The sequence below is a fragment of the Pseudomonas sp. CH235 genome (assembly GCF_004368175.1).
GTDB lineage: Bacteria > Pseudomonadota > Gammaproteobacteria > Pseudomonadales > Pseudomonadaceae > Aquipseudomonas > Aquipseudomonas paraglycinae.
In genome coordinates, this window is record NZ_RRZJ01000014.1 from 56,905 (window position 1) to 112,744 (window position 55,840).

Consider the following 55,840-nt stretch of genomic DNA (forward strand, 5'->3'; position numbering starts at 1 on the left):
GTAGGTCTGTTCGAGCAGGGAAATCTGCCCGCTGATGGTCTGCGGCGTCAGGTTCAGTTGCTCGCAGGCGCGCACGATGCTGCCGGTCTTGGCCACCACCCAGAAGTAATGCAGTTGTCGGTAATTGAGCATGGGGTTCGGTCCGTCAAATACAGTTCGTATAAATCGAAGTATAGCCGCTAAAAATACGAATTTTCCTGAAGTGTTTGTCTCCCTAGAATGCCCAGCCATCGACGGCCGGTCTGTACGGCGCTGTCTGTTCTATCGAGGGAAGCATCATGAAACTAAAAACTACGGCGTTGTTGATCGCGTCTTTACTGGTACTGGCCGGTTGCGACCAGGCCGAAAAAAGCGCCCAGCAACTGATGGGGCAGGCGGCCGAAGCGGCCAAGCAAGCCATCGACGACACGCATAAAGTTGCCGAAGAGGCGCTTAGCGATGCCACCGGCAATCTGATCAGCAAGAAAGAACCGAAAGACGACGAAGAAAAATCCGAATCGTCCTCCCAGGAAATCTAAACCGTCTTACACAGAGTCAGGACTGACCCATGGAATATCTGTTAGAACTCGCCGCCAGCCCGACCGCCTGGATTGCCTTGGCCACACTGGTGGTGATGGAGATCGTGCTTGGCATCGATAACCTGATCTTTATCTCGATCCTGACCAACAAATTGCCCGAGCAGTACCGGCAGAAGGCCCGTCGTCTGGGGATCGGCATGGCGCTGATCATGCGTCTGGCACTGTTGAGCACCATCGCGTTCATCGTTCAGCTGACCGCGCCGGTCATCGAGATTCTCGGCCACGCGTTCTCCTGGAAGGACATGATCCTGATCGCCGGCGGCCTGTTCCTGTTGTGGAAAGCCACCACGGAAATCCATCACAGCATGGACCCGGCACCGGAAGATCCGAAGACCGCGACGTCGAAGGTGACTCTGGGCTTTGCCGCCGCCATCGGGCAGATCCTGATGCTGGACATGGTGTTCTCGATCGACAGCATCATTACCGCTGTCGGCATGACCGAACACTTGCCGATCATGGTGATTGCAGTTGTTGTCTCGGTATTGGTGATGCTGTTTGCTGCTGATCCGCTGGCCAAGTTCATCAACGACAACCCGACGGTGGTGATGCTGGCTCTGGGCTTCCTGATCATGATCGGCATGACGCTGATCGCCGAAGGCTTCGGCGCCCACGTACCAAAAGGTTATGTGTATGCCGCCATGGCGTTCTCGGCTGCGATTGAAGTGCTGAACATGATGTCGCGCCGCGCCAAACAGAAGAAACTGACAGCAGAGGCGTAACCGCTGGAAAACCAAAGGCCGCCTGAACTCGCGAGAGTCCAGGCGGCCTTTTTGTTTGTGTCGGTTACAGAAAAGTCAGTGCGCGGTGGCGTGACGGGCGTCGTGTTTCTCGAACTTCCTGGTCGGTGCAGGTTGTACCGGGTGGTGATGGCGGCGGGAAATCCGCAACACGCCCCACAGCATGGCGGCGGCAACGGCCAGCCAGCCGGCAATCAGCATTACGATGGTCATGGTCAGGCTCATCTGTGCCTCCTCTTTGCCCTGCGTCGGGCGCTCTTTCTTTGGCTCTTGTCTGAGTGACAGTCTAGTCGGTGGCGTGTTTCAGGCTATTGACCAAAGGTCGGTGGACCAATCAGTTCGCTCTATGCAACCGATGCATCTGCCGCTTTGGGCTATACCGCAGCGTGGCGCCGTCCTATGATCCTCGACCAAGCCGGAACACGATGACCGGTAACTGATCAAGAGAGTGACGATGGTGCAGCTATTTTCCCGGATTCGCGCGGCGCTGCTGGTGGCCGGTTGCGTAACAGCATTGGTGGGGTGTGCGGGCAGTGTGGCGCCAGAGGTCAAGCGCCTGCCGGAGCGGGTCGAGCTCAGTGGCACCTTCTATCGCGGTGAGGCCTATCAAAGCGGGCCGCAAGTGCTGGCCAGTCTGCTGTCGCAGCAGGGCATCGTGATCACGCCGGGTCTGCTGGAAAAGCCGCTGCATTTGCCGGGCGCCGAGGACAAGCTGCAACAGAATCTGCAGAACCTTGCCCGTGAATACGGCATGGTCGTGTATCCGCTGGACAGCAATCTGCCGGCGCTGCTGACTCAGGTGGCGGCCGGGTATCCGGTGATGGTGCGTTTCAGCGAGGGTTCGGCGTTTTGGGCGGAGCCGCGCTACGCGATCCTCTCCGGCTACGATCGCTTGAAGCAGAAGGTGCTGCTGCGCGCCGGGATGAATCGCCGTGAATTGATGAGCTTCAGCTCGTTTGAGTCAGCCCTCGAAAAATCCGGCGGCTGGGCAGTGTTGATCCAGAAACCGACGCAGATTCCGGCAGCGGTCGATCAACAGCGCTGGCTTAAGGCCGCCGATGCACTGGCGCAAGCCGGCCAGGAGCGAGAAGCGGCGCAGGCGAGGAAGGCGCTGGCGGCGGATTGAGGTTCCGTTCGTCGCTTGTCGGGCACCCTGGCGGGGGATGCGCTTCTGAACTGTAGCGTCCCGTGTTTTACGGGCCTGGTATCAGGAGATGAACATGGCAATCCCCAATTCACCCAGTGGGCCGCATTCTTCCGAACATGGCAGTGGCGACGATCTGGGCTTCGATCCGGACTCGCCTGATCTGGACGATCCGCAAGTCGATCCGATTGGCCCGGCGAAGGCGCCGAAGGATGTGCAGCCGGGCGATGATCCCAAGCGTCCGGCCAAGCCTTACGATCCCTTGGCTGATCTCAAGCCTTAAGCGAGGTGCATATGAGTACCGATTCGAGTTTCGACGACCACAAACCTGACAGTGTGCCCACCACCCCTGAGCCGGAAGTTGATCCGGTGCTGGATCCGGACAGCCCCATGCGCGATCCGCTGGCGCGTCCGGCGGTGGTCACGCCAGAGCATTCGCGCGACCCGAGTGCCGGTGACGGCATTCCCGATGACGACAAGATGCCGTTGCCCAACGACTGAGTGCATAAATGAAAAAGCCCCGACGATTCGGGGCTTTTTCATGGGTGACGGATTATTTGGAGGCTTCGATCACGCCGCTCTGGCGACTCTTGAGGTTCTTGTCGGCCTTGTATTGCTGAGCCACGGCCGGGACGTTGGCACTCTTGCCGGTTTCCACCCAGCTGCGGATGCGGCTGGCATCGGCGAAATGGGTGTATTTGCCGAACGCGTCGAGAATCACCAAGGCGACGGGGCGGTTGGCCATGCGGGTCACCAGTACCAGGCAGTGGCCGGCCGGGTTGGTGAAGCCGGTTTTGGTGATGCGAATATCCCAGTCGGCCTTGTTGACCAGGTGATCGGTGTTGCGGAAACCCAGGGTGTAATTGGGTTTACGGAACGAAACGGTCTTTTCCTTGGTGGTGGTCAGCTCGATGAGCAGCGGCTGTTTATGCGCAGCCACTAGCAGCTTGCTCAGGTCGCGAGCGGTGGAAACGTTGCGCTCCGACAGACCGGTAGGTTCCACAAAATGCGTGCTGGTCATGCCCAGCGCCTTGGCCTTGGCGTTCATTGCGGCGATGAATGCAGCGTAACCGCCCGGGTAGTGGTGAGCCAGGCTGGCGGCGGCGCGGTTTTCCGAGGACATCAGGGCAATCAGCAGCATCTCGCGGCGGGGCAGTTCGCTTCGCAGTTTGACGCGGGAAAACACGCCTTTCATTTCCGGTGTGCGGCTGATGTCGACGTCAATCCATTCGTCCATGTTCTGGTGCGCTTCAACCACTACCAAACCGGTCATCAACTTGCTCACGGAAGCGATGGGCACCACCACGTCCGGGTTGCTGGAATAAATGACTTTGTTGGTCTGCAGATCCATCAGCAGGGCGCTGCCGGAGGCGATCTTCAATTGCGAAGCGTCTCGAGGGGCAGCGGTGGTTTCGGCGGCGTTGACCGTTGGCGTGAGGAGCGTGCCTGAAAATGCAAAAACCAGGCTCAGGATGGACAGACGAATATTCACGCGGGCGAACTCATGAAGGTTGGAAATGCCGTATTTTGTAACGGCCTGTGTCGTAAAAACGACGCATTTTAGGAGTATGGCTGAAGAACTGTCGATGGTTGTTTGAAGGGCATGAAAAAGTCGTGAAAAGCCCTGTAAAAATAGGGGTTTCCGGCGAACGGTAAAGGTTTTTTCGAGGGCATGAAAAACCCCGCACAAGGCGGGGTTCTCGGAGTGTGGAAAACGCGACTCAGGCGTGCAGGGTTTCTGCCGCGTAGAGGGTGTTTTCCAGCAGGCAGGCGCGGGTCATCGGACCGACGCCGCCCGGGACCGGAGTGATCCAGCCAGCGCGGGGCAGGGCGGTTTCATAAACGACGTCACCGACCAGTTTGCCGTCGTCCTGACGGTTGATGCCGACGTCGATCACGATCGCGCCTTCCTTGATCCACTCGCCCTTGACCAGGCCCGGCTTGCCGGCGGCCACGACCACCAGATCGGCGCGGCCGACGTGGCCGGCCAGATCCTTGGTGAAGCGGTGGGTGACGGTCACGGTGCAACCGGCCAGCAGCAGTTCCATCGCCATCGGGCGACCGACGATGTTGGAAGCGCCGACAACGACTGCGTCCATCCCGTACAGATCGGCACCGGTGCTTTCCAGCAGGGTCATGATGCCCTTCGGGGTGCACGGGCGCAGCAGCGGAATGCGCTGGGCCAGACGGCCGACGTTATAAGGATGGAAACCGTCGACGTCCTTGTCCGGGCGGATGCGCTCCAGCAGTTTGGAGGCATCCAGGTGCTCCGGCAGGGGAAGTTGAAGCAGAACGCCGTCGATTGCCGGGTCGTCGTTCAGTCGATCGATCAGATCGGTCAGCGCTTCTTGAGTGGTTTCGGAAGGCAGGTCGTAGGCTTGAGAGAGGAAGCCGACCTCTTCACAGTCTTTACGCTTGTGCGAGACATAAACCTGAGAGGCAGGATCGCTGCCGACCAGGATCACCGCGAGGCCGGGAGTGCGCAAGCCTTGCTCGCGACGTTCGGCTACCCGTTGGGCGATCTGCTGGCGCAGGCTGGCGGCGATTGATTTGCCGTCGATTAGTTGTGCAGTCATTGCGCGTGATTAACCATCGAGAGGGGAAAAAAAGAGAACGCATTCTCGCATGTCAAACGGTGAGGGCAAAGGCGCTTGGTCAGCAAATTCCCCTAAGCCCTTTAATTAAATGAATTTTTTTCAAAAAGGATTTGACGACCTTCAGGTCGCTCTATACTATTCGTCGCACTTGTCGGGCACAGCCTAGCACTGGTTAAGAAGGTCGAGCGAAATCAACGTTTTGCGAGACTGGAAAGCACTTAGTTTGTAGTCCTCCAAGGGTACAGCTAACAAGGCGCCCGTAGCTCAGCTGGATAGAGCATCCGCCTTCTAAGCGGATGGTCGCAGGTTCGAGTCCTGCCGGGTGCGCCATTAGGCAGCATTGGCACAAGTAACGCGATATGGTGGGCGTAGCTCAGTTGGTAGAGCACGGGATTGTGACTCCCGTTGTCGTGGGTTCGATCCCCATCGTCCACCCCATATTTCGAAAGGCGCCAGATGTAACAGTCTGGCGCCTTTGCTTTAAAAAGCTTCATCCGCGGATGTGGTGGAATTGGTAGACACACTGGATTTAGGTTCCAGCGCCGCGAGGCGTAAGAGTTCGAGTCTCTTCATCCGCACCAATCAAAGCTTCATTCATGCCGTTGGCCGGGTGAAGTTCTACAAAGAAGTTGTTTGGCTTCTTTGGCACGCAATATGGTGGGCGTAGCTCAGTTGGTAGAGCACGGGATTGTGACTCCCGTTGTCGTGGGTTCGATCCCCATCGTCCACCCCATATTCCGAAAGGCGCCAGATTTAACAGTCTGGCGCCTTTTTTGTTTTACGGTTTCGGATTTTGGCGGCTGCAGGTTTCGGGTCGCAGGGCAGGGTGCTTCGTCGTATCAATGTTGCTCGATGATGCTGCGCTGCCTGCCGGTCTTGCTTGCGAGGTCGGCTGTCAGGGAGATGATTCAACCGCCTCTATATATAGAAGAGGTTGGCGCAGAGCCCTGGCTTGAATTGGCTGTATTTGCTAACAGGGCGAGGCGCAACCGTTTGTCCCCGCCTTCAAATGGCCTGCTGTTTTTTTACCCGTTTTCAGTAGGGTGACTTCTTGAGTTTGACCTACTAGAATGCTTGCCCTTGATTCTTGGGTCGGAAACGGCCGGCTAACGTCTGTGCAACGAGGAATATCCATGCAAGTTTCTGTTGAAAATACTACTGCTCTTGAGCGCCGCATGAGCATCACCGTGCCGGCTGAGCGCATCGAGACTCAGGTCAACAAGCGTCTGCAGCAGACTGCCCAAAAGGCCAAGATTGCTGGCTTCCGTCCAGGCAAAGTGCCAATGAGCGAAATCAAGCGCCGTTTCGGTGCTGATGCGCGCCAGGAAGCGATCGGCGACGTGATCCAGTCCTCCTTCTACGAAGCTGTGGTTGAGCAGAAGCTGAACCCGGCCGGTTCGCCGTCGATCGAGCCTAAGTCGCTCGAAGCTGGCAAGGACCTGGAATACGTAGCCGTATTCGAAGTGTTCCCCGAGTTCACCGTTGCCGGCTTCGAAGGCATCACCGTCGAGCGCCTGAGCGCTGACGTGGCTGACGCCGATCTGGACAAGATGCTGGACATCCTGCGCAAGCAGAACACCCGTTTTGAAGTAGCCGATCGCGCTGCCCAGAACGAAGACCAGCTGAACATCGATTTCGTTGGCAAGGTTGACGGCGAAGTGTTCGCTGGCGGTTCCGCCAAGGGCACTCAGCTGGTACTGGGTTCCGGCCGCATGATCCCTGGCTTCGAAGAAGGCCTGGTTGGTGCTAAAGCCGGCGAAGAGCGCGTTCTGAACCTGACCTTCCCAGAGGACTATCAGAACCTGGACCTGGCTGGCAAAACCGCCGAGTTCACCGTGACTGTAAATACCGTTTCCGAGCCAAAACTGCCTGAGCTGAACGAAGAGTTCTTCGCTCAATTCGGCATCAAGGAAAGCGGCATCGACGGTTTCCGCACCGAAGTTCGCAAGAACATGGAGCGTGAACTGCGTCAGGCGATCAAATCCAAGGTCAAGAATCAGGTAATGGACGGTCTGCTGGCCACCAACCCGATCGAAGTGCCTAAGGCTCTGCTGTCCAACGAAGTTGATCGTCTGCGCGTGCAGGCTGTTCAGCAGTTCGGTGGCAACATCAAGCCAGACCAACTGCCGGCCGAGCTGTTCGAAGAACAAGCCAAGCGTCGCGTTGTACTGGGTCTGATCGTTGCTGAAGTGGTCAAGCAGTTCGACCTGAAGCCAGACGAAGCCCGCGTTCGCGAAATGATTCAGGAAATGGCTTCGGCTTACCAAGAGCCTGAGCAGGTCGTGTCCTGGTACTACAAGAACGAGCAGCAACTGAACGAAGTCCGTTCGGTTGTGCTGGAAGAACAAGTTGTGGATACTGTTCTGCAGAAAGCTAGCGTGACCGACAAATCGGTCTCTTACGAAGAAGCGGTCAAGCCGGTAGAAGCTCCAAAAGCCGACTGATTGTTTTTGCGTTAGAAGCACACACCATAAGCCAGCCTTCGAGCTGGCTTATGCGTATTCAAGACATGACTATTTGGGAGTGACTGCAGAGCATGTTCCGTAATTCCTATATTCAGCAGAACTCTGATATCCAGGCCGCCGGCGGCCTGGTCCCGATGGTTGTCGAGCAATCTGCTCGTGGCGAGCGCGCCTATGACATCTACTCGCGTCTTCTCAAGGAACGAGTGATCTTTCTGGTGGGTCCTGTAGAGGACTACATGGCCAACCTGATTTGCGCGCAATTGCTGTTCCTTGAAGCGGAAAACCCGGACAAGGACATCCATCTTTACATCAACTCCCCGGGCGGTTCGGTGACAGCGGGCATGTCGATCTACGACACCATGCAGTTCATCAAGCCAAACGTATCGACTACCTGTATCGGTCAGGCGTGCAGCATGGGCGCATTCCTGCTGACGGCCGGTGCACCTGGCAAGCGTTTCTGCCTGCCGAACTCGCGCGTGATGATTCACCAGCCACTGGGCGGTTTCCAGGGCCAGGCATCGGACATCGAAATCCATGCCAAGGAAATCCTCTTCATCCGCGAGCGTCTGAACACGCTGATGGCCAAGCACAGCGGCCGTACGCTTGAAGAAATCGAGCGCGACACCAACCGCGACAACTTCATGAGTGCAGAAGCTGCGAAGGAATATGGTCTGATCGACGAAGTGATCAACCAGCGCCCAGCTTAAAATAAGCAGCTCAAAATAGGCTTGGTCGGCGCGTCTGATCAGCGGCGGGCTTGAAAAAGCCCGCAATAGCCTTCATCTTGTGTTGCAAGCCTATCGGATTTGGATCGAACGAATGACTGACACCCGCAACGGCGAGGACAACGGCAAGCTGCTCTATTGCTCCTTCTGTGGCAAAAGCCAGCATGAAGTGCGCAAATTGATTGCCGGCCCCTCGGTCTTTATCTGCGACGAGTGCGTCGACCTGTGCAATGACATCATCCGCGAGGAGGTGCAGGAAGCACAGGCCGAAAGCAGCGCGCATAAATTGCCTTCGCCTAAAGAAATCAGCGGCATCCTTGATCAGTATGTAATTGGTCAGGAACGTGCCAAAAAGGTTCTGGCAGTAGCGGTGTACAACCACTACAAGCGTCTGAACCAGCGTGACAAAAAGGCTGACGACGTCGAACTCGGCAAGAGCAACATCCTGCTGATCGGCCCGACAGGCTCCGGTAAAACCCTGCTGGCCGAAACCCTGGCCCGCTTGCTGAACGTTCCGTTCACCATCGCCGACGCAACCACCCTCACCGAGGCGGGTTATGTGGGTGAAGACGTCGAGAACATCATTCAGAAGCTGCTGCAGAAGTGTGATTACGACGTAGAGAAAGCCCAGATGGGCATTGTCTACATCGACGAAATCGACAAGATTTCCCGCAAGTCCGACAACCCGTCGATTACCCGGGACGTTTCCGGGGAAGGCGTGCAGCAGGCCTTGCTCAAACTGATCGAAGGCACGGTCGCTTCGGTTCCGCCGCAAGGTGGCCGCAAGCATCCGCAGCAGGAATTCCTTCAGGTTGATACCCGTAACATCCTGTTCATCTGCGGTGGCGCATTCTCCGGTCTGGAGAAGGTCATTCAGAACCGTTCCACCAAGGGTGGCATCGGTTTCAACGCAGAAGTGCGCAGCAAGGAAGAAGGCAAGAAAGTCGGTGAGTCCCTGCGTGAAGTCGAGCCTGACGACCTGGTCAAGTTCGGTCTGATCCCGGAATTTGTCGGTCGTCTGCCGGTCCTCGCGACGCTGGACGAGCTGGATGAGGCTGCGCTGATGCAGATTCTCACCGAGCCGAAAAATGCCCTGACCAAACAGTATGCCAAGCTGTTCGAGATGGAAGGCGTGGATCTGGAATTCCGTTCCGACGCGCTGAAATCGGTCGCCAAGCGTGCCCTGGAGCGTAAAACCGGTGCCCGTGGCCTGCGTTCGATTCTCGAAGGTGTGCTGCTCGACACGATGTATGAAATCCCCTCGCAGTCCGAGGTGAGCAAAGTCGTGATCGATGAAAGCGTGATCGAAGGCAAGTCCAAGCCACTGTATATCTACGAAAACAGTGAGCCGGCTGCCAAGGCTGCACCGGACGCGTAAGCGCCCGGTCTGCCGGAACAAAGAAGGGGCCTTCGGGCCTCTTTTTTTTTATGTCGTTTTTTACATCCGCTTTGCGCTTGTTTTTTTTCAAGGCAGCCCCCATCTTGGTTTCAAGCTTAATTCCATCTGATTACGGCCATATGGCCGCCGTAGAGGCGAAATCATGAAGACCACCATCGAATTGCCTCTCCTGCCATTGCGTGATGTCGTTGTGTATCCGCACATGGTTATCCCGCTGTTCGTGGGGCGCGAGAAATCCATCGAAGCCCTCGAGGCCGCGATGACGGGCGACAAGCAGATCCTGCTGCTGGCCCAGAGAAACCCGGCTGACGACGATCCCGGTGAAGAAGCTCTCTATCGCGTAGGTACCATCGCTACTGTTCTGCAGCTGCTCAAGCTGCCTGACGGCACCGTCAAGGTTCTGGTCGAGGGCGAGCAGCGTGGCGCTGTCGAGCGCTTCAGCGAAGTCGATGGCCACTGCCGTGCCGAAGTCTCGCTGATCGACGAAGTCGACGCCGCCGAGCGCGAATCCGAAGTGTTCGTGCGCAGCCTGCTGTCGCAGTTCGAACAATATGTGCAGCTGGGCAAGAAAGTCCCGGCTGAAGTCCTGTCGTCGCTCAACAGCATCGACGAGCCTGGCCGCCTGGTAGACACCATGGCCGCGCACATGGCGCTGAAGATCGAGCAGAAGCAGGAAATCCTCGAAATCATCGATTTGTCGGCCCGGGTCGAGCACGTTCTGGCCTTGCTGGACGCCGAGATCGACCTGCTGCAAGTCGAAAAACGCATTCGTGGCCGCGTCAAAAAGCAAATGGAGCGCAGTCAGCGCGAGTACTACCTGAACGAGCAGATGAAGGCCATTCAGAAGGAGCTCGGCGACAGCGACGAAGGCCACAACGAAATCGAAGACCTGAAAAAGCGTATCGACGCTGCCGGTCTGCCGAAAGATGCCCTGGCCAAGGCCACTGCCGAGTTGAACAAGCTCAAGCAGATGTCGCCGATGTCTGCCGAAGCCACCGTGGTGCGCTCGTACATCGACTGGCTGGTTCAGGTGCCGTGGAAGGCTCAGAGCAAGGTGCGTCTGGACCTGGCCCGTGCCGAAGACATTCTCGACGCCGATCACTACGGCCTCGAAGAGGTCAAGGAACGCATCCTTGAATACCTCGCCGTGCAGAAGCGCGTGAAGAAAATCCGTGGCCCGGTGTTGTGCCTGGTCGGTCCTCCGGGCGTGGGTAAAACCTCGCTGGCCGAGTCGATCGCCCATGCCACCAACCGCAAATTCGTGCGCATGGCCCTCGGTGGCGTGCGTGATGAAGCGGAAATCCGTGGTCACCGTCGGACTTACATCGGTTCGATGCCAGGAAGATTGATTCAAAAGATGACAAAAGTGGGTGTGCGCAACCCGCTGTTCCTGCTCGATGAAATCGACAAAATGGGCAGCGACATGCGTGGCGACCCGGCGTCGGCGTTGCTGGAAGTGCTCGATCCTGAGCAGAACCACAACTTCAACGACCACTATCTGGAAGTCGATTACGACCTTTCGGATGTGATGTTCCTGTGCACCTCGAACTCGATGAACATTCCGCCGGCGCTGCTGGACCGGATGGAAGTGATCCGTCTGCCGGGTTACACCGAAGACGAGAAGATCAACATTGCGGTCAAGTACCTGTCGCCGAAGCAGATTGCAGCCAACGGCCTGAAGAAGGGCGAGCTGGAATTCGACGAAGAAGCGATCCGCGACATCATCCGTTACTACACCCGCGAAGCCGGTGTGCGTGGCCTCGAGCGGCAGATTGCCAAGGTCTGCCGCAAGGCGGTCAAAGAGCACGCGCTGGAAAAACGCTTCTCGGTAAAAGTGACAGCTGATCTGCTGGAGCATTTCCTCGGCGTTCGCAAGTTCCGATACGGTCTGGCCGAGCAACAGGATCAGATCGGTCAAGTGACCGGCCTGGCCTGGACTCAGGTGGGCGGCGAACTGCTGACCATCGAAGCCGCCGTAGTGCCGGGTAAAGGTCAACTGATCAAGACCGGTTCGCTGGGTGACGTAATGGTCGAATCGATCACTGCGGCCCTGACCGTGGTACGCAGCCGTGCCAAGAGCCTGGGCATTCCGCTGGACTTCCACGAGAAGCGTGACACGCACATCCACATGCCGGAAGGCGCTACGCCGAAAGACGGCCCGAGCGCCGGTGTAGGCATGTGTACTGCGCTGGTGTCGGCTTTGACGGGTATTCCTGTGCGCGCCGATGTTGCCATGACCGGCGAGATCACCCTGCGTGGTCAAGTCCTTGCCATTGGCGGTCTGAAGGAAAAACTGCTGGCCGCTCACCGTGGCGGAATCAAGACAGTGATTATTCCGGAAGAGAACGTGCGCGATCTGAAGGAGATTCCTGACAATATCAAGCAGGATCTGCAGATCAAACCGGTTAAATGGATTGACGAGGTCCTGCAAATTGCGCTGCAATACGCGCCGGAGCCCTTGCCGGATGTGGCTCCGGAGATAGTTGCCAAGGACGAAAAACGTGAGTCTGACTCTAAGGAAAGAATTAGCACGCATTAATACGCTTTTGCCTGGGGGGCTTCCTTGACAGCTTTTTAGAGCCCTTGTTATAAAGCGGCTCTTAAGTGTCTGTAGGCCATTCAGCACTCGTTTTTGCTTTCACCAAAAAACTTAGAATCATACTCAAATAGATATAAGGGGACTTAGAGTGAACAAGTCGGAACTGATTGATGCTATCGCTGCATCCGCTGATATCCCGAAAGCTGCTGCTGGCCGTGCGCTGGACGCTGTAATCGAATCCGTCACTGGCGCTCTCAAGGCTGGCGACTCCGTTGTTCTGGTTGGTTTCGGTACTTTCTCCGTGACTGATCGTCCAGCTCGCATTGGTCGTAACCCACAGACCGGCAAGACTCTGGAAATCGCGGCAGCCAAAAAGCCAGGTTTCAAAGCCGGTAAAGCCCTGAAAGAAGCCGTCAACTAAGTTTGATTCAGGTTTTTACCCATCCGGGTCGGGGTCATGCCTGACTTGGCAGCGGAGCGGTAGAGCAGGCGGTTGGAATAGCTGCCTGTCACACCGGGATCGAGGGTTCGAGCCCTGTCCGCTCCGCCAGTTACGAGAAGGCGCATCCTCGGATGCGCCTTTCTTCTATCCGGATTCTACCCACGCTCCACGGTTGCCTAATTTTGAAGTTCAACCGTTTCTGGGGGACGCATGCTGCAGAATATCAGGGACAATTCACAAGGCTGGATTGCCAAGACCATTATCGGAGTCATCGTTGCACTGATGGCTCTGACCGGTTTCGACGCCATTTTCCAGGCCACGACTCACAAGAATGAGGCGGCCAAGGTCAACGGTGAAGAAATCAGCCAGAACGAGCTGAGCCAGGCGGTGGATATGCAACGCCGTCAGCTGATGCAACAACTGGGCAAGGACTTCGACGCTTCCTTGCTGGACGAAAAAATGCTGCGCGAATCGGCCCTCAAGGGTCTGATCGATCGCAAGCTGCTGCTGCAAGGCGCAGAACAATCGAAATTCGCTTTCTCCGAAGCGGCCCTGGATCAAGTGATCCTGCAGACGCCTGAATTTCAGGTCGACGGCAAGTTCAGCTCCGACCGTTTCGATCAGGTGATCCGTCAACTGGGCTACAGCCGCATGCAGTTCCGCCAGATGCTGGCTCAGGAAATGCTGATCGGCCAACTGCGCGCCGGTGTGGCAGGCAGCGGTTTCGTGACCGATGCTCAGGTGCTGGCCTTCGCCCGTCTGGAAAAACAGACCCGCGATTTCGCCACGCTGAACATCAAGGCTGACCCTTCGGCCGTGAAGCTGACCGATGACGAGGTCAAGGCTTACTACGACGAGCACGCCAAGGAATTCATGACCCCGGATCAAGTGGTCATCGATTACCTGGAGCTGAAGAAGGCTTCGTTCTTCGATCAGGTCGCCGTCAAGGACGAAGACCTGCAGGCGGCGTATCAGAAAGAGATCGCCAACCTGTCGGAACAGCGTCGTGCTGCGCACATTCTGATCGAAGTCAACGACAAGACCACCGAAGCTCAGGCCAAGGCGAAGATCGAAGAAGTCCAGGCGCGTCTGGCCAAGGGCGAGAAATTCGAAGCGCTGGCCAAGGAGTTCTCGCAGGATCCGGGTTCGGCCAACAACGGCGGTGACCTGGGTTATGCCGGTCCTGGCGTTTACGATCCGGCCTTCGAGAAAGCCCTGTACTCGCTGAACAAGGATCAGGTGTCCGAGCCGGTTCGCACCGACTTCGGTTTCCACCTGATCAAGCTGCTGGGTGTCGAGGCGCCTGAAGTGCCGACGCTGGCCAGCCTGAAAGACAAGCTGACCCGCGAGCTGAAAACCCAGCAAGTCGAGCAGCGTTTCGTCGAGGCGACCAAGCAACTGGAAGACTCTTCGTTCGAAGCATCCGACCTGGCCCAGCCAGCGCAGGACCTGAAACTGACCGTGCACACCTCCAAGCCGTTTGGCCGTGAAGGTGGCGAAGGCGTTGCAGCCAACCGTGCCGTTGTGACTGCTGCGTTCAGCACCGAAGTGCTGGAAGAGGGTGCCAACAGCACCGCCATCGAGCTGGATCCGGAAACCGTGATCGTGCTGCGCGCCAAGGAGCACCTGAAGCCTGCTCAATTGCCGCTGGAAAGCGTGGCCACCGCCATTCGCGCCCAGTTGACCAAAGAGCACGCCAGCGCGGCTGCCAAGACCAAGGCGGAGCAACTGATCGCCAGTCTGCGTGATGGCAAGAACCCGCTGGACAAGGCGGTGGACGGTCAGAGCTGGAAAGTTACCGAAGCAGCAAACCGCGCTCAGGAAGGCGTTGATCCGGCGGTGCTGCAAGCGTTGTTCCGCATGCCGAAACCGGCCGCGAAGGACAAGCCGACCTTCACCAGCGTTACGCTGGCGGACGGCAGCCTGACCATCGTGCGCCTGAACGGTGTGAACGAAGCGGCGGCTCCGACCGATGAAGAGAAAGCGCAATACCGTCGCTTCCTCGCATCGCGCGTGGGCCAGCAAGACTTCGCGGCGTACCGCAAACAGCTGGAAGCCGAAGCCGACATCAAGCGTTTCTGATGCTTGGCTGAGCCGCAAGACCCGAGCCCCGGATGCAAATCCGGGGCTTTTTTATGCACGCTATCCGGCGTTCGGGAAACCATGGCTCCGGGCATTGGTGGTCGCATACAGAGTCAGCAGCAACAGACCCGCGACAATCCACGGGTAACTCCCGACGCCCAGGTTGTTCAGCAGCAGACCGCCCGCAAGCCCGCCGCCGGCAATGCCGACATTCCATAGAGTCACCAGCATCGATTGCGCGGTATCGGCAGCCTCCTTGGCAGTTTTCGCCAGGGCTGTCTGCAACAGCGAGGGCATCGCGCCGAACGCCAGACCCCAGACGGCGGTGGCGGTGTAGACCACGCCCGGCGATTCGCGCCACAGGCCCAGTGCGATCGCTGACAGCAGGAACAGCATTGCACTGACCAGCGCCAACTGACGCAGCCAGCGATCAATCAGACTGCCGACGATCCACAGGCTCAGTACTGACGCCAGGCCGAATACCAGCAACACTCGGTCGATTTCTCCGCCAAGTCCCGATGGCTCCAGAAATGGCGCGATGTAGGTGTACAGCAGGTTGTGCGCGACGACGTAGGACAAGGTTACAAACAACACGGATCGCACGCCCGGCAGGGTAAACACCTGGCGCAGTGGCAGGCGTTTGCCGGCGCGTTCACCGGCGAAGTCCGGTACTTGCCAACGCACCCAGATCACCAGCAGCACGGTCAGCCCGGTCATGATCGCGAAGCTCAGGCGCCAGCCGACCGCCGTGCCCAGCAGCGTCCCGGCCGGAATGCCCAGCGACAGCGCAAGGGGTGCCCCGAGCATGGCCACCGTAATGGCCCGGCCTTGCAAGTGGGGTGCGACCATCCGGCTTGCGTAGCCGGCCAGCAACGCCCACAGCAGCCCCGCGAATACGCCCGCGATCAAGCGTGCAATCAGGGTCAGCCAGTACAGCTCCGACAGCGCAGTGATGCTGTTGGCAATGGCGAACCCACCAATGGCCGACAGCAGCAGCGGGCGTCGACGCCAACCCCGGGTGGCAATGGTGAGTGGAATGGCCGCCAGCATCGAACCAATGGCGTACAGCGTGACCAGTTGCCCGATCAGGGCCTGAGAGACATCAAGCCCCGCGCTCATCTGTGGCAACAGGCCGGCGGGCATCGCCTCGGTCAGCACGGTGATAAATCCGGCGGTGGCCAGTGCGAGCAATGCACCCAGCGGTAATCGTTCTGCGGGCTCGACGGTGCCGGCGAGCGTGGGGGAAGTGAGTGGCGCATCGTTCATGGGCGGGTTTCCATTTTGCCAAAGGAGACGAAGGCCATAGGGTAGGGCGCTGCACATTCGGGAAAAACAGGTTAGGGTTCCGAACATCTCGGACAAGAATGTCGTGAATCAGGGAGGGATAAATGGACAGCCTGGGCCGTATTTCGGTGTTCGTGCAGGTGGCGGAAACCCGCAGTTTTACCGAGGCCGGTCGCTTGCAGGGCGTGTCTTCGTCGGCGGTCGGCAAAAGCATCGCCCGCCTGGAGGCACGGCTCAATGTGCGGTTGTTTCACCGCACCACTCGCAGCATCACGCTGACCAGCGAAGGCGCGCTGTTTCTTGAACGTTGCCGCAAGATCCTCGCGGAGGTCGAAGCGGCTGAATTTGAAATGTGCGATGCCGCAGCGGCGCCTCACGGCAAGTTGCGGGTCAGCCTGCCGCAGGTGCATGACCTGGTGATGCCGGTCATGAACGAGTTCATGGCGCTGTATCCGCAGATCGAGCTGGATCTGGACCTGACCGATCGCATGGTGGATGTGGTGGACGAAGGTTTCGATGCGGTGATCCGAACGGGTAAACCGCGAGACTCGCGACTGATGGCACGACCGTTGGGCGAGTTTCATATGGTGTTGGTGGCCAGTCCCGCGTATCTGCGCGAGTGCGGCGAACCTCAGACCCCGGCCGAACTGACGCAGCACGCCTGCCTGCGCCATACGTTTCACGCCACGGGCAAACTGGAGTCCTGGCCGCTCAAACGCGAGGAGGGCGCGCCCGAGCCGACCCTGCCGACACGTCTGGTCAGTACCTCGATCGAAGCCGTGCGGCATGCGGCGCTGGCGGGCATGGGCATCGCCTGTCTGCCGGACTTCATGATCCATGAATCTCAGCAACAGGGTCGCCTGCAGCGCGTACTGGAGGAGCATCTGCAGCACGTCGGGCAGTTCTGGGTTTTGTGGCCGTCGAGCCGGCACGCAACTGCCAAATTGCGGGTGTTCATCGATCATTTATCGGCGCGACTTTTTCCTGTCGCTCATGACCGGTAGAGTTGTAACTGTTTTAAGACACTAATCCATACGCCGCGGGGCAGCGATCTGTTGCACAATACGCCCCGGACCGTTTTCCCTCAGGATGTTTAATGTTGAATTCTATTCCCGTGCGTTTCATCGGGTTGGCGTTGTTGCTGACCGCCGCTGCCGGCTGCTCCAAGGACAAGCCCATCTACGAGCATGAGAATTTCGACGACTCCGGCACCTTTTCGCGCAATTACCCGGTGACCGACACCGCCAGTTGCGAAGCGGCCCGCCGAGCGTTGCTCAGCCAGGGCTACATCATTACCAGCAATGACCCGAAACTGGTCAGCGGGCACAAGAGCTTCCAGCAGACCGGCGAAACCCACCTGGAGATCAGCTTCAACGTGGTGTGCGCCGATGATGGCAGCGCCGGCCATCACGCCACCGTGTTCGCCAACGCCCTGCAGGACCGCTACGCACTGAAGAAGACCAACAACTCGGCCAGCCTCGGTGTCGGAGTGTTGGGTTCGGTGTCGATGCCGATCGGCTCGTCTGACGATTCGATGGTCAAGGTCGCCAGCGAAACCGTGTCGTCGCAGAAGTTCTACGAGCGTTTCTTCACGCTGGTCGAGCTGTTCCTGCCGGCCGATGCGAAGAAAGCCGCGCACATCACCGAGAAACCGAAGACCGACCTGGGTGTGCCGGAAGCCAAGGCGACGCCGGCTCCGCTGGCTCCAGCCCCTGCGGCTGAACCGACCCCGGCCCCAGCGCCGGCCGCTGAGCCCGCTGCGGCACCAGCGCCTGCAGAAGCGGCCCCTGCCAGCTCCGAACCTGTAGCACCGCCGGCCGAAGCTGCACCGATCACCCCGGCGCCAGTTGCCGAGCCTGCGCCTGCGACGGAAACCATCACGCCGCCGGCCAACCCGACGGACATGCCGCCGCCCTCCGAGCCGATTCCGGCCATGCCTGCCTCCGGTCAGTAAGCTTTACGCCACGCCTCCGACCTCTGTCGGACGCGTGGCGTTTTGTTATCTCCCTTGAGCTTCTTCCTGCCAGCCCTGTCGAAAAATTTCCCGCGATAAATTCCTGACCGCCTGCTACGTTTATTTGATGAAGGACGCGTTTCATTTTTCCTTCACACGGGCACTTTATGCTCGAGGCACTGGTCATTTGTTCCAGGCCATTTCAAGCAAGCAGTAGGGGGATTACGCAATGGATGACTATCAAGAAGAACTGCTCGAATTCCAGGCCTTTGAGCTGGATTCACCAGAGCCTGCGGAAGACGCCACCGAGCTGTGAGGCGTCAGCCTGTCTTGCGGTGACTGCGGCGAAATTCGCCCGGTGTCTGGCCGTTCCAGCGCTTGAAGGCGCGCTGGAAAGCTTCGGCCGAGGCAAAGCCCAGCAGGTAGGCAATTTCACCGAATGCCAGTTCGGTGTCGCGGATGTAGGTCATCGCCAGATCACGGCGGGTGTCATTGAGGATCGCGCGAAACTGCGTGCCTTCCTCGGCCAGCTTTCGCCGTAACGTCCAGGTCGGCAGCTTCAGGCGTGCCGCCACTTCTTCCAGGTCCGGTTCCCGGCCGCCATTGAGCAATGGCCCGAGCAATTGCGTGATGCGTTCACGCAGGCTGCGGGTGCGGGTCAATTGCTCCAGTTCCCGTTCGCACAGACCGAGCAAATGTTTCCAGGTGCTGGGGCAATGCTCCGGGTTGCGTTGGGCCAGGCTGGTGAGGCTCAGACGCAATTGATTGTGTTCGGCGCCGAACTGTATCGGGCAATCGCCCAGCACCGCATAAGCGTCGCGATAATCCGGGCTATCGAATTCGATCTCGATCCGCTCGGTGCGCAAGGGCTCGGGGCTGACGCTGGACAACTGCTGCAGCCAGCCGGCGATGATCGAATCCACCACAAAGCGGTTGTAGGCGTTGTACGGGCTGATCGAGTAGAAGCGCAGCCACGCACCGCTGGCGTCTTCGTGGAAACTCGACTGGCCGCGATAGTTGGAGCCGTACAAGGGTTCGAAGCGAGTCAGGCAGCGAGCGGCTTCGCGCACGGTTGGCGCCTGCGCGGCGGTCACACCGGCCAGCCCGGCCTGACTCAGGCGACTGAGCCGGCCCATGCGCAAACCCAGTGCCGGATCGCCGGTAAGCTGAATCGCGCCATGCCCCAGGCGCATGTAGCGCGGGATCGACAGGCGCGCCCCGGCTTCGGCCAGTCGTGCGGCATCCAGGCCGTACTGCTCGAGCAATGGCAGCGGATCGACGTCATGGCTGCGCACGGCATCGGCCAGGCTGTGGACGAAGCCCACCGACAGATCCCCGAGACGCATGGGCTGCGGTTTCATGGGTTACAACCAGAGGTTCAGCAGGCGCGCGCCACGGGCTTCGCTGTCAGCGAATTGCTGGCCGTTGCTGCTGAGGAAACTTTGCCCGGAACTCGGTTTGTCCCAGAACTGCCCGCGCAGAAACACACTCATGCCGGCCAGCGCCTTGCTGGCCGACGGTTGCGCGGTCAGGGTCAATTGGTGCCAGGCCTGGCCCTCGCTGACGGCTCCCGGTTTCAGGCTGACCGAGTCCGGCACGCTCAAGCCTTTGTAACCCTTCCACGGTTGATCCCACACGCCATGACCTGTGATCAGCGCCGGGACCGCAATCAGTTGCGCGCCTTGCTCATCCAGTTTGCGGTAGTTGTCCGGATACCAGCTGTCTCTGCCGATGAGCACGCCGAGGCGCCCGGCCGGGGTATCGACCACATTGATCCGGGAAGCCTCGCCGGAGCTGTCGTCCTGATCGAAGATCGGGCGCATCTGCCGTTGTGGCTGGCCGAGCGGGGCACCGTCGCGGCCAAACACTACGGTGCTGTTGTACAGCTCACCACTGCCGGTCTTGAGCCGGCCATCGATGATGTTCGGTTCAGGCAATACGATCGAGCCGGCCACCAGGGTGATGTGGAATTCCTTGGCCAGGCCACCGAACAGCGCCTGATAGTTCTTGGCCATGTCCCGGGATTTCATCCGCAGGTGCGCGTCATCCAGACGGCTGCTGCCCTTGGCGGCGAGCCAGGCGCGAGCAAATTGCACCGGATTGCTCGCGGCCAGCCAGTTCATCGCTTCGGCGAGGGTGGCGGCCTGGTACAGCTCGTCTTTCTCGCCGCTGATCATCAGCCAGGTGCCGACATGCTCGGGCAGGATGACCACGGTTTTATCATTCAACAGCCCCTGATCCTGCGCCTGCTGCAAATAGGCGGCGAGCTTGCGGTGCAGGCGTTCGGGGCTTTGGTAGTCGGTGGGGAACAGCTCGGGCTGGATGCCCAGCAGGTTGCCGCGATCGGCGGGCGTGCCCTGATCGACCGCCAGTTTGATCCGCAGGTCCGACAGGTAATGACCGGCCGGGCGGTCAGCCGCCCACATGGCGTAGAAGGTGAGCGCGGCGATGAGCGCCATGGAAAAAGTCAGGTACAGAAGTTTGCGCATGAAATCCAACAACAACCGGGTACAGGGTGTGCGGACAGGGTAGGGCGCCAGCCCCGGCTTGCCAAGGGGCGCTGCGCATTTGGATCAATAACTTGTCAGTTTCGGTCATTGAGTGACAGCGATGCGACTCCTAATCTGTCGAGCATGACTGACGGGGGACGCAGAGCTCCCGCATTTTCCGTGATCGCTGCTGTGGAGTTAACGATGACCGCCACTCAATACCCGCACCTGTTGGCCCCGCTGGACCTGGGATTCACCACGCTGCGCAACCGCACCCTGATGGGCTCGATGCACACCGGCCTTGAAGAGAAGCCGGGTGGTTTCGAACGCATGGCGGCGTATTTTGCCGAGCGTGCCCGTGGCGGTGTCGGCCTGATGGTCACCGGCGGTATCGGCCCGAACGACGAGGGCGGTGTGTACTCCGGCGCAGCCAAGCTGACCACCGAGGAAGAAGCGCTCAAGCACCGCATAGTCACTCGCGCTGTGCATGATGCGGGCGGCAAGATCTGCATGCAGATCCTCCACGCCGGCCGTTATGCCTACAGCCCGAAACAGGTCGCGCCGAGCGCCATCCAGGCGCCGATCAACCCGTTCAAGCCCAAAGAGCTGGACGAGGAAGGCATCGAGAAGCAGATCAGCGATTTCGTCACCTGCTCGGTACTGGCCCAGACCGCCGAGTACGACGGCGTGGAAATCATGGGCTCGGAAGGTTATTTCATTAACCAGTTCCTCGCCGCCCACACCAACCACCGCACCGACCGTTGGGGCGGCAGCTACGAAAACCGCATGCGCCTGCCGGTGGAAATCGTACGCCGCGTACGTGAAGCGGTCGGCCCGAACTTCATCATCATCTTCCGTCTGTCGATGCTCGATCTGGTGGAAGGCGGCAGCACCTGGGAAGAAATCGTCACCCTGGCCAAAGCCATCGAGCAGGCCGGCGCGACCCTCATCAACACCGGTATCGGCTGGCACGAAGCGCGGATCCCGACCATCGCCACCAAAGTGCCGCGTGCGGCGTTCAGCAAGGTCACCGCCAAGCTGCGTGGCTCGGTGAGTATTCCGCTGATCACCACCAACCGTATCAACACCCCGGAAGTCGCCGAGCAGATCCTCGCCGAAGGCGATGCCGACATGGTCTCGATGGCGCGGCCGTTCCTCGCCGATCCGGACTTCGTCAACAAGGCAGCTGAAGGCCGCGCCGACGAAATTAACACCTGCATTGGTTGCAACCAGGCCTGCCTCGATCACACCTTCGGCGGCAAGCTCACCAGTTGCCTGGTCAACCCGCGTGCCTGCCACGAGACCGAACTCAACTACCTGCCGGTCAAGCAGATCAAGAAGATCGCCGTGGTCGGTGCCGGTCCTGCCGGTCTGTCCGCTGCCACCGTGGCCGCCGAGCGCGGGCATCAGGTGACCTTGTTTGATTCGGCCAGCGAAATCGGTGGCCAGTTCAACGTCGCGAAACGTGTGCCGGGCAAGGAAGAGTTCTACGAAACCCTGCGCTACTTCAAACGCAAACTGCAGACCACCAACGTCGAGGTGTGCCTGAACACCCGCGTCGACGTGGCGAAACTGGTCGAGGGCGGTTACGACGAAGTCATCCTGGCGACCGGCATTGCGCCGCGTCTGCCGGCGATTCCGGGTGTCGAGAACGCCAAGGTGCTGAGCTACCTGGATGTGTTGCTTGAGCGCAAACCGGTCGGCAAGCGTGTGGCGGTGATCGGTGCCGGCGGTATCGGTTTTGACGTCTCGGAATTCCTCGTCCATGAAGGCGTGGCCACCAGTCAGGATCGCGCCGCGTTCTGGAAAGAGTGGGGCATCGACACGAATCTGGAAGCCCGTGGTGGCGTGGCCGGGATCAAGGCTGCACCGCACGCACCGGCGCGCGACGTGTTCCTGCTGCAACGCAAGAAATCCAAGGTCGGCGACGGTCTGGGCAAGACCACCGGCTGGATTCACCGCACCGGTCTCAAGAACAAGCAGGTGCAGATGCTCAACAGCGTCGAATACCTGAAGATCGACGACGAAGGCCTGCACATCCGCATCGGCGAAACCGGCGAGCCGCAAGTGCTGCCGGTGGACAACATCGTCATCTGCGCCGGCCAGGATCCGCTGCGCGAGCTGCACGACGGTCTGGTCGAAGCCGGGCAGAACGTGCACCTGATCGGCGGCGCCGATGTGGCGGCCGAACTGGATGCCAAACGTGCGATCAATCAGGGTTCGCGTCTGGCCGCCGAGCTCTGATCCACCCTAGAATGCCGGCTCTTTGCACAGAGCCGGCCTTTATGTTTCTGCCTCCCACCGACTGGCTACCTCAAGCCCCCCTCGAAGCGCTTCATCTGGACTGGCTCACCGCCGCCGGCGTTGAAGTCGCGATCCTGCGTCTCGACCGGATCGATCCGCTGATCAGCGGCAACAAATGGTTCAAACTCGTCGAACATCTCAAAGCTGCCGACCGTGCGGGCGCCGAAGGCATCATCAGCCTGGGCGGTGCGCACTCCAATCATCTGCATGCGCTGGCGGCTGCGGGCAAACGCCTGGGATTCGCAACGGTCGGGCTGTTGCGCGGGCATCAGCAGGACACGCCGACGGTGAGGGATCTGCGGGATTTCGGCATGCAGCTGCACTGGCTCGGTTACGGCGGCTATAGGGCGCGGCACGAGCCGGGGTTCTGGCAGCCGTGGCTGGCGCAGTATCCGACGCTGCATCCGGTGCCTGAAGGGGGCGGCGGGTTGCCGGGCGCGCAGGGCTGCGCGGCACTGAAGGATCAGGTCAGTCAACAACTCGGTAAGCTCGGCTGGGACGACTACCACGGTTGGTGGCTGGCCTGCGGCACGGGCACCACGCTCGCGGGATTGGTGTTGGCCGAGTCCGGACAACATGCGGTGTACGGCGCAATGGCCGTGCCCGACGATCACGGCGTCGCGGCCAATCTCGAGGCAATTGTGGGCAAGGCTGGAGGCTACGAACTGATCGACGCCAGTCGTGGCGGTTTCGCCAAGGTCGATCCGGCGTTGCTTGAATTCATCGCGCAAACCGAACAGGCCAGCGGCATTCCCCTCGAACCGCTGTACACCGGCAAAGCCTTGCTGGCGCTCAAACAACAGATCGAGGCGGGTCGCTTTGCCCGCGGTTCACGCTTGATCTTCGTCCACACCGGCGGCTTGCAGGGTCGGCGTGGATTCGACGGTTAACCCTGGCTGCGCTTGGGCATCATCCGCAGCAGCGTGTTATCGCGCACCACGTAATGGTGATAGATCCCCGCCAGCGCATGCAGGCCGATCAGCCAGTAGCCGATGGTGCTGATCAGCACATGCCAGTGCTCGACGTCTTTGGCGAACACCTTGTCTTCATTCACCAGCAACGGCAGGTCGAAACCGTAGAACATCACCTGATGACCTTCGGCGCTGGTGATCAGCCAGCCGAGAATCGGCATGCTGATCATGAACAGGTACAAGGCCCAATGCATCAAGCGTGCGAGGGTGGTTTGCCACTGTGGCGAGGCCGGGAAGATTTTCGGCGCCGGGCCCAGGCTGCGGGCGAACAGGCGAAACCAGACCAGCACGAACACGGTCAGCCCGAGCATATAATGCACTTCGCGGATCAGCGTGCGACCGCCGCTGCCCTTGGGAAACAGCCCGCGCAATTCCATGCTGGCGTACACCAGCACCAACAGCACCAGCATCAGCCAGTGCAACAGGATCGACACGGTGCTGTAACGGGATTCGGAATTTGTCCACGGCATACGGCGTTCCTCACGGTTCAGGGCTCAAGCGTGCCGTTCTGCGACGGCATGCCTTAACTGTAATCCCCTTTGGCGCGTTTGCCCGAGGCTAAAAAAGCTTTCACTGAGCTGAGTCAGCGATTTGACTGAAAACGCCCATGAAAAAACGCCAGTGTCGGGCAGACACTGGCGTTTTTGTTTGCGGCAGACGGCGCTATCAGCTGCTTTGCGGCATCTCGCCGTTGGCCAGGCGCTTGTTGATGTCGGCAATCACTTCCGGCAGATCGGTGATGGTGTCGATCATGTAGTGCGGGCGCGAACCTTCGAACAGCGCGTGAATGCGCTTGCGCTCACTGGCCAAGGCGTCGCTGCCCAGTGCGCGATAGCCTTCGTAATCCAGGCCCAGCGCGTTGCCGGAGCAGATCAGCGCCACGGTCCACATGCCGGCGCGACGGCCTTCGAGAATCCCCGGCACGGTGTCGTCGATCTTCACGCAGGCGGCGACATCGTCGATGCCCAGCGCAATCACGTTGGCCAGCGCCTGGGCTGGCCATGGGCGGCCGTTCGGCACTTCGTCGGTGGCGACGACGTGGTCGGCGACGTAGCCGTTGGTGGCGGCGAGTGCCACAACCTTGTCCATCACCTGCTTCGGATAACCCGAGCAGGAACCGATCTTGATCCCTTGCTGACGCAGGTTGGCGATGGTCTCCAGCGCGCCGGGAATCAGCGCCGAATGCTCGGCGATTTTCTCGATCTGCAGCGGCATGAAGCGGTTGTAGATCGCGGTCACGTCATCGTCGGTCGGGGTGCGGCCGAACGCCTTGCGATAGCGCTCGGCAACCTGCGGCTGATCGCACAGGGTGCGGATGTGATCCCACTTGCCCATGCCCATCGGGCCACGGGCTTCTTCGATGGAAACCTGGACGTCGAACTCGGCGAAGGCTTCGACGAAGATCTGGGTCGGTGCGAAAGAACCGAAATCGACCACGGTGCCGGCCCAGTCGAGGATGGCGGCTTGCAGCTGGGTTGGGTTGTTGTAGTTCATGTTGGTCAGAATCCTGTGTGGGCAATGCAATTCAAATGAGGGAGCGGGCCGGGTGAATCAGATGTCGAGCACTTCCATCTCGCGCAGCACTTCACCCACCGCCGCGACGGCTTCGCGCATCTGCGCGGGGGTGACGTGGCCGATGCAGCCGACGCGGAAGGTTTCGACCTGGGTCAGCTTGCCGGGGTAGAGGATGTAACCCTTGGCCTTGACCCGTTCGTAGAAGTCCTTGAACTGGTAGCGCGGATCTTTCGGTGCGTGGAAGGTCGCGATGATCGGCGCCTGAATCGCAGCAGGCAGGAAGCTGCGCAAGCCGAGTTTGCCCATCTCTTCCATCAGTGCCTGGCAGTTGGCGGCGTAACGCGCATGCCGCGCCGGCAGGCCGCCTTCTTCGTTGTATTGCAGCAGGGCTTCATGCAACGCGGCGACCACGTGGGTCGGCGGGGTGAAGCGCCATTGGCCGGTCTTTTTCATGTAGCTGTGCTGGTCGAACAGATCCATCGCCAGCGAATGCGAATTGCCGGCGGCTGCGGCCAGAGATTCCTTGCGGGCAAACACGAAGCCCATGCCCGGTACGCCTTCCAGGCATTTACCCGATGCGGCGATCAGCGCATCGAACGGTACTTTTTGCGCATCCACCGGCAACGCGCCGAAGGAACTCATGGCATCGATGATCAGGCGTTTGCCGTGTTGCTCGACAACCTGGGCGATCTCCGGCAAAGGATTGAGAATGCCGGTGCTGGTTTCGCAATGGATCAGCGCGACGTGGGTAATGTCGCTGTCGGCATGCAGCAGGCGGTCGACGTCGGCAGCGGTGGTCGGTTCGTCTTCAGCGGTTTCGAAGGTGCTGAACGAGCGGCCGAGCACTTCGCAGATTTTCGCCAGACGCTTGCCATAGGCGCCGTTGATCAGCACCAGCACCTTGCCGTCGCGGGGGACGAGGGTGCCGATCGCGGCTTCGACAGCGAAGGTGCCGCTGCCCTGCAAAGGTACGCAGTGATGGCTGTCGGCGCCGTTGAGGATCGCCAGCAGTTGTTCGCACAGGCTGGCGGTCAGTTGGTTGAAGCGGTCATCCCATGAACCCCAGTCGACCATCATCGCCTGGCGGGTGCGGGCCGAGGTGGTCAACGGGCCGGGAGTGAGCAGGATGGGTGCGGCAGTACTCATTCGTGTGTCCTCGCGATAGCGCTGTGGGATGAAGCTACGGGGCCTACGTTGCAATTCGGCGGATCATCAATCAAATTGTTTGTTGTTATGCCAGCCATCAGTGAGGGTTATTCATGAACCTGTTCCAGCTCCGCGCCTTCGACGCCGTGGCCCGGGAAGGCAGCTTCACCCGTGCCGCCGCACGCTTGTTCATCAGCCAGCCGGCGGTCACCGGGCACATCAAGGCGCTGGAGGAGCATTACCAGATCACGCTGTTGCGACGGACGGCGCGCCGGGTCGAGCTGACAGAAGAGGGCATCAAACTGGCGGCGATCACCCGGGCGATGTTCGGTATGGCCGAAGAGGCGCAGGCGCTGCTTGAGGCTAATCGGCAATTGCTGACCGGACGCCTTGAGGTGGCGGCGGACGGTCCGCACATGGTCATGCCGATGCTTGCCAGCCTGCGGGCGTGTTATCCGGGGATTACGGTGAATCTGAGGTTGGGCAATGCTCAGGAAACGTTGGCGGCGTTGTTGTCCGAGCATGCCGATGTGGCGGTGCTGACCGAGGTCGAGCCACGCAAGGGCCTGCATCTGCAAGCGCTGAGTGAATCGCGGATTTGCGCGCTGGTGCCGGCCGCGCATCCGTGGGCGACGCGTTCCGGCGAGGTCAGGCTCAAGGAGCTGGATCAGGTGATCATGGTGTTGCGCGAGCCGAGTTCGATTACCCGGCGCACGTTTGATCAGGCCTGTGCGCAGGCGTCGGTCAACCCACGGGTGTTGCTGGAACTGGACAGTCGCGAGGCGGTGACGGAAGCGGTGGCGGCTGAGTTGGGGGTTGGGGTGGTGTCATCGGTGGAGGTCAGTCATGACCCCCGTGTCGTCGCAATTCCCATCGCGGGAGAAGGGCTGGTGAACCGGCACATGATTGGCTGCGTGGAGCGGCGGCGAGAGTTGCGGTTGATTCAGGCGTTTTTCGGGTTGGCGCCGGTCTGAACAAGACTTTCGCGAACCATCTCGAGAAATGTCGCCACTACCCGCCGCGAACTCTGCTCGCGCAGGCACACCAGTGTCTCCGTCAATCGGCGGGTGCAATCGGTGATCGGCAGCGCGCAAACCCGTGAGTCCGCACCAAACTCCGCCGCCGACACCACACCCACGCCAATCCCCACCACCACTGCCTCCCGCGCCGCTTCCCGGCCTTCGACCTGAATCGCCGGGCGGATGCGGAAACCGGCGCGGGCCATTTCTTCTTCCAGGGTCTGGCGGGTGACCGAGCCGTGTTCGCGCAGCACCAGCGGCGTGTCGTCCAGATCCTCCAGGCAGATCGATTCACGCTCGGCCCATGGATGATGGCGCGAGACGAACGCCACCATCGGATCGTTGCGCAGCGGCACGCACAGCAGGCGTTCATCGCTGACATCGCGCCCGAGCAACGCCAGATCAGCCTGATAGTTGAACAGTCGAAACAGCGATTCATCGGTGTTACCGGTCTCGATCTTCACGCTGATCCCCGGATAGCGCTCACAAAACCGGGCAATCTGCGGCAGCACATGCACCGGTGCATCCACCGCCAGAATCAGGCTGCCGGTCTGCAAGGCCTGGGATTCCTGCAGCAACTCCTGGGCTTCGGCTTCGACCACGAACAAGCGCTGGGTGATCGCCAGCAAGCGTTCCCCCAGATCCGTCAGGCGCACCGAGCGCTTGTTGCGATGGAACAGCAACACACCGAAGCGTTCTTCCAGCTTGCGCACCTGGTCGGAAATCGCCGGTTGCGTCAGATAAAGCCGCTCGGCGGCCTTGGTGAAGCTTCCGTGCACGGCCACGGCGTGAAAGGCTTTGAGCTGGGCGTGGGAAACCGACATGGCTGATTCCTCGTTTACAGGCGAACTTCAGTAACAAGCTGAGCTTATGTGTGAAATACGATAAATCGATTTTATTTATTAAACAGTAATTGCTTTGATCGGCTCACGTCAACGCTGACTGCCCGGTCGGGCAGCGACGCTGGCCATGAGCCTGTGCGTGCAACACCAGGACTCATCTGACCGGTATCGCCGAAGGGACGGGGTGATATCGCAGTGCTCAACAATAAAAAACACAGGCGTTTACTCATCGATTCTGCCGGCACACTCACACCCTGAGGTCAGAACCACAATGAACAAGCACATCGGCACCATTGCGCGTTGGCGCATGCAGATCTTCGCTGTCACCTGGCTCGCTTACGCCGCGTTCTATTTCACCCGTAAAGCCTTTTCGGTGGCCAAACTGGGCATCGCCGAAGACCCAAGCTTCACCCTCGACAAAATGGCCATGGCCAACCTCGACGCGATTTACCTGGCGGCCTACGCCATCGGCCAGTTCACCTGGGGCATGCTCGCCGACCGCTTCGGCCCGCGGGTTGTGGTGCTCGGTGGTTTGCTGATTTCCGCCGCGGCGGCGCTGGTGATGGGCAGCTTCGCAACCTTGCCGATCTTCGCCACCTGCATGCTGATTCAGGGGCTGGCGCAGTCCACCGGCTGGTCGGGGCTGTGCAAGAACCTCGGCAGTTTCTTCCCCTCCGAACAACGCGGGCGAGTGCTCGGGTTGTGGAGTTCCTGCTATGCATTCGGCGGTCTGGTGGCGTCGCCGTTCGCCGGCTGGTGGGCGTACACGCTGATCGGTTCGTGGCACGCGGCGTTCATTTCCAGCGCGGCGGTGGTCGCGGTGGTGGCGGTTTTGTTCTTCATCTTTCAGCGTGACAAACCAGAAGACGTTGGCCTGCCCGCCGTGGAGCCGGAGCCGGTCATCAGCGCCGAAGAGGCCGAAGCCAACAGCAAACTCAGCGTCTGGGAGCCACTCAAGGAAATCCTGCGCAACCGCACGGTGCTGGTGCTGGGGCTGGCGTATTTCCTGTTGAAACCGGCGCGTTACGCGATTTTGCTGTGGGGGCCGGTGATCGTGTTCGAACAGATGCCTTCGGTCGGCAAAGTCGGCGCGGCGATCATTCCCACCGCGTTTGAACTGGCCGGGCTGCTGGGGCCGATCATGATTGGCCTGGCCTCGGACAAACTGTTCGGTGCCCGACGCATGCCGGCCTGCGTGTTGAGTCTGCTGGCGCTGACCGTGACCCTTGCGCTGTTCATGGGCGCCTTGCACACCGGCAGCGTGATGCTGGTGGTCGCACTGTTGTTCGTCATGGGCCTGACCCTGTACGGCCCGGACTCGATGATCAGCGGCGCGGCTGCGATCGATTTCGGCAAGGCCAAGGCTGGCGCCACGGCGGCGGGATTCGTAAACGGCTGCGGCTCGGTCGGTGCAGTGCTCGGAGGTTTGCTGCCGGGCTACTTCGACTCGGTGACGGTGTTCATCGTGTTCGCCGGTTGTGCGCTGTTCTCGGCGCTGGTGCTGATTCCGCACTGGAACAGCCGCCCGGTCGGCGTCATGGAGCCACGTGCCTACGTGCCCAATCGTGCCCTGACCATCAAACCCCTGCGTAACTGAATAAACCCTGCCTCGCGGCCTGCTGCGGCATTCGCGGCAGGCTGTGCCGTGGCCGACTGACTGGAGAACTTTCATGAGACCGTTTTGGCTGGAGCAGGCTTTGCAGCTCGACACGTCCGAACCTTGCCCGCCGCTGCAAGGCGATGTGCGCACCGACGTGTGCATCGTTGGCGGCGGTTACACCGGGTTGTGGACGGCGATCATGCTCAAGCAGCAGAACCCCGAACTCGATGTGGTGCTGATCGAAGCCGACATCTGCGGTGCCGGCGCCAGTGGGCGCAACGGCGGTTGTGCGTTGTCGTGGTCGGCGAAGTATTTCACCCTCGAGCGGCTGTTCGGCGTCGAAGAGGCGGTGCGGCTGGTCAAGGAGTCGGAGCGCAGCATCCACGCCATCGGCGAGTTCTGCGAGCAGTACGGCGTCGATGCCGATTACCGACTCGATGGCACGCTTTACACCGCCACCAACCGCGCGCAATGCGGCTCCACCGACGCGGTGATTGCGGCGCTGGAGCGCAATGGCATCAACTCGTTTACCCAGCGGCCGGTCGCCGATGTACAGCGCATGGCCGGTTCGGCAAAACACCTGGAGGGCTGGTTCTCGCCGGCCGCCGCCAGTGTGCAGCCGGGCAAATTGGTGCGTGGCTTGCGCCGGGTGGCGTTGCAGTTGGGCGTGCGAATTCACGAAAGCACGGCGATGACCGGGCTGGAAGAGGGCCGTCCGGCTCGTATTCACACGGCGAACGGCTGCGTGACCGCCGACCGCGTGGTGCTGGCGATGAACGCGTGGATGGCCCGCGCTTTTCCGCAGTTCGAACGCAGCGTGGCGATCGTCTCCAGCGACATGCTGATCACCGAGCCACGTCCGGATCTGTTGCAGGAAATCGGTTTGACCAGCGGCGTGACGGTGCTCGACTCGCGGATTTTCGTGCATTACTACCACAACACCCCGGACGGCCGGATCATGCTCGGCAAGGGTGGCAATACCTTCGCCTATGGCGGGCGGATGCTGCCGGTGTTCGATCAGCCCTCGCCCTATACCGGGTTGCTCAAACGCAGTCTCGATGACTTCTTCCCGGCGTTCGCCGATGTGAAAGTCGACGCAACCTGGAACGGCCCTTCGGATCGCTCGGTCACCGGCCTGCCGTTCTTCGGCCGGATGAGTGCCAGCGGCAACGTGTTCTATGGTTTCGGCTATTCCGGCAGTGGCGTCGGGCCTTGCCACATGGGCGGGCAGATTCTCGCCTCGCTGGTGCAGGGCCTCGACAACCCGTGGACGCGCTCGCCGCTGGTCAATGGGCCGCTGGGCTATTTTCCGCCGGAACCGATCCGCTACCTCGGCTCGCTGATGGTGCGCAACGCCATTCGCCGCAAGGAGCGCGCCGAGGATCACGGTCGGCGGCCCCGGCACCTCGATGTGCGTCTGGCGAAATTCGCAGCGGCGGCGGGCAAGGCCGACAAAGGTTAATCGTCAGCGCGGCGGGGCGGAGCGGTTGAGCAGCCAGTCGAGCAAGAGGTCGTCGTCGGGCTCGGTTTCTTTCGGCTGTGCCGGTCGGGGTCGGCAGACGTCGAGGCAGAGGATCGGCCGGTCGGGATCGCTGTCGAGAAAACTCACCCAGACCTCGCTGCCGGCGCAGGGCAGATCTTCCCGAGGCAGGCCGCCGCCGACGTGGGGCATGACCACTGGCAACCACAGTCCTTCGCTGGCGCTGGCATCAGGTTGGTCAGGCCATAACCGCACGGCGATCCGTCCCTGATCGTCCACCTGCGCCGGTTGCCCCGGCGCGCCAAGCACTTGCGCCGGCTGATACCCCGGAATGCCCGGGCGCGGTTGTTTCGGCGGCGGGCGAAACGGGGTCGACCAGGGCAACGCGGTGAAGTCGTTGTGATAGCGACGAACCGTCGGCACGGGATCGAGAATCGAAGGTTGCTGGCCCTGATGACGCAAATCGGTGATCAGCCACTGCTCGTTGAACGCGTTTACCGGGTGCTCCATGACTTGCAACAGACGCCCGCTGAGCAGTCGCGGACAATCGCTGCGGCCCTGAATCGAGCGCGACCGGCAGCGTTGGCGTTCCAGCAGTCGACGACTGCGCTGGGCCGCGTGACGTTGTGCAGTCGGCAGAAATCCCGGTGGGGCGACGGGACTGCCCAGCGTGTGATTGGCGGCCTCCTGGCCCGTAATCGAATGCCCTCGCTCACGCACGCCGGCAGGAATCTGAGGCAGCACCGCCTCATGGCGCTGGAACAGGCTGCTGAGGCCGGTTGCCGGCGCATCGATCTGCGTGTTGAAAGCAATCGCCGTCGGTTGCTGCGGCAGGCTCAGACTGTCATCGGCGAACACCACCACATGGCCGTCCGGCTGATGTTCGAAGTGATAGTGGATGCCTTCCTCCTCACAAAGCCGTTGCACAAAGGCCAGATCGGTTTCCTCGTACTGAATGCAGAACGGCCGCGGCGGGTAGTGGCCGACGGTCATCTCGATCCGGTAGCTGTGGGCAGGCAGGTGATGTTCGCTGAGCAGTTGCTCAAGGATGGCCGGCACGTTCAGTTGCGTGAAGACCCGGCGTACGGGATGTTGCTCCAGCGCTTGCAGATGCGGCATCAGCACCAGTTGGTAGGCGATCCGGTGCGTCGCGCGGTGTTCGCAACTGGCGCTTTGGATGATGCCGTGAATCCCGTGGTCGTCATCCAGATGCAGAAACGCCGCCTGATGCAGCAGCGTGCCGGGTGACCAGGCGGGTGCCAGGCCCATGACTTCGATTTCAAACCGAAAGGGCTGATTCAGCGCTTCATGACCGCTGAAGCGCAGGACCGGCAGGCTTATCCCGCCTTCGGCCAGGGTCAGCGAAAACGGACTTTCCTTGTCATTGAGCATTCGGGCGGGCTCTGTTCAGGCAATACGGGCCACAGAGGGTACGAAAACACGACGTTGAATGGACGTGGCAAACCGGTTTTTCAGAATCGCCCTACAAGGCGCGTAGAAGATGTCGATGCGCATCGGAATTTTTGGTCGATTGCCGACTTTAGGCCGTATAAACTTGGCGCCATGCGTCGGCCAATAGATGTCTCGGCGCCACAGATCAAGAGAGTGAGTAATGGGCGCACAGTGGAAGGTTAAACACAAAGAAGCGGCAGCCAACGCCAAGGGCAAGATCTTCGGCAAACTGGTGAAGGAAATCACCATTGCTGCGCGTAACGGTGCCGATACCGCCACCAACGCACACCTGCGTCTGGTGGTCGAACAGGCCAAGAAAGCCTCGATGCCCAAGGAAACCCTGGACCGCGCCATCAAGAAGGGTGCTGGCCTGCTGGGCGAAACCGTTCAATACCATCGCGTGACCTACGAAGGTTTCGCACCGCATCAGGTGCCGCTGATCGTCGAGTGCGTGACCGACAACATCAACCGCACCGTGGCGGAAATCCGCGTGGCGTTCCGCAAGGGCCAACTGGGTGCTTCCGGTTCCGTTGCCTGGGACTTCAACCATGTCGGCATGATCGAAGCGTCGCCGGACACCCCGGACGCCGATCCTGAGATGGCCGCGATCGAAGCCGGCGCCCAGGATTTCGAGCCGGGCGAAGAGGGCGCGACCCTGTTCCTGACCGATCCGACCGACCTCGATGCCGTGCAGAAAGCCCTGCCGGAACAAGGCTTCACCGTGCTGTCGGCCAAACTGGGCTACCAGCCGAAGAACCCGGTCAGCGGCCTGAGCGACGAGCAGATGGCTGAAGTCGAGGCGTTCCTCGAAGGCCTGGACAACCATGACGACGTGCAGGACATGTTCGTCGGTCTGGCCGGCTGACACACCAGAAAATCGCAGCCCTCGGGCTGCGATTTTTTTCAGGCGTGTTGCAACGCCAGACTGATCTCGCCAAACCCCGGCCGCGCCAGCACTTGCGGCTGACAGCAGCGCTGTTCCAGGTCTTCCAGCACCTGACGCTGTTCATCGCTCAACCCCGAGTCAGTGCGCGCCAGCAGTTCCCCCAGCAGAATCCCGAACGCCCGCACTTCGAGGCGTTGCAGTGCACGGGTTTCAGGCGTGTCCGCCGTGGCATGGAACGACGCCGCACCAAAATCCCCCAGCAGACAGTCGCCCTGATCGTTCAACAGAATGTTGTGTCCGTAGAGATCACCGTGGGTGATGCCGTGACGATGCAGATGCCCGGCGACCGACGCAATGCCCCGGGCGATGCGCAGGGCAACATCGGCACTGAAACGGCAATCCTCGGCATACACATCCCGTGAACAGGACGCCAGGCTCGGCAACCCGGCGAGGTTGCGGTAACTCGGATCGATCAACTGCATCACCAGGCCTTGCTGGTCATCGGGATGCTGGTCGATGCGGCCTTCGACGCGGATCAGGTTCGGGTGCAGCCCGGCGGTGATACACGCGTTCATTTCATGCAGCGGCGAGCCGTCGCTGGTCATTTCACCCTTGTACAGCTTGACCGCCACTGGCGTGGCCTGCTGATCCGCAGGCTGCCACTGCGCCCGGTAAATGACCCCGGAAGCGCCTTCGCCCAGCCGTTGCTCCAGCTGCAGCGCCGACCAGTCGATCAGGGGCGCTTTGTCGAGGGCGGCGGCATCGGCTTCGGTTTCCAGCGGATTGCCGGCGTAGGCCAGCCAGGTCAGGCTTGGCAGGGTCAGCAGCCATTGCGGCAACTCGGTCAACTGATTGGCGGCGATGCGGATCAGCTCCAGTCGATGGCACTGGCTCAGTGACGGCGGCAGGGTGCGCAGGCGATTGCCGGCAAGCATGAGTTTTTGCAGCAACGGGCGCTCGCCCAGTTCCGTGGGCAGGGTTTCGATGGCGTTGTCGGTCAAGATCAGCCAGCGCAACTGCGGCGGCAGCGCCGCGCCGGGTATCTGAGTGATGCGGTTGGCCTTGAAACCGATCATCGACAGCGTCTGGCACTGGCCCAGGCACGCCGGCAATTGGGTGAACCGATTGTCGGAGCAGAACAGCACGCGCAGGCGCGTCAGACGATGCAAGTCGTCCGGCAGGCTGCTCAGGGCATTGCCGCTGAGGTTGAGCACTTCCAGCGTGTCGGCCAGGTTGAAAATCTCCGGCGGAAATTCAGTCAGGCCTTCGGCCAGATCCAGCCGGGTGATGCCCGACAGTTCGCCAGCGCGCAGTTGTGCAAGGGTGTGCATGAAAAGGATCGCTTTCGAGAAGGCGCGGGGCGCCGGAAATGGGCCGCATGATAACGGCAAATCAGCCCTGTTCGTGCACTTCGCGCAATTGCCCGAGCCGGCTGCGGGTGCGGGCCAGATCGATGGCCTGGCCGCCGAGGCTTTCGTGTAAGGGGAGTTGGCCGAGCAGGGTCAGGTGTTTGTCCTGGTCGTAGAGTACGTCGATCAGGTTGATAAAGCGCTGCTGGGCGGCGATCGAACATTCGCCCAGCTCCGGCAGTTCGTCGATGATCCAGTGGTCGAAGCGTCGACACAGTTCCAGATAATCCATCACCGCCGTGGGCTGTTCGCAGAGGTCGTTGAAGGTGAAACCGATGCGCCGGTCTTCGCACAGCCGCGCCTGCAAATGCCGGCTGCCGACCGCCAGAGGCAACGGCGTGGCGTCGAGTGGCGGCAGGTTCAAGGCCTGGCGCTGCGCCGGGCTGGCCGGCCAGACGTAATGGCCCTGAGTGAACACCTGATGCGCGTGACGACGCGCCTGGCTGCGGTAATCGTGCGGGCCACCGACTTCAATGACCTGCATGCGCGCATTGATCAGGTCGATTACCGGTTTGAACCGCGCGTGGTACAGCGGGTTGGGCAGCAAACCTTCGGGCGGGTAGTTGGAGGTCACCAGCAACAGGATTCCGCGCTTGAACAGCGCCTTGAACAGACGGGTGATGAGCATCGCATCGCCGATGTCATGTACATGAAATTCGTCGAAACACAGCACCCGACAGTCCGTCAGCAACGTATCGAGAGTGACGGCGAGGGCGTCATCGCGGTCGCGGTGCTCGAACATGCCCTGATGCAACTGGGCAAAGAACCCGTGGAAGTGCAGGCGGCGTTTTTGCTCGATCGGCAACGCCTGGAAAAATCCGTCCAGCAACCAGCTCTTGCCGCGCCCGACCGCTCCGTGCAGATACAGGCTGGGCGGGGTTTGCGCAGGGGTGCCGAACAACAGACCGGCCTGATGAGCCATGCAGTCGATGACCCGCTGCTGGCTGTGGCTGAGGGTGTAGCCCTGGCCGTGGGCCTTTTGCCGGAAATAGTCACGCACCGATTGCGCGCTGGCGGCGCACTGGCCCGCGTTTGTGACGGAGCGTTTGCCGAAGAAATGGCGCAAGGCTGACCAGCGCTGGGTCAGACGCGAACGTTCGGGCGGTCGGGCGGGCACTGCATTCACTCCGTCATCATCGGGCCGGCTCCCCGCGAGCGCGGCGGGGTAGTTTAACCAGACGGATAGTTTTGCTTCCACTGCGCCTTGTCGTTTTTCCGCAGAGCAATCTGCGGCGTGTACAGGATTTTTCAACACTTTAAATCGACGTGTTGCCAACCTTTCGAAACAAATCCCGGCGGGTAACTGGATCCAATCGACTGGCGCAATCGGCGTGCGTTGCTAACCTGAAACACTGTAACGACAGAGACGCTGTCGCCATCAAGGAACGGGCGGTGAATGCAGGGATGGTCTGGGCATTGCTGGGCGGGCTCGCGATACCGGTCCACGCCGCCGACCTTCAGGTCGAGGTGCGGGTCGATGTGCAGCGCGGTTGCCAGTTGATCGGCCAGCAACGCGAGGCCGGTATCGAGCAACTGGGCGTGCTCGATTTCGGCACCACGGCGCGGCTCGGCGACCGGGACGGGCCACTCGGTGCGGCGCTGACCAATTCGCGCCTGCCGCGTCTGGAATGCAATCCGGACACCCCGTACCAGTTGCGCGTCGATGGCGGCCTGCACGGTGGCGTTGGCGAGGTGCGTTATATGGCGGGGGAGGCCGGCAGCAAGCCGATTCCTTATCGCCTGTATCAGGACGCCGCACGGCGGGTGCCGCTGGTGGTAGACGTGCCGGTCAGCGGCCGGGTGCCGGATAGCGGCACGGTGGACTTGCCGTTATACGGGCGGATCGAGCGGATGGCGGAGGTGCCACGGGTCAGCCGGTATTCGGATCTGGTGAAGGTGACGGTCACCTGGTGATCGGGGAGTTTTTTCAGCCATCCGGTTGAGCCGGGTGGCGCAGGGAAGGGCGTTCAATGACGAGCGCAGTGGTCGAGTGATCCTGAAGGAGTAGGGGCTCAATGATGGGCAGACACGGGCGGGTAATCGCCGCAGCCACATTGCTGTTGTTCACCGAGACCGCGGCAGCGGCAGTCAGTGGGCAGATCCTTGCGCGGCTGACGCTGATTGCCGGCTGCGAAGTGACCAACGCAACCAGCCCCGCCAGCCCGGTGGATGGGCTGGGCTCTCTCGATTTCGGCCAGCAGGGCCCGACCTGGAACGCACCGATCAAGGCCAGTCTCAGCGAAGCGGGCAGCGGCCAGCTGAATGTCGCCTGCAATCCTTCGGTCACCGGGTTCACCGTGACCATCGACGGCGGTAGCCATGGCGACGGCACCACACGCCGCCTGAGCAACGGGCGCCAGACGCTCCCCTATCAGCTATTCCTCGATGCCTCGGGCAGCCAGAGCTACAGCATCGGTCAACAACACAATTTCGCTGTCACCAGCGGCGCACAGATACCCATCCCGGTATTTGGCTCGGTGGTGGCGAACACCCGTGCGGTACCGGCCGGTGTCTATACCGACACCCTGACGGTGACGCTCGACTGGTAACCCCGTAGAGGACGGACACCATGCGTACGATTGCATCAAGGATAGGTTTGTCGTTGCTCGGCCTGACGCTCGCTTCCAGCGTCAATGCCGCCACCACGGTCACCGGCCAGATCACCTCCAGCCTGATCCTGATCAGCAGTTGCCAGGTCAACGGTTCCGGCGGTTCTACCGGGCTGAACTTCGGTGCGTTGAACTTCGGCACCGCCAACAGCCTGTTCACCACGGCCACCGGGCAGGTGCTGGGCGGCGGGGGCGGGGCGTTGTCGATCCTGTGCTCGGCCGGCACCACGCCGACGGTCAAGGTCCGCGCCGGCGCCCATGACGGGCTCTCGCCGGGTGGTACCCGCGCGTTGTACGACGGGGTTGCCAACTATGTGCCGTACGATCTGTACACCGACGCCGGGCACTCGCAATTGCTGGCCATCGACGGGGTGATCAACCTCGCCGCCAGTACCGGTGTGGCGCAGACCGTGAACATCTACGGTCAGGCGGTGGGCAAGGCCGGGCTGCCGGCGGGCACCTACACCGACACGATTTCCGTTGAACTGACGTTCTAGTGTCATGGGCCGACATCGCTGTGCGGCGCTGCTTCTGCTATGTGCGGGCAGCTTGCCGCTGCCGTTGGCGGCGGTGACCAGCCAGAGTTTTCAGGTCAGTGCCACGGTGACACCGGGTTGTCTGGTGGTGGGGGGCGTATCGAACTATGGCGGGCTGAATTTCGGTTCGCGTTCGGCGCTGGCCACCGGCACGGTGCAGGTCGCGTTGACCGGTGGCGTCACGCTGCAATGCACGCCGGGGGTGGCGCTGAACATGACGGTCGATGGCGGCCAGTACAACAGCGGCGGGCGACGCATGCAGATCAGTGGAGGCAGCGCGAAGGTGGCGTATGCGCTGTTTCGCGATGCGGCGTACAGCCAGAGCCTGGGCATCGGCCAGAGTGTGGCAGTGGCCTACAGCGATGCGAACAACATCAGTCTGCCGATCTACGGTCAGGTGCAATTGCCGGGCAATCAGCCCGGGGGGACATACAGCGATGTGTTGCAGGTGCAGCTGTCGTGGTGATGTGAAATGACAAGGAGCAGGTTTATGGGGTTTTTCACGTCACGCTATTCGTCCGTTTGTTGCGCCGTGCTGGCGCTGGTCATGTTCGGGACGCTCAAGGCCCAGGCCGCCAGTTCGGTGCTGATCTGGCCGATCGATCCGGTGCTGGAGGCCGATCAGCAGGCCAGTGCGCTGTGGCTGGAAAATCGCGGCACGGAAACCGCCAACCTGCAGATCCGCGTGTTCGGCTGGAGCCAGAGCGGTTTCGAAGAGCAATACCGCAATCAGCGCGAGGTGATCGGCAGCCCGCCGGTGGCGAAGATCGAGCCGGGCCAGAAGCAACTGGTGCGCCTGACCCGCACCAAGGACGTGCCGCCAGGCCAGGAACTGGCGTACCGGATCATCATCGATGAAATCCCCTCGGCTCAGCCCCCCGTTGCCGAAGACGGCAAGACCGCTGCGGCGATTCGCTTCCAGATGCGCTACTCGGTGCCGCTGTTCGCCTATGGCGCGGGTTTGTGGAGCAAGGAAGACAGCGCCCGTCAACGTGACCCCAAGGGCATCGGCCTGCCGCAACTGAGCTGGCGCACGGTGGCGGTGGAGGGGCGTCCTTATGTGGAAGTGCGCAATCAGGGCGCGGTTCATGCGCGACTGACCGATGTGGCCATAAAGCAGGGCAGCCAAAGCAAGCCGCTGGCCGAGGGATTGCTCGGCTACGTATTGCCCGGCGCGGTAATGCGCTGGCCGGCACCGGGACCGGTGACGGGAGAGCTGGCCGGGCGGATCAATGGCGCGGCGAAGGTGCAGAGCATTCCGCCGGCGCGATAGCCGTAGCGAGTCATGTCGAAGTGATCAGGCTTCGGCGCCAGCGGTTTCAGGAGGAATCAGTCCATTGACGGACGTAACACGCTAATGAGTCCAGGATGGGCTCGACGTATTCAGCGTCCGTTGTGGCTCATGACCGGCGCGTGGTGCCTGATGTTCATTCATCCATCCGGGGCCGGCGAATTGCCGCCGCCTCCCAGCGGCATGGAGGCCGTCAGCGATGCACAGTTGTTTCTGGAACTGGTGGTCAACCAGATGAATACCGGCCGGGTGGTGGCGGTGGAGCAGCGCGGCGGGCGCCTGTTCCTGCCGGCCAGCGTATTGCGCGACACCGGCATGAAGCTGCCGGAAGAGGCGGGTACCGAAGTCGATCTCGACGGCCTGCCGGGCCTGCACAGCGATTACGACAGCGTCAGCCAGCGACTGCTGCTCGACGTGCCACCGGACTGGCTGCCGGAGCAGTTCATCGGCAACCGTGAAATCTATCCGCGCACCCCGGCGCTGAGCAGTTTCGGCGCGTTGTTCAACTATGACCTGTACCTCAATGACACCGACGACGCCGGCACCTATCTGGCGGCGTGGAACGAAGTGCGGGTGTTCGACAGTTGGGGAACGTTGTCGAACACCGGGCAATATCGCCGTACGTTGTCGGGGGATGCGGTCAGCACGCTGGACAACGGCTATCTGCGTTACGACACCACCTGGCGTTACTCCGATGACGAACGGATGCTGACCTACGAGGCCGGGGACGTGGTCAGCGGCGCCTTGCCCTGGAGCAGTTCGGTGCGGCTGGGCGGTGTGCAGTTCTCAAGGGATTTTGCAGTGCGTCCGGATCTGGTGACCTATCCGCTACCGCAATTTGCCGGGGAAGCGGCGGTGCCGTCCTCGGTGGATCTGTTCATCAACGGCTACAAATCCAGCAGCACCGACCTGCAACCGGGGCCGTACACCCTGACCAACATTCCGTTTATCAACGGCGCGGGTGAGGCGGTGGTGGTGACCACCGATGCGCTGGGCCGGCAGGTGTCGACCACGGTGCCGTTCTATGTCACCAGCAGCCTGCTGCAAAAGGGCCTGAGCGATTTTTCGGTGGCCGCCGGTACGCTACGCCGGGATTACGGCCTGAAGGATTTCAGCTATGGGCCGGGCGTCACCTCGGGCAGTTTGCGTTATGGCGTCAGCGACACCTTTACTCTGGAGAGTCACGCCGAGGCGGCGGATACCCTGACGCTCGGCGGGCTGGGCGGTAACTTGCGGCTGGGCAATTTCGGGGTGCTCAACAGCGCGATCAGCCAGAGTCGTTTCGACGGCGATGGCGGTCAGCAACTGAGCCTCGGTTATCAATACAGCGGCCAACGCTACAGCTTTTCCTATCAGCGTTTGCAACGCCGCGACCGTTACGCCGACCTGACCGTGGTCGACAGCCCTTACACCACACTCAGCAAGCGCAGTGAGCAGGCGACCCTGAGCCTCAATCTCGAACGCTGGGGCAGTCTCGGCGTGGGGTATTTTGACATTCGTGCGGCAGACGAAACGCGCACACGGTTGCTCAACCTGAGCTGGAGCAAACCGCTGTGGCGCAACAGCAGTTTCTACCTGTCGGCCAACCGCGAAATCGGCGACAGCAACTGGGCGGTGCAGGCGCAACTGGTGATTCCGTTCGACCTGCGCGGCAGCCTGGCCATCAGCAGCGAACGCAGCAAGACCGGACAGACGCAGCAACGGGTCAACTACAGCCGCGCCGTACCGTCCGAGGGCGGGGTGGGCTTCAATCTCGGCTATGCCAAGGGCGACGGCGCCGATTACCGTCAGGCGGACCTGACCTGGCGCCTGCAATCGGTGCAATTGCAGGCGGGCGTCTACGGCACGTCCGACGCCGAAACCCGTTGGGCCGATGCCAGCGGTTCGCTGGTGTGGATGGACGATCAAGTGTTCGCTGCCAATCGCATCGACGATGCGTTCGTGGTGGTCAGCACCGACGGCTACGCGGACATTCCGGTGCGTTACGAGAACCAGCAGGTCGGCCAGACCGACCGTAACGGCCACTTGCTGGTGCCGTGGAGCAGCGCCTATTACCGCGGCAAGTACGAAATCGATCCGCTGAACCTTCCGGCCAACGTACGCAGCCCGAATGTCGAACAGCGTGTAGCGGTGCGCCGGGGCAGTGGCTATCTGCTGGAGTTTCCGCTGAGCCGGGTGATCGCCGCGAGTATCGTGCTGGTGGACGCGCAACAAAAGGAATTGCCGCTGGGCAGTGGAGTGCTGCACGAGCAGAGCGGTACGCGGACGGTGGTCGGCTGGGATGGACTGGTCTATCTGGAAAATCTTCAGGCGCAGAATTCGCTGCGGGTGACTCTCGCGGACGGCAAGACCTGCCAGGCGCAATTCAGCGTCGACCTGCAGCAGGATGAAGTGCCGCTGATCGGCCCGCTGGTGTGCCAATGATCCGGGCGCGGTTTGTTTTGTGGCTGCTGTTGCTGTTGCCGGGACTGGCGCAGGCGCTGTGTTCGGTGGTCACCACCACACCGGCCGGGTTCGGGAACATCAGTTCGATTGCCGTGCGCACCACCTCGCAACCCAGTTCCACCTTGAACGGAGGCTTGAGTTGCACCGGTTCGCTGCTGTCTCTGTTGACCAACAATGATCATTTCTGGGCCACCGTTACCTCGACCCAGAGCGGTTTGCTCGGGCCCACCGGCGACGTGATCGGTTACACGATCTACGCCAACAACAGCACCAGTTACCCGCTGACGCGTGGCACCGCCTATGACTTCGCCCGCAACGGCATTATCGATGCCTTGGGTTTGCTGGGCGGTACGGTGCCGAAAACCGTTCCGCTCTATTTCGGGACCACCATCGGCAGCAACGTGGCGGCGGGGGTATACACCGAAACCCTGAGCATTTTCTGGAGCTGGAATTATTGTTCGGGCATCGGTGTGGGCGGGCTGTGCCTGGGTCGTGACATCAACAGCGGCACGACGACGCTGACGGTCAACCTGACGGTGTCCAACGACTGCACCATCACTGCCCCGAACATCGCTTTCGGCAGCGCGCCGGTGGTCAGTGCGTTCACCCCGGTGACCGGGCAGACCATCAACCTCGCCTGCACCAAGGGCAGTGCCTACACCGTGGGGCTGAACGACGGGCAGAATGCGCTGAGTGTCGGCGGACGGCGGCGGATGATTTCCGGCAGCAACTATCTGGCCTACGACATTTTCAAGAGCGCCGGGACCACCCGTTGGGGCAGTGTCGGCGCGGCCCGTCGGGCCAGCAGCGATGCCGAGGTCAACCCCGGCAACGGGCTGGGCACCGGCAGCCAGATCTTCAATTACAACGCGAAAATCTACACCGACCAGACCACACCGCCCGCTGGAACCTATCTGGACAATGTGGTGCTGGATGTGGGGTTCTGAACCGGCTAGAAACTCACGGATTGCTTGAGCATTTTCGCCGCCGGGGTATCGGTCGGGCTGACCATTGCGTAGTTGTAGCCCTTGCCGGACCAGTACTCGGCCTGCAGATCCCCGTCCTGGCGGCTGCCCCGGGGCAGAAAGGTATTTTTAGGTCCCGGTGGGCGCACGTAGAAACTCACCTTGTGCCCGCTCTGGTCTTCATACATCACCATCGCCGCCGGGCCTTCATCGGTGCTCAGCAGACGGCCGCTGACCGGTGCAAAACCGGCCGACGTCAGGTCCGGCAGGCGATTGGCCTGAGTGAAATAACGGTCGAGCCAACGCTGGATGTCGCCGTCACCATCGACCTTGTAGTCCGCCGGCAGAAGTCCTTGCTGGGCGATCAAGCGGTACGCCTGCAAGGCGTCCGTCATCGGTGCCGGGGGATGAAACACGGTCATGTCCCGGGCTTTCCAGCCACCGACACCGCCGAGGCTGACGGCAATCAAAAGCATTGCCGCGCTGGCCCATTGGCGGCGCGACTGGCGTTTGAGTCGCTGGCGAATCAGCGACGGATCAAGGTCCGGATTGGCCGGTTGTTGCAAGGCACCGCCGAGGGCGGCGCGCAGGTGCTGGGCGTCCTGTTGCCAGGCGCGAACCTGCGCCGCTTCGTCCGGATGGCTGGTGAGCCAGGTTTCCAGCACATGCCGGTCGGCCTCGCTGAGCTGGTGGTCGACGTAGGCGTGCAGGTCACGTTCGTTGGGGGGCAGACTGATCATTTGAGTATCCGCAAGGAAGGGCTGCTGATTTCCCCGTCGCTGAGCTGGCGCAGGGCCTGGCGAGCACGGGACAGGCGCGACATCACGGTGCCGGTGGGGACGTCGAGAATCTCGGCGACCTCCTTATAAGTCAGGCCTTCCACCGATACCATCAGCAGCAGCGCGCGCTGTTCGGTGGGCAGTCGGTCGAAAGCCTGCAAGGTCGATTGGGCAATCACGGTGCGTTCCACCGAGGGCTCGGCGTCATCGCGGCCGGTGAAGAATTCGAGCATCCGCGCATAACGCCGCGAGCGCCGATGCGCATCGAGAAACTGCCGGTACAGGATCGAAAACAGCCAGGCGCGCAGATCGCCGTCGGCGCGCTTCTCGCCCCAAGCCGACAGTGCCCGCTCGAGGCTGGCCTGTACCAGGTCGTCGGCGCTGCTGCTGTTGCGTGTCAGCGAAAGCGCGAAGCGGCGCAATCTGGGAATCAGATCGCGTAATTGCTCGTCGAGTGTATTCATGACAGGGACATGCTCTGGGCCAGAAGCGCGGTAGTGGTAGGAAAGACGCCTCTCGACACAGCTTATTCCATTCCAGGAGTTGAAAGATTTCATTACTGGCGACGTAGGAAAGTTCGCCGCGTTCTGTAGTGCGTGTAATGGATTCAAATCTCCCGGCTCAACCCGTCCGACAAGCGCAAGCAGCCACCGATGTCGCCAGCAGGCAATCGGTGGCCGAAGCGGCTGAAACGATGATTTGAGCAAAAGGGATGTTTGAGATGCATGCAATCGTAATGAATACCCCAGCCACACCGAGCGAAGGTTATGACGCCTGGCGGACATTCGGCTGCGGCCCGGTGGCCGAGCCCGAGTTCTCGTTGATCCACCGTGCGATCGAAGCGCGGGCGGCGACTCATCCGCAGCATGTGGCCGCGCGTTTTCAGGGGCAGATCCTTACCTATGGCGAGTTGAACCGCCAGGCCAACCGGTTGGCCAGTTTGTTGTCGAGTCATGGCGTAGCCCCGGGCGATCACGTGGCGCTGTTTGTCGAACGTTCGATCCCGATGCTGGTGGGCATGCTCGCGACCTTGAAGGTGGGGGCCGCCTATATTCCCCAGCATGTCGGCATTACTCCGGCCACGCAGTTGAGCCACATCATGTCGGTTGCTTCGACGCAGGTGGTGTTGACGCTTTCAACACTGGCCCACGGGATTCCGCTGACGACCGGGCAGCATTGCATTCATCTGGATACGTTCATCGACACGCCGGGCTTGGCCGCCGATGACGTGAATGTGGGGGCGGACATTTCGTCACCGGATGCCCTGTGTTTTGTGCTGTTTACGTCCGGCACGACCGGTCAGCCCAACGGTGTCAGGGTGACTCAACGCAATGTCTGCAACATTCTGCTGACCGGCCCCGGCAATCTCGGCATGGGGCCGGGCATGAACGTCGGGCAGATTCTCAATATCGCCTTTGACATGGCCGCCTGGGAAATCCTCGGGTGCCTGGCCCATGGCGCGACGCTGCTGATCCGGGGCAAGGACATTGCCGAAACCGCCGAGCAGTGTGACGTGCTCATCGCGACCCCATCGATTCTCGCCACGCTGGATCCGGAGCGCTGCAGTCAGGTGAAGGTGGTGGCCCTGGCCGGCGAACCGTGCCCGCAGCCCCTGGCTGATCGCTGGGCGTCCTTTTGCGATTTCTACAATGCTTGCGGCCCCACAGAAACCACCATCGTCAACACCATGCAGCATTACCGAGGCACGGGCCCGTTGACGATCGGCAAGCCAACGCCGAACAACACCGTGTATGTACTGGATGAAACGGGCCAACTGTGCGCGCCGGGTGAGCAGGGCGAAATGTGGGCCGGTGGCGACTGTGTGACGGCCGGGTATCTGGGCAATCCTGCCCTGACTGCCGAGCGTTACCGCCTCGATCCGTTTCTGGGACAGGGCCGCATGATGTTTCGCACCCGTGATCTGGGGCGCTGGACTGCTGACGGCGAACTGGAGCACCTGGGCCGGGTGGACGATCAGGTGAAAGTCCGGGGCTTTCGCGTTGAGCTGGACTCGGTGTCGGCTGCGCTGGAGTCTGCACCGGGCTGCGAGCGCGCGGTGACCTTGAAGTTCGATAACCGTCATCTGGTGGCTTTCGTCTTTCCTGCATCCACGGACACCGATGTGGCGCGACGCCGTTGCGAGGAGCGTCTGGCCTATTACTGCGTGCCTTCGATGATTCTGCCGGTGGATGACATCCCGCTGACTTCAAGGGGCAAGGTCGACAAACGCTTGTTGCTTGAGCGGGCACAGGCGCATCAGGCGCAGCTCGCTGCCACACTGCAGGAGGCGGTGCAATGAGTCAGGTCGACGACGCTTTTGCCCTGCCACCGCGACGTCCGCTCTGGCGGCGCCTGGGAACGCTGCCGCTGTTTTCACATTACAACCGCCTGGTTGCGCTGGTGTTGCTGGCGAACCTCGGGGCGCTGGTGTACGGGATCACCGTCGGACAGTGGTGGTCGGCCTCGGAGGTTGCGTTGGAGGCATTGTCGCAGCTGGTGTTGGCGAACCTGTCGATGGCGATCCTGATTCGTCAGCAATACTTGATCAATCTGCTGTTCTGGCTGGCGACCCGGGCTCCCACGTGTTGGCCGCTGGCGATTCGTCGCTCGCTGGCCAAGGTTTATCATTTCGGCGGTTTGCACAGTGGCGGGGCGATGGCCGCGATTGTCTGGTTCGTTGTGCTGCTCGGCTCGATGATCTGGCAAAGGACCGACGGGGCAGGTGGGGTTTCGCTGACGCTGCTGGCGATCAGTGCCGCGCTTCTGGGGTTGTTGCTGCTGATGGCGATCATGGCGTTGCCGGGGATTCGCTCACGGTTTCACAACGCTTTCGAACGCACCCATCGGTTCGCCGGTTGGGCGGCGCTGCTGCTGTTCTGGGGCATGACGCTGGTGTTTGCCCGGGATCGTCATCCTGGCGCCGACTTGGCGCAAGTACTGTTGACGTCCGTTTCATTCTGGATGCTGCCGCTCCTGACACTCAGCATTGCCTTGCCCTGGCTGCGCCTGCGCAAGGTGCCAGTGACGCTGGTCAAACCGTCGTCGCATGCGGTGATTGCCCGGTTCAATCACCACACACCGTTCGCCGGATCCTCTACCGCAATCAGTCGCCATCCGCTGTGGGAATGGCACTCGTTTGCCAACATTCCTGCACCGGACGAACAGGGTTTTCGCCTGATCATTTCCCGTGCCGGCGACTGGACCGGTGAACTGATCGAGCAGCCGCCGAGCCATGTCTGGGTCAAGGGCATCACCACGGCAGGCGTCGCCCATATCGAAACCCTGTTCAAGTCAGTGGTGTACGTCGCCACCGGCAGTGGCATTGGGCCGGTGCTGCCGCATCTGCTGGCGCGGCAGGTGCCGATCCACCTGATCTGGTCCACCCGCAGCCCGCGCGAGACCTATGGTGATGCGCTGGTGGAGGAAATCCTGCAGGCACAACCCGATGCCCATATCTGGGACACCGACCGGTTGGGCAAGCCGGATCTGGTGGCGCTGGCGTATGCCGCCGTTCGAACCCACGGCGCGGAAGCGGTGATCTGTATTTCCAATCAGAAGCTGACCGAGCGAGTAGTCGAGGAAATGGAGTCCCGGGGTATTCCGGCCTACGGCGCGATCTGGGATTCCTGACGGCGCGTCGGTGTTTTTCCACTCACTCCGCTATTCAAAGAGATTGCGATGAACCTATTGATTGAACGACACGGCCCCGTGGTACTGATCCGCCTCAACCGCCCGCACGCACGAAATGCGCTGGATACATCACTGATGCGCGAATTGCTGGAGGCCTTGCAACCGCTGGACAGTGATCCGGGTGTCGGATGTTTCCTCATCACCGGTACCCGGGATTATTTCGCTGCCGGAGCCGACATCAAGGAGATGTACGAAAAGTCCTGCCTGGAAATGATCGAGGAAGACCATTTCGCCGGCTGGGATGCGTTTGCCGCTCTGCGCACGCCAAAAGTCGCGGCGGTGGCGGGCTTCGCATTCGGAGGAGGCTGTGAATTGGCAATGATGTGCGATGTGATCGTGGCGGCCGAGTCCGCGAAATTCGCATTGCCGGAAATCACTCTGGGCGTGATGCCGGGCATGGGCGGTACGCAACGCCTGACCCGGTTGATTGGCCGCGCCAAAGCCATGGACATGATACTGACCGGTCGCACACTGTCCGCCCGTGAGGCCGAGCAGGCAGGGTTGGTGTCGCGGGTGACAGACGCCGATCACCTGTTGGAGCAGGCCATGGACATTGCACAGCGCATCGGCGGATTTCCCCGCACGGCGACACGGGCTGCCCGGGAAGCGGTGGACCGGGCGTCCGAGTCGGGATTGCGCGAGGGCATACTGTTTGAACGACGCTCGTTTCACGGCCTGTTCGCGACACCTGGACAGAAGGAGGGCATGCAGGCGTTTCTGGAAAAACGCGCGCCGCGTTTCGATCAGATTTAGCCGGCCGCGATTGGACTCCGACGCCACTCCATGAAAGAAACTACAGTTCAGAGGGAATAATCCTACGAGGCGTGCGTCTCATAGCACCTTTCCCTATGGCCGATGGCCCTGGAGTCTTTCATGGTTGATCGCAGCTCACCGCCCGGCGGGCCTCAACGCCCGCCACTGAGTGCCGCGAACCTGGTGTTGCGTCTTGGCGGAATCGCCGTAGTGGTCGCAGCCCTGGCCGGGGCGTTTGCCTACGTCCATGGTTCATTTGACCCACAACGCCTGACGCCAAAAGCGTTGGTCGATGTGCTGGAAAAGAACAACGGTGTGCATCCCGGCTTTCGCCGCAATCACGCCAAAGGTGTTTGCGTGATCGGACATTTCGAGAGCAGCGGCGAGGCTCGCGCGTATTCTGTCGCGCAAGTGTTCAATGAGCCGCGCACGCCGGTGGTCGGGCGCTTTGCGTTGCCGGCCGGCAGTCCGTATGCGCCGGACAGCGCCGTACCGATCCGCAGTCTGGCGCTGCGTTTCACTCAGGCAAACGGCCAGCAGTGGCGCACCGGGATGAACAGCATGCCGGTGTTCCCGGTCGGCACGCCCGAGGCGTTCTATCAGTTGCAGCAGGCGCAATCGCCGGATCCCGCCACCGGTAAACCGGATCCGACCAAAGTGCCGGCATTTTTTGCCTCACACCCGGAAGCCGTGCCGTTTCTGACCTGGATAAAAACCGCCAAACCGTCGGCCAGTTACGCGACGGAAACCTACAACAGCGTCAACGCGTTCTATCTGGTGGATGCCAGCGGCAAGAAGCAAGCGGTGCGCTGGAGCATGACGCCTCTGGCCCAGGACGCTGCCGGTGCGACTGCGCCTGAAGGTAGCGATTTCCTTGAGAAAGACTTGGTGCAGCGCCTGGCCGAAGGGCCGCTGCGTTATCAGTTGAACATCACCTTGGCCAATGCCGACGATCCGGTGAACGATGCGAGCAAGACCTGGCCTCCCGGTCGCAAGGTGTTGAACGCCGGCACTCTGGTGCTGGAAAAGACCCAGCCGCAACTCAGCGGCGAATGCCGTGACATCAACTACGATCCGCTGGTGCTGCCGGCCGGCATTCAGGGTTCCGACGATCCGTTGCTGGCCGCGCGCTCGGCCGGTTACGCCGATTCCTACCTGCGTCGCACCAGCGAAGTCAGCCAACTGCCAACCGGCAAAAAGGAGGCTCGCCCATGAGCACGCAACCGACTCATTTCAATCCGCTGGCGCGGTTGCTGCACTGGCTGATGGCGTTGATGATCATCGCGATGTTGTTCATCGGCGCCGGCATGGTGACCTCGGTGTCGGCGCGGCATGAATGGTTGATCAATCTGCACAAACCATTGGGCATCGCGATACTCGCTTTGGTGATCGTGCGCATTCTGGTGCGGCTCGGCACCCGTCAGCCGCCGCTGCCGGCGGATCTGCCGGGCTGGCAGGTGATGGCGGCCAAGGCCTCTCATCTGTTGTTGTATGCGCTGATGTTGGTGTTGCCGCTGCTGGGCTGGGCGATGATCAGCGCGGCTGGGGATCCGGTGATGCTCGGCACGTCGCTGCAATTGCCGCCGATCGTGCCGGCGGATGCGCAGGTGTTCGCGTTGCTGCGCAAGGCTCACGGGTATCTGGCGTATCTGTTGTTCCTGACCGTGCTGCTGCATTTGGCGGCGGCGCTGTTCCATGGCTGGGTGCGCCGCGACGAGGTGCTCGACAGCATGCTGCGGGGACGCAATCGCGGTTGATCGTGTGTCAGTCCGACGTGGCGAGGGCGCAAGCAGCCTCGCCACGTTTCTGTTTGGCCACGGTGCTCCACCAATAAAGCAGCGCGACCGTGTTGATTGCGGCACCCAGCCAGCACACGCCCGGCCATCCTGCCCAGGCGTACATGGCCGTCGAGGCGATTGAGCCCAAGGCGCTGCCAATTGAGTAAAACAGCATGTAGCCGGCGGTCAGTCGGCTCTGCGCCTCCGGGCGGACGCTGTAGATCATGCTCTGGCTGGTGACGTGTACGGCCTGCAAGCCCAGATCCAGGGTGATGACGCCAAGCAGCAGTGCCCATAACGAAGACTGGGTGAGTGCGATTGGCAGCCATGAGCCCAGCATCAGCAGCAGCGACAGGCCGCTGACCCATTGCCCCAATCCTCGATCCGCCAGATGTCCGGCTCTGGCCGCGGCCAGTGCGCCTGCCGCGCCGGCGAGTCCGAACAATCCGATTTCACTGTGGGAAAGTGACAGCGGCGGGGCGGCCAGCGGCAACACCATCGGCGTCCACAAAACCATGGCGCTGGCGAAGGTGAGCAGGGCGAGGATTGCTCGTTGGCGCAGCACCGGTTCCTCACGAAACAGGCTGAACACTGAGGCGATCAGTGCCACGTAACGCGTGGTCGATCGTGCGTCTTCATCTTTGGGTAACACCCGAAACAGCAGCGCGGCCATCACCAGCGTCAACCCCGCCGACAGCAGATAGATCGAGCGCCAGCCGGCCAGATCAGCCATCCCCCCAGCCACCGTTCGCGCGAGCAAAATGCCGACGACGATACCGCTGGTGATCACGCCCACAACCTTTCCGCGTTGTGCCGGGACGGCCAGGGTAGCGGCGTAGGCGACCAGCACCTGGGTGACCACGGCCAGCAGGCCGGTCAGGGTGACGCCGATCAGTAGCCAGGCGCTGTTCGAGGCCAGAGCGATCATCAGCAAGGCAGCGGCGGACAACAGCGTTTGCGTGACGATCAACCGGCGGCGGTTGAGCATGTCGCCGAGGGGCACGAGCAATAACAGCCCGAGGCCGTAACCGACCTGGGTCAGCGTCATGACGATACCGATGCTGCCCGGCGACAGGCCGAAGGCGTCGGCCATCGCATCCAGCAGCGGCTGGGCGTAATACACGTTGCCCACCGCAAGGCCGCAAGCGATGGCGAAAAGCAGTACGACACCTTTATCGAGTGTTGCAGTGTTCATGTCCCGGATCCTTTCAGGTTTCAAATTGAAACTTGATTGACGGTAAGTAATCCGGTTTTGATTTGCAACCTGATTGGGTAAAAGTCGGCGCAAAAAAAAGATCGCAGACAGGCTGCGATCTTTCGTGAAGCGAAAATCCGAGGGGATTAGCGCAGGGTGTCGACCATGTCTGCGATGGTGGTCAGCACGTCTTTGCCCAGTTGCTTCGAGCGTTTGCCCGACCAGCCGGTGAGCGGGTTCGGCGCGTCATCGTGATCCTTGAATGGCATTTCCAGGGTCAGCGACAGGCAGTCGAACTTCTGGCCGACGCTGTTGCAGGCCAGAGTCATGTTGGCCTGGCCCGGCTCGTCGCGGGTGTAGCCGTACTTGGTCTGGAAATCTTTGGTGGTGTGCTTCAGGTGGCTGCGGAAGTGCTCTTCGAGCTTCTCCAGGCGCGGGGTGTAACCCGGGTTGCCTTCGCAACCGGCAGTGAACACGTGGGGGATTTCTTCGTCGCCGTGTACGTCGAGGAACAGATCGACGCCGTACTTTTCCATCTGCTGTTGTACGAAAAGTACTTCGGGGCTGACTTCCTGACTGGCGTTCTGCCAGGCGCGGTTCAGGTCCTGGCCCATGGCATTGGTGCGCAGGTGACCGTGGAAGGCGCCGTCCGGGTTCATGTTCGGCACCAGGTACAAATCGGCGCTGGCCAGCAGTTTGTTCAGTACCGGATCGTCATGATGCTCCAGGCGTTCGATCACGCCTTCCATGAACCACTCGGCCATGTGCTCGCCGGGATGCTGCTGGGCGATGATCCAGATCTTGCGGCGACCTTCGGCGCCAGTGCCTTTGCGCAGCAACTGGATGTCGCGGCCTTCGACGCTTTTGCCGGTGGCCAGCAGTTCGGTGCCGGCCTTGGTCAGTGCTTGCTCGATCAGCCAGTCATGACGGCCACGGCTGTAAGGTTCGAAATAGGCGAACCAGGCGTGGGTCTGCTCGGCTTCGAGGCAGAAGCGCAGGCTGTCGCCTTCGAATTGAGTCGGGATACGGAACCAGTTGACGTGGTCGTAGGAAGCGACCGCCTGATAGCCGGTCCAGGCTTTGTTGTAGGAAGACTGGCTGGCGTTGACCAGGCGGAACCAGTGTTCCTGATGAACATGCAGGCCGCTGGCCTTGAAGTGGAACCACTGGAAATGAGCGCTGCGGGTATCTGGCCGAATTGCCAGAACCGGGTTGAGCGGATTGCTGATGTCGATGACTTGGATGTTGCCGCTGTCGAAGTTGGCGCTGATGTCGAACGAAGATTTGGCCACGGTCATAATCGGTTCCTGAATATGATTTTTATGGCGGCTACTTTACACGCAAGACAGGGGTGAAACCGAGGGAAATTGCGGGTTGCGGCGGGGGGCGTCTTCCGTGACGCGGATGCAGCTTAGTGGCTGTGCGATTGATTCTCAAGTGCTAATTGGCGTTACTTTGCCCTAATGTGGCCGGGGTCCGCTTGCCAAGCAATATTCTTTTGATATTATCCGCGCCATCGAATTTGCGGCATCCAAAGACTTCATTAGCCTGAAGCCACAAGCCAGAAAACTGGCAAAAAAAAGACCCGGCAAAAAGCCGGGTCAAAAACCGTGATTAGCCTGATGAGGAGATAGTCCAGAAGACCGACCTAAGGTCTCTGGTCCATCGACTGATCTCGCGACCAGTTGCTTGCAATAATAATCATTATCATTTGCAAGTCAAATGTTTTTATCTGCGCGATTGGAAAATTCTTTCCCGTCCGTCCGAACTCCCGTCTTCAGCGAACTGCGCCATCGAGCGAGTGATCAACCATCGCCCGCGCCATGTCCACCATGTGCACGACCGAAAACGCCAGATCCCGATTGACGCCCTGCAGGCCGTCCGCCGCCTTGAACGCCGTCGCTGCTGCACATCGCAGCAGATCGGAGGCGTGGACCAGGGATTCTTCGCCGCTCAGATTGCTGTTTACGCCGAAAAAGCGCTCATCCACTTCCGGTTCTGACACAGCTGGTTTCAAGTAATAGTCCAACGCCCGTTGCGCAGCGGTGCACCCTTGCGGGGACGTGAAGGTGGTGTCCATTTGCAGGTCGGGCAAGTCTTTGCTGGTGATATTCATGGTGAAAGGTCACTCCTTGGTCGATTCAAATCCGTGACTCAAGCATAGTACTATCAGTATTTGTGACCAGAATTTAAATACTACAATATGTGTTTTGCCGGCCGCAGGCGTCCACGTATGGTGCCGCACATGGATAAATGGATTGAGTTGGTCAAGGCCAAAATGAGTGAACTCAACGTCACTCAAGTCGAGCTCGGCGAGCGCGTCGGCATGTCTCAGGGCGGTATCGGCCATTGGCTGAACAAGCGCCGCGAGCCCGGCATCACGCAGATGAACCGCGTGCTGAAAGCGCTGGGCATGGAGTATCTCGAGGTCGCGGTGGTGATTCGCGAACCGCAGATCGATGCGGATGACGAAATGCCTCTGGCGCAGAAGTACAACCCTTACTTTCGCTACCCGGTCAGCGAGTGGAATGCGCCGGTCGAGGCCCGTGAGAGCCAGCCAGCGTATTCGAGTGCCAAGGACAAGCGGCGTTTCGAACTGACGGATTACCACGCCCGTGGCCCGGCGTTCTGGCTTACCGTGATGGGGAATGCGATGACTGCGCCCACGGGGCAGAGCATCGGCGAAGGGATGATGATTCTGGTGGACCCGGCGCTGGAAGCCGAGCCCGGAAAACTGGTGATCGCCCAGTGGCCTGACAGCGACGAGGCGATTTTCCGCAAACTGATCGAAGAGGGCGGCCAGCGTTACCTGGTGCCGCTCAATCCGACTTGGCCGAAAGCCTTGTTGACCGACGAGTGCCGAATTATCGGCGTCGTGGTTCAGGCAACGGCCAAATACTAGTCAGATCGATCCTCGCCAGGCGTAGGATCGATCCATCTTTCAAGCTTCTTCCAGTTCGACCAGTGCGCTGCCTTCGCTGACCATTTCGCCTTCCTGGCAATACAGCGCCTTGATCACCCCGGCGTGGGGCGCGCGGATGCTGTGCTCCATCTTCATCGCTTCCAGCACCACCAGTTGCGCACCGGCTTCAACCGATTGCCCGGCCTCCACCAACACTCGGACGATGCTGCCGTTCATCGGCGCCGTCAGACCACCCTGATGGCTGTGACTGGCTTCGACAGCGCTGATCGGGTCGTACGTTTCAACGCGCCGCAACTCGCCGTCCCATTGCAGAAATAGCACCTCTTCACGACGAATCGCCCGCAGCTGCCGACGCAGCCCGTCGTGCTCGAGTATCAGTTGCTCGCCGATCAGTTTTGCACTGCCGCCAGCACCGAGCGTCAACGCCCGATCCTGCCCCTCGCAACTCAAATGCAGCGTGATTTCCCGTGGCAACCCGGTACGTAAACCACTGTGTAGCGCCCAAGGCGAAGCCGGATCATCCGCCCGAGCCGTCCCCGGCAGGCTCTGCGCAAAAGCCTGCGCCGCCGCATTCCAAAATTCATCGCTCAGCGCAGCAGGTGTTGGCAGCAACTGATCCTGATAACGCGGAATGAACCCGGTATCCAGTTCCGCCGCCGCAAACGCCGGATGCCCGATGATCCGCCGCAGGAAGTTGATGTTGGTCTTCAACCCGCCAATCGCAAACTCGTCGAGCATGCTCAGCAGCCGTAAACGCGCCTGCTCACGATCTTCGCCCCAGGCAATCAGCTTGCCGAGCATCGGGTCATAGAACGGCGAAATCTCATCGCCTTCCTCAACACCGCTGTCCACACGGCGCCCCGGTCCTGCGGCGGATTCTCGATACAGATCCAGACGCCCGGTCGCCGGCAGGAAATCATTCGAAGGATCTTCCGCGTACAGCCGAACCTCAATTGCATGCCCGTTCAACGGCACCTGATCCTGAGTGATCGGCAGCGCTTCGCCACGGGCGACGCGAATCTGCCAGGCCACCAGATCGAGCCCGGTGATGGCTTCGGTCACCGGGTGCTCGACCTGCAACCGCGTGTTCATCTCCATAAAGAAGAACTCGCCGCGAGCGTCCAGCAAAAACTCCACCGTGCCAGCGCCGACGTAACCGATGGCCTGCGCCGAACGCACGGCCGCTTCGCCCATCGCACGACGCAGCTTCGGACTCAGCCCCGGTGCCGGCGCCTCTTCAACGACCTTCTGGTGCCGACGCTGAATCGAGCAGTCGCGTTCATTCAAATACAGGCAATTGCCATGTTGATCGGCAAACACCTGGATTTCCACGTGACGTGGCTTCAGCAGGTATTTCTCCACCAGCATCCGAGAATCGCCGAACGACGATTGCGCTTCACGCTGGGCCGAAGCCAGCGCCTCAGCCAGTTGGCTGACGCCTTCAACGACCTTCATACCCTTGCCGCCACCGCCAGCGGTGGCCTTGAGCAGCACTGGATAACCAATGCGCTCGCAAGCATCGCGGAAGGTGTCCAGATCCTGAGCTTCGCCGTGATATCCCGGAACCAGCGGCACGCCAGCAGTTTCCATCAGGGCCTTGGCGGCGGATTTGCTGCCCATCGCGTCGATGGCCGAGGCGGGCGGGCCAAGGAAAATCAGGCCGGCGGCTTCAATGGCGCGAGCAAAACCAGCGTTCTCCGACAGAAAGCCATAACCCGGATGAATCGCCTGAGCACCGCTGGCCTTGGCCGCTGCGATCAATTTATCGATTTGCAGATAGCTGTCGGCCGCTTTGCTGCCGCCCAGATCGACGCGGA

52 protein-coding genes and 4 tRNA genes (2 of these 56 running past the window's edge) are annotated in these 55,840 nt (G+C 60.9%); 36 read left to right on the plus strand and 20 right to left on the minus strand.

What is annotated here, in order from left to right:
- Nucleotides 1-132, minus strand: partial view of a transcriptional activator NhaR gene (gene nhaR, locus EIY71_RS16395; protein WP_007951569.1) — the 5' portion only. It extends 768 nt beyond the left edge of the window; the window shows 132 of its 900 coding nt (coding positions 1-132); the start codon lies at nucleotides 130-132; its stop codon lies off the left edge, out of view.
- 146 nt (nucleotides 133-278) lie between these two features.
- On the opposite strand from nhaR, the gene EIY71_RS16400 reads away from it, so the two are divergent.
- Together EIY71_RS16400 and EIY71_RS16405 are read left to right on the plus strand one after the other, a co-directional pair.
- The gene (locus EIY71_RS16400; RefSeq protein WP_085745909.1) at nucleotides 279-518 is read left to right on the plus strand and encodes a hypothetical protein; all 240 of its coding nucleotides are present in this window, start codon (nucleotides 279-281) and stop codon (nucleotides 516-518) included.
- Between the two features lie 29 nt (nucleotides 519-547).
- Nucleotides 548-1,297, plus strand: coding sequence for a TerC family protein (locus tag EIY71_RS16405; protein ID WP_085745910.1), 750 nt, complete (start codon nucleotides 548-550; stop codon nucleotides 1,295-1,297).
- 75 nt (nucleotides 1,298-1,372) lie between these two features.
- On the opposite strand, the gene EIY71_RS28575 is transcribed toward EIY71_RS16405, so the two are convergent.
- Nucleotides 1,373-1,540: a hypothetical protein gene (locus tag EIY71_RS28575; RefSeq protein WP_166673431.1), complete on the minus strand. Its 168-nt coding sequence runs from the start codon at nucleotides 1,538-1,540 to the stop codon at nucleotides 1,373-1,375.
- Between the two features lie 229 nt (nucleotides 1,541-1,769).
- Here EIY71_RS28575 and EIY71_RS16410 point away from each other — a divergent pair, with 229 nt between their 5' ends.
- The 3 genes from EIY71_RS16410 to EIY71_RS16420 all read left to right on the plus strand — a co-directional run bounded on the left by EIY71_RS16410 (nucleotide 1,770) and on the right by EIY71_RS16420 (nucleotide 2,960).
- The gene (locus EIY71_RS16410) at nucleotides 1,770-2,441 is read left to right on the plus strand and encodes a peptidase C39 family protein (RefSeq protein ID WP_134022321.1); all 672 of its coding nucleotides are present in this window, start codon (nucleotides 1,770-1,772) and stop codon (nucleotides 2,439-2,441) included.
- 94 nt (nucleotides 2,442-2,535) lie between these two features.
- Nucleotides 2,536-2,742, plus strand: a complete 207-nt coding sequence (locus EIY71_RS16415; protein ID WP_064380821.1) for a DUF6021 family protein — start codon at nucleotides 2,536-2,538, stop codon at nucleotides 2,740-2,742.
- An 11-nt stretch (nucleotides 2,743-2,753) separates the two neighbouring features.
- Nucleotides 2,754-2,960 (plus strand): hypothetical protein, encoded by a 207-nt coding sequence (locus tag EIY71_RS16420; protein ID WP_039767620.1) that lies wholly within the window; start codon nucleotides 2,754-2,756, stop codon nucleotides 2,958-2,960.
- A gap of 52 nt (nucleotides 2,961-3,012) precedes the next feature.
- On the opposite strand, the gene pbpG is transcribed toward EIY71_RS16420, so the two are convergent.
- Both pbpG and folD read right to left on the minus strand, forming a co-directional pair.
- Nucleotides 3,013-3,951, minus strand: coding sequence for a D-alanyl-D-alanine endopeptidase (gene pbpG / locus EIY71_RS16425; protein WP_007951562.1), 939 nt, complete (start codon nucleotides 3,949-3,951; stop codon nucleotides 3,013-3,015).
- A gap of 229 nt (nucleotides 3,952-4,180) precedes the next feature.
- Entirely contained in the window at nucleotides 4,181-5,035 is an 855-nt protein-coding gene (gene folD, locus EIY71_RS16430; protein WP_085608325.1) for a bifunctional methylenetetrahydrofolate dehydrogenase/methenyltetrahydrofolate cyclohydrolase FolD, read from the minus strand.
- Nucleotides 5,036-5,309: 274 nt separating this feature from the next.
- Here folD and EIY71_RS16435 point away from each other — a divergent pair.
- The 10 genes from EIY71_RS16435 (at nucleotide 5,310) to EIY71_RS16480 (ending at nucleotide 14,708) form a co-directional block, all read left to right on the plus strand.
- Nucleotides 5,310-5,386, plus strand: a tRNA-Arg gene (locus tag EIY71_RS16435).
- Nucleotides 5,387-5,418: 32 nt separating this feature from the next.
- Nucleotides 5,419-5,494: transfer RNA gene (locus tag EIY71_RS16440), tRNA-His, on the plus strand.
- A 58-nt stretch (nucleotides 5,495-5,552) separates the two neighbouring features.
- Nucleotides 5,553-5,637 (plus strand) — tRNA-Leu (locus EIY71_RS16445).
- A gap of 76 nt (nucleotides 5,638-5,713) precedes the next feature.
- Nucleotides 5,714-5,789: transfer RNA gene (locus EIY71_RS16450), tRNA-His, on the plus strand.
- A gap of 400 nt (nucleotides 5,790-6,189) precedes the next feature.
- Nucleotides 6,190-7,500 carry a trigger factor gene (tig, locus tag EIY71_RS16455; RefSeq protein WP_011335037.1) on the plus strand — a complete coding sequence of 437 codons (1,311 nt, stop codon included), beginning with the start codon at nucleotides 6,190-6,192 and terminating at the stop codon, nucleotides 7,498-7,500.
- Between the two features lie 92 nt (nucleotides 7,501-7,592).
- A complete protein-coding gene (gene clpP / locus EIY71_RS16460) occupies nucleotides 7,593-8,228 on the plus strand; it encodes an ATP-dependent Clp endopeptidase proteolytic subunit ClpP (RefSeq protein ID WP_007951559.1) in 636 nt (211 codons plus the stop codon).
- Between the two features lie 112 nt (nucleotides 8,229-8,340).
- A complete protein-coding gene (gene clpX, locus EIY71_RS16465) occupies nucleotides 8,341-9,624 on the plus strand; it encodes an ATP-dependent Clp protease ATP-binding subunit ClpX (protein ID WP_007951558.1) in 1,284 nt (427 codons plus the stop codon).
- Between the two features lie 163 nt (nucleotides 9,625-9,787).
- A complete protein-coding gene (gene lon / locus EIY71_RS16470; protein ID WP_007951557.1) occupies nucleotides 9,788-12,184 on the plus strand; it encodes an endopeptidase La in 2,397 nt (798 codons plus the stop codon).
- Between the two features lie 148 nt (nucleotides 12,185-12,332).
- Nucleotides 12,333-12,605 carry an HU family DNA-binding protein gene (locus tag EIY71_RS16475; protein WP_002552737.1) on the plus strand — a complete coding sequence of 91 codons (273 nt, stop codon included), beginning with the start codon at nucleotides 12,333-12,335 and terminating at the stop codon, nucleotides 12,603-12,605.
- Between the two features lie 231 nt (nucleotides 12,606-12,836).
- Nucleotides 12,837-14,708 (plus strand): SurA N-terminal domain-containing protein, encoded by a 1,872-nt coding sequence (locus EIY71_RS16480; protein ID WP_129973751.1) that lies wholly within the window; start codon nucleotides 12,837-12,839, stop codon nucleotides 14,706-14,708.
- Nucleotides 14,709-14,768: 60 nt separating this feature from the next.
- On the opposite strand, the gene EIY71_RS16485 is transcribed toward EIY71_RS16480, so the two are convergent.
- Nucleotides 14,769-15,974, minus strand: a complete 1,206-nt coding sequence (locus EIY71_RS16485; RefSeq protein WP_102687136.1) for an MFS transporter — start codon at nucleotides 15,972-15,974, stop codon at nucleotides 14,769-14,771.
- A gap of 122 nt (nucleotides 15,975-16,096) precedes the next feature.
- On the opposite strand from EIY71_RS16485, the gene EIY71_RS16490 reads away from it, so the two are divergent.
- Nucleotides 16,097-16,996, plus strand: coding sequence for a LysR family transcriptional regulator (locus EIY71_RS16490; protein ID WP_134022323.1), 900 nt, complete (start codon nucleotides 16,097-16,099; stop codon nucleotides 16,994-16,996).
- A 92-nt stretch (nucleotides 16,997-17,088) separates the two neighbouring features.
- Nucleotides 17,089-17,946 carry a DUF2242 domain-containing protein gene (locus EIY71_RS16495; RefSeq protein WP_134022324.1) on the plus strand — a complete coding sequence of 286 codons (858 nt, stop codon included), beginning with the start codon at nucleotides 17,089-17,091 and terminating at the stop codon, nucleotides 17,944-17,946.
- 320 nt (nucleotides 17,947-18,266) lie between these two features.
- Here the strand turns inward: EIY71_RS16495 and EIY71_RS16500 are convergent, their stop codons facing one another.
- Both EIY71_RS16500 and EIY71_RS16505 read right to left on the minus strand, forming a co-directional pair.
- The gene (locus tag EIY71_RS16500) at nucleotides 18,267-19,307 is read right to left on the minus strand and encodes an AraC family transcriptional regulator (protein ID WP_102687139.1); all 1,041 of its coding nucleotides are present in this window, start codon (nucleotides 19,305-19,307) and stop codon (nucleotides 18,267-18,269) included.
- Between the two features lie 3 nt (nucleotides 19,308-19,310).
- Nucleotides 19,311-20,435: a nitrilase-related carbon-nitrogen hydrolase gene (locus tag EIY71_RS16505; RefSeq protein WP_102687140.1), complete on the minus strand. Its 1,125-nt coding sequence runs from the start codon at nucleotides 20,433-20,435 to the stop codon at nucleotides 19,311-19,313.
- Nucleotides 20,436-20,639: 204 nt separating this feature from the next.
- Between EIY71_RS16505 and EIY71_RS16510 the strand changes: the two genes are divergently transcribed.
- Both EIY71_RS16510 and EIY71_RS16515 read left to right on the plus strand, forming a co-directional pair.
- Nucleotides 20,640-22,679, plus strand: a complete 2,040-nt coding sequence (locus EIY71_RS16510) for an NADPH-dependent 2,4-dienoyl-CoA reductase (protein WP_085745920.1) — start codon at nucleotides 20,640-20,642, stop codon at nucleotides 22,677-22,679.
- Nucleotides 22,680-22,720: 41 nt separating this feature from the next.
- A complete protein-coding gene (locus EIY71_RS16515; RefSeq protein ID WP_085745921.1) occupies nucleotides 22,721-23,629 on the plus strand; it encodes a 1-aminocyclopropane-1-carboxylate deaminase/D-cysteine desulfhydrase in 909 nt (302 codons plus the stop codon).
- On the opposite strand, the gene EIY71_RS16520 is transcribed toward EIY71_RS16515, so the two are convergent.
- The 3 genes from EIY71_RS16520 to EIY71_RS16530 all read right to left on the minus strand — a co-directional run bounded on the left by EIY71_RS16520 (nucleotide 23,626) and on the right by EIY71_RS16530 (nucleotide 26,371).
- The gene (locus tag EIY71_RS16520; protein WP_102687142.1) at nucleotides 23,626-24,180 is read right to left on the minus strand and encodes a cytochrome b; all 555 of its coding nucleotides are present in this window, start codon (nucleotides 24,178-24,180) and stop codon (nucleotides 23,626-23,628) included. The two genes, EIY71_RS16515 and EIY71_RS16520, sit on opposite strands and share 4 nt — an antisense overlap.
- Before the next feature lie 196 nt (nucleotides 24,181-24,376).
- Nucleotides 24,377-25,204 carry a phosphonoacetaldehyde hydrolase gene (phnX, locus tag EIY71_RS16525; protein WP_085745923.1) on the minus strand — a complete coding sequence of 276 codons (828 nt, stop codon included), beginning with the start codon at nucleotides 25,202-25,204 and terminating at the stop codon, nucleotides 24,377-24,379.
- Between the two features lie 57 nt (nucleotides 25,205-25,261).
- A complete protein-coding gene (locus tag EIY71_RS16530) occupies nucleotides 25,262-26,371 on the minus strand; it encodes a 2-aminoethylphosphonate--pyruvate transaminase (protein ID WP_134022326.1) in 1,110 nt (369 codons plus the stop codon).
- A gap of 113 nt (nucleotides 26,372-26,484) precedes the next feature.
- On the opposite strand from EIY71_RS16530, the gene EIY71_RS16535 reads away from it, so the two are divergent.
- Nucleotides 26,485-27,345, plus strand: coding sequence for a LysR substrate-binding domain-containing protein (locus EIY71_RS16535; protein ID WP_102717039.1), 861 nt, complete (start codon nucleotides 26,485-26,487; stop codon nucleotides 27,343-27,345).
- Here the strand turns inward: EIY71_RS16535 and EIY71_RS16540 are convergent.
- A complete protein-coding gene (locus EIY71_RS16540; protein ID WP_007951543.1) occupies nucleotides 27,315-28,214 on the minus strand; it encodes a LysR family transcriptional regulator in 900 nt (299 codons plus the stop codon). The genes EIY71_RS16535 and EIY71_RS16540 overlap by 31 nt on opposite strands.
- Before the next feature lie 289 nt (nucleotides 28,215-28,503).
- On the opposite strand from EIY71_RS16540, the gene EIY71_RS16545 reads away from it, so the two are divergent.
- Together EIY71_RS16545 and EIY71_RS16550 are read left to right on the plus strand one after the other, a co-directional pair.
- Nucleotides 28,504-29,829, plus strand: coding sequence for an MFS transporter (locus EIY71_RS16545; protein WP_007951542.1), 1,326 nt, complete (start codon nucleotides 28,504-28,506; stop codon nucleotides 29,827-29,829).
- A 73-nt stretch (nucleotides 29,830-29,902) separates the two neighbouring features.
- Nucleotides 29,903-31,294: an FAD-dependent oxidoreductase gene (locus tag EIY71_RS16550; RefSeq protein ID WP_134022328.1), complete on the plus strand. Its 1,392-nt coding sequence runs from the start codon at nucleotides 29,903-29,905 to the stop codon at nucleotides 31,292-31,294.
- A 3-nt stretch (nucleotides 31,295-31,297) separates the two neighbouring features.
- On the opposite strand, the gene EIY71_RS16555 is transcribed toward EIY71_RS16550, so the two are convergent.
- Entirely contained in the window at nucleotides 31,298-32,704 is a 1,407-nt protein-coding gene (locus EIY71_RS16555) for a type VI secretion system Vgr family protein (RefSeq protein WP_102687145.1), read from the minus strand.
- A gap of 220 nt (nucleotides 32,705-32,924) precedes the next feature.
- Here EIY71_RS16555 and EIY71_RS16560 point away from each other — a divergent pair, with 220 nt between their 5' ends.
- The gene (locus EIY71_RS16560) at nucleotides 32,925-33,629 is read left to right on the plus strand and encodes a YebC/PmpR family DNA-binding transcriptional regulator (protein ID WP_007961154.1); all 705 of its coding nucleotides are present in this window, start codon (nucleotides 32,925-32,927) and stop codon (nucleotides 33,627-33,629) included.
- A 38-nt stretch (nucleotides 33,630-33,667) separates the two neighbouring features.
- On the opposite strand, the gene EIY71_RS16565 is transcribed toward EIY71_RS16560, so the two are convergent.
- The gene (locus tag EIY71_RS16565; RefSeq protein ID WP_102687146.1) at nucleotides 33,668-34,981 is read right to left on the minus strand and encodes a leucine-rich repeat-containing protein kinase family protein; all 1,314 of its coding nucleotides are present in this window, start codon (nucleotides 34,979-34,981) and stop codon (nucleotides 33,668-33,670) included.
- 61 nt (nucleotides 34,982-35,042) lie between these two features.
- The gene (gene zapE, locus EIY71_RS16570) at nucleotides 35,043-36,176 is read right to left on the minus strand and encodes a cell division protein ZapE (RefSeq protein ID WP_102717034.1); all 1,134 of its coding nucleotides are present in this window, start codon (nucleotides 36,174-36,176) and stop codon (nucleotides 35,043-35,045) included.
- 287 nt (nucleotides 36,177-36,463) lie between these two features.
- Between zapE and EIY71_RS16575 the strand changes: the two genes are divergently transcribed.
- The 7 genes from EIY71_RS16575 (at nucleotide 36,464) to EIY71_RS16605 (ending at nucleotide 42,887) form a co-directional block, all read left to right on the plus strand.
- Nucleotides 36,464-36,973: a spore coat U domain-containing protein gene (locus EIY71_RS16575; protein ID WP_102687148.1), complete on the plus strand. Its 510-nt coding sequence runs from the start codon at nucleotides 36,464-36,466 to the stop codon at nucleotides 36,971-36,973.
- A 101-nt stretch (nucleotides 36,974-37,074) separates the two neighbouring features.
- Entirely contained in the window at nucleotides 37,075-37,608 is a 534-nt protein-coding gene (locus EIY71_RS16580; RefSeq protein ID WP_134022330.1) for a spore coat U domain-containing protein, read from the plus strand.
- Nucleotides 37,609-37,628: 20 nt separating this feature from the next.
- Nucleotides 37,629-38,165, plus strand: a complete 537-nt coding sequence (locus EIY71_RS16585; protein WP_007951533.1) for a spore coat protein U domain-containing protein — start codon at nucleotides 37,629-37,631, stop codon at nucleotides 38,163-38,165.
- A gap of 4 nt (nucleotides 38,166-38,169) precedes the next feature.
- Nucleotides 38,170-38,670 (plus strand): spore coat U domain-containing protein, encoded by a 501-nt coding sequence (locus EIY71_RS16590; RefSeq protein ID WP_085745932.1) that lies wholly within the window; start codon nucleotides 38,170-38,172, stop codon nucleotides 38,668-38,670.
- A gap of 24 nt (nucleotides 38,671-38,694) precedes the next feature.
- A complete protein-coding gene (locus EIY71_RS16595; protein WP_085745933.1) occupies nucleotides 38,695-39,477 on the plus strand; it encodes a molecular chaperone in 783 nt (260 codons plus the stop codon).
- An 84-nt stretch (nucleotides 39,478-39,561) separates the two neighbouring features.
- A complete protein-coding gene (locus EIY71_RS16600) occupies nucleotides 39,562-41,919 on the plus strand; it encodes a fimbria/pilus outer membrane usher protein (RefSeq protein WP_134022332.1) in 2,358 nt (785 codons plus the stop codon).
- Nucleotides 41,916-42,887, plus strand: a complete 972-nt coding sequence (locus tag EIY71_RS16605; RefSeq protein WP_134022333.1) for a spore coat U domain-containing protein — start codon at nucleotides 41,916-41,918, stop codon at nucleotides 42,885-42,887. Before EIY71_RS16600 ends, EIY71_RS16605 begins: the two co-directional genes overlap by 4 nt.
- A 5-nt stretch (nucleotides 42,888-42,892) precedes the next feature.
- Here the strand turns inward: EIY71_RS16605 and EIY71_RS16610 are convergent, their stop codons facing one another.
- Together EIY71_RS16610 and EIY71_RS16615 are read right to left on the minus strand one after the other, a co-directional pair.
- Nucleotides 42,893-43,645, minus strand: a complete 753-nt coding sequence (locus EIY71_RS16610; RefSeq protein ID WP_134022335.1) for an anti-sigma factor — start codon at nucleotides 43,643-43,645, stop codon at nucleotides 42,893-42,895.
- Nucleotides 43,642-44,148: an RNA polymerase sigma factor gene (locus EIY71_RS16615; RefSeq protein WP_085745937.1), complete on the minus strand. Its 507-nt coding sequence runs from the start codon at nucleotides 44,146-44,148 to the stop codon at nucleotides 43,642-43,644. The genes EIY71_RS16610 and EIY71_RS16615 overlap by 4 nt, the downstream gene beginning before the upstream one ends.
- 272 nt (nucleotides 44,149-44,420) lie before the next feature.
- Here EIY71_RS16615 and EIY71_RS16620 point away from each other — a divergent pair, with 272 nt between their 5' ends.
- The 5 genes from EIY71_RS16620 (at nucleotide 44,421) to EIY71_RS16640 (ending at nucleotide 49,884) form a co-directional block, all read left to right on the plus strand.
- Nucleotides 44,421-45,983 carry an amino acid adenylation domain-containing protein gene (locus EIY71_RS16620; RefSeq protein WP_134022337.1) on the plus strand — a complete coding sequence of 521 codons (1,563 nt, stop codon included), beginning with the start codon at nucleotides 44,421-44,423 and terminating at the stop codon, nucleotides 45,981-45,983.
- Nucleotides 45,980-47,314, plus strand: a complete 1,335-nt coding sequence (locus EIY71_RS16625) for a hypothetical protein (protein WP_134022339.1) — start codon at nucleotides 45,980-45,982, stop codon at nucleotides 47,312-47,314. The genes EIY71_RS16620 and EIY71_RS16625 overlap by 4 nt, the downstream gene beginning before the upstream one ends.
- 48 nt (nucleotides 47,315-47,362) lie before the next feature.
- On the plus strand, nucleotides 47,363-48,127 hold the full coding sequence (locus EIY71_RS16630; RefSeq protein ID WP_129972684.1) for an enoyl-CoA hydratase-related protein: 765 nt from the start codon (nucleotides 47,363-47,365) through the stop codon (nucleotides 48,125-48,127).
- Nucleotides 48,128-48,247: 120 nt separating this feature from the next.
- The gene (locus EIY71_RS16635) at nucleotides 48,248-49,342 is read left to right on the plus strand and encodes a catalase family peroxidase (protein ID WP_129972685.1); all 1,095 of its coding nucleotides are present in this window, start codon (nucleotides 48,248-48,250) and stop codon (nucleotides 49,340-49,342) included.
- Nucleotides 49,339-49,884, plus strand: a complete 546-nt coding sequence (locus EIY71_RS16640; RefSeq protein WP_085745942.1) for a cytochrome b — start codon at nucleotides 49,339-49,341, stop codon at nucleotides 49,882-49,884. The genes EIY71_RS16635 and EIY71_RS16640 overlap by 4 nt, the downstream gene beginning before the upstream one ends.
- A gap of 7 nt (nucleotides 49,885-49,891) precedes the next feature.
- On the opposite strand, the gene EIY71_RS16645 is transcribed toward EIY71_RS16640, so the two are convergent.
- The 3 genes from EIY71_RS16645 to EIY71_RS16655 form a co-directional block, all read right to left on the minus strand.
- Nucleotides 49,892-51,100, minus strand: coding sequence for an MFS transporter (locus EIY71_RS16645; RefSeq protein ID WP_134022341.1), 1,209 nt, complete (start codon nucleotides 51,098-51,100; stop codon nucleotides 49,892-49,894).
- Nucleotides 51,101-51,246: 146 nt separating this feature from the next.
- On the minus strand, nucleotides 51,247-52,398 hold the full coding sequence (locus tag EIY71_RS16650; RefSeq protein WP_102687156.1) for a M14-type cytosolic carboxypeptidase: 1,152 nt from the start codon (nucleotides 52,396-52,398) through the stop codon (nucleotides 51,247-51,249).
- A gap of 479 nt (nucleotides 52,399-52,877) precedes the next feature.
- Complete coding sequence (locus EIY71_RS16655) at nucleotides 52,878-53,216, minus strand: DUF6124 family protein (protein ID WP_134022343.1); 339 nt, start codon at nucleotides 53,214-53,216, stop codon at nucleotides 52,878-52,880.
- Between the two features lie 129 nt (nucleotides 53,217-53,345).
- On the opposite strand from EIY71_RS16655, the gene EIY71_RS16660 reads away from it, so the two are divergent.
- Nucleotides 53,346-54,002, plus strand: coding sequence for a LexA family transcriptional regulator (locus EIY71_RS16660; protein WP_085746264.1), 657 nt, complete (start codon nucleotides 53,346-53,348; stop codon nucleotides 54,000-54,002).
- Between the two features lie 39 nt (nucleotides 54,003-54,041).
- On the opposite strand, the gene EIY71_RS16665 is transcribed toward EIY71_RS16660, so the two are convergent.
- Nucleotides 54,042-55,840 carry the 3' portion of an acetyl/propionyl/methylcrotonyl-CoA carboxylase subunit alpha gene (locus EIY71_RS16665; protein WP_134022345.1) on the minus strand. The gene runs 151 nt beyond the window's last position, so only the last 1,799 of its 1,950 coding nucleotides appear in the window; its start codon lies off the right edge, out of view; its stop codon occupies nucleotides 54,042-54,044.

Coding starts and splice junctions, on each gene's coding strand:
- EIY71_RS16565 (WP_102687146.1), bottom strand. CDS start 34,981: ATGCACACCCTTGCACAACTGCGCGCTGGCGAACTGTCGGGCATCACC.
- EIY71_RS16400 (WP_085745909.1), top strand. CDS start 279: ATGAAACTAAAAACTACGGCGTTGTTGATCGCGTCTTTACTGGTACTG.
- EIY71_RS16580 (WP_134022330.1), top strand. CDS start 37,075: ATGATGGGCAGACACGGGCGGGTAATCGCCGCAGCCACATTGCTGTTG.
- EIY71_RS16645 (WP_134022341.1), bottom strand. CDS start 51,100: ATGAACACTGCAACACTCGATAAAGGTGTCGTACTGCTTTTCGCCATC.
- EIY71_RS16550 (WP_134022328.1), top strand. CDS start 29,903: ATGAGACCGTTTTGGCTGGAGCAGGCTTTGCAGCTCGACACGTCCGAA.
- EIY71_RS16485 (WP_102687136.1), bottom strand. CDS start 15,974: ATGAACGATGCGCCACTCACTTCCCCCACGCTCGCCGGCACCGTCGAG.
- EIY71_RS16490 (WP_134022323.1), top strand. CDS start 16,097: ATGGACAGCCTGGGCCGTATTTCGGTGTTCGTGCAGGTGGCGGAAACC.
- EIY71_RS16510 (WP_085745920.1), top strand. CDS start 20,640: ATGACCGCCACTCAATACCCGCACCTGTTGGCCCCGCTGGACCTGGGA.
- EIY71_RS16620 (WP_134022337.1), top strand. CDS start 44,421: ATGAATACCCCAGCCACACCGAGCGAAGGTTATGACGCCTGGCGGACA.
- EIY71_RS16515 (WP_085745921.1), top strand. CDS start 22,721: ATGTTTCTGCCTCCCACCGACTGGCTACCTCAAGCCCCCCTCGAAGCG.
- EIY71_RS16535 (WP_102717039.1), top strand. CDS start 26,485: ATGAACCTGTTCCAGCTCCGCGCCTTCGACGCCGTGGCCCGGGAAGGC.
- EIY71_RS16655 (WP_134022343.1), bottom strand. CDS start 53,216: ATGAATATCACCAGCAAAGACTTGCCCGACCTGCAAATGGACACCACC.
- folD (WP_085608325.1), bottom strand. CDS start 5,035: ATGACTGCACAACTAATCGACGGCAAATCAATCGCCGCCAGCCTGCGC.
- phnX (WP_085745923.1), bottom strand. CDS start 25,204: ATGAACTACAACAACCCAACCCAGCTGCAAGCCGCCATCCTCGACTGG.
- tig (WP_011335037.1), top strand. CDS start 6,190: ATGCAAGTTTCTGTTGAAAATACTACTGCTCTTGAGCGCCGCATGAGC.
- EIY71_RS16600 (WP_134022332.1), top strand. CDS start 39,562: ATGAGTCCAGGATGGGCTCGACGTATTCAGCGTCCGTTGTGGCTCATG.
- EIY71_RS16595 (WP_085745933.1), top strand. CDS start 38,695: ATGGGGTTTTTCACGTCACGCTATTCGTCCGTTTGTTGCGCCGTGCTG.
- EIY71_RS16420 (WP_039767620.1), top strand. CDS start 2,754: ATGAGTACCGATTCGAGTTTCGACGACCACAAACCTGACAGTGTGCCC.
- EIY71_RS16560 (WP_007961154.1), top strand. CDS start 32,925: ATGGGCGCACAGTGGAAGGTTAAACACAAAGAAGCGGCAGCCAACGCC.
- EIY71_RS16605 (WP_134022333.1), top strand. CDS start 41,916: ATGATCCGGGCGCGGTTTGTTTTGTGGCTGCTGTTGCTGTTGCCGGGA.
- EIY71_RS16640 (WP_085745942.1), top strand. CDS start 49,339: ATGAGCACGCAACCGACTCATTTCAATCCGCTGGCGCGGTTGCTGCAC.
- EIY71_RS16585 (WP_007951533.1), top strand. CDS start 37,629: ATGCGTACGATTGCATCAAGGATAGGTTTGTCGTTGCTCGGCCTGACG.
- EIY71_RS16500 (WP_102687139.1), bottom strand. CDS start 19,307: ATGAAACCGCAGCCCATGCGTCTCGGGGATCTGTCGGTGGGCTTCGTC.
- EIY71_RS28575 (WP_166673431.1), bottom strand. CDS start 1,540: ATGAGCCTGACCATGACCATCGTAATGCTGATTGCCGGCTGGCTGGCC.
- EIY71_RS16540 (WP_007951543.1), bottom strand. CDS start 28,214: ATGTCGGTTTCCCACGCCCAGCTCAAAGCCTTTCACGCCGTGGCCGTG.
- EIY71_RS16545 (WP_007951542.1), top strand. CDS start 28,504: ATGAACAAGCACATCGGCACCATTGCGCGTTGGCGCATGCAGATCTTC.
- EIY71_RS16575 (WP_102687148.1), top strand. CDS start 36,464: ATGGTCTGGGCATTGCTGGGCGGGCTCGCGATACCGGTCCACGCCGCC.
- EIY71_RS16555 (WP_102687145.1), bottom strand. CDS start 32,704: ATGCTCAATGACAAGGAAAGTCCGTTTTCGCTGACCCTGGCCGAAGGC.
- EIY71_RS16590 (WP_085745932.1), top strand. CDS start 38,170: ATGGGCCGACATCGCTGTGCGGCGCTGCTTCTGCTATGTGCGGGCAGC.
- EIY71_RS16405 (WP_085745910.1), top strand. CDS start 548: ATGGAATATCTGTTAGAACTCGCCGCCAGCCCGACCGCCTGGATTGCC.
- EIY71_RS16495 (WP_134022324.1), top strand. CDS start 17,089: ATGTTGAATTCTATTCCCGTGCGTTTCATCGGGTTGGCGTTGTTGCTG.
- clpX (WP_007951558.1), top strand. CDS start 8,341: ATGACTGACACCCGCAACGGCGAGGACAACGGCAAGCTGCTCTATTGC.
- EIY71_RS16650 (WP_102687156.1), bottom strand. CDS start 52,398: ATGACCGTGGCCAAATCTTCGTTCGACATCAGCGCCAACTTCGACAGC.
- EIY71_RS16625 (WP_134022339.1), top strand. CDS start 45,980: ATGAGTCAGGTCGACGACGCTTTTGCCCTGCCACCGCGACGTCCGCTC.
- EIY71_RS16635 (WP_129972685.1), top strand. CDS start 48,248: ATGGTTGATCGCAGCTCACCGCCCGGCGGGCCTCAACGCCCGCCACTG.
- EIY71_RS16505 (WP_102687140.1), bottom strand. CDS start 20,435: ATGCGCAAACTTCTGTACCTGACTTTTTCCATGGCGCTCATCGCCGCG.
- EIY71_RS16630 (WP_129972684.1), top strand. CDS start 47,363: ATGAACCTATTGATTGAACGACACGGCCCCGTGGTACTGATCCGCCTC.
- EIY71_RS16520 (WP_102687142.1), bottom strand. CDS start 24,180: ATGCCGTGGACAAATTCCGAATCCCGTTACAGCACCGTGTCGATCCTG.
- EIY71_RS16480 (WP_129973751.1), top strand. CDS start 12,837: ATGCTGCAGAATATCAGGGACAATTCACAAGGCTGGATTGCCAAGACC.
- EIY71_RS16530 (WP_134022326.1), bottom strand. CDS start 26,371: ATGAGTACTGCCGCACCCATCCTGCTCACTCCCGGCCCGTTGACCACC.
- EIY71_RS16415 (WP_064380821.1), top strand. CDS start 2,536: ATGGCAATCCCCAATTCACCCAGTGGGCCGCATTCTTCCGAACATGGC.
- lon (WP_007951557.1), top strand. CDS start 9,788: ATGAAGACCACCATCGAATTGCCTCTCCTGCCATTGCGTGATGTCGTT.
- clpP (WP_007951559.1), top strand. CDS start 7,593: ATGTTCCGTAATTCCTATATTCAGCAGAACTCTGATATCCAGGCCGCC.
- EIY71_RS16660 (WP_085746264.1), top strand. CDS start 53,346: ATGGATAAATGGATTGAGTTGGTCAAGGCCAAAATGAGTGAACTCAAC.
- EIY71_RS16615 (WP_085745937.1), bottom strand. CDS start 44,148: ATGAATACACTCGACGAGCAATTACGCGATCTGATTCCCAGATTGCGC.
- EIY71_RS16610 (WP_134022335.1), bottom strand. CDS start 43,645: ATGATCAGTCTGCCCCCCAACGAACGTGACCTGCACGCCTACGTCGAC.
- EIY71_RS16410 (WP_134022321.1), top strand. CDS start 1,770: ATGGTGCAGCTATTTTCCCGGATTCGCGCGGCGCTGCTGGTGGCCGGT.